This is a genomic window from Thalassomonas sp. M1454 (genome assembly GCF_007097525.1).
Lineage (GTDB): Bacteria > Pseudomonadota > Gammaproteobacteria > Enterobacterales > Alteromonadaceae > Thalassotalea_A.
Map to the genome: position 1 here is coordinate 1,326,444 of NZ_VKDD01000002.1, position 57,671 is coordinate 1,384,114.

The 57,671-nt window shown below is 35.7% G+C and carries 52 protein-coding genes, 1 tRNA gene, 1 other RNA gene and 1 pseudogene (2 of these 55 cut by a window edge); 19 read left to right on the plus strand and 36 right to left on the minus strand.

Annotated elements, in window-relative coordinates; all coding sequences use genetic code 11:
* Together FNN08_RS07860 and FNN08_RS07865 are read right to left on the minus strand one after the other, a co-directional pair.
* Window positions 1–3, minus strand: partial view of a sulfotransferase family 2 domain-containing protein gene (locus FNN08_RS07860; protein ID WP_143584280.1) — the start only. 990 nt of this gene lie to the left of the window's left edge; only the first 3 of its 993 coding nucleotides appear in the window; its start codon is at window positions 1–3; its stop codon lies beyond the left edge, outside the window.
* A gap of 1 nt (window position 4) precedes the next feature.
* Window positions 5–1,630 carry a glycosyltransferase gene (locus FNN08_RS07865; RefSeq protein ID WP_185962590.1) on the minus strand — a complete coding sequence of 542 codons (1,626 nt, stop codon included), beginning with the start codon at window positions 1,628–1,630 and terminating at the stop codon, window positions 5–7.
* A 1,610-nt stretch (window positions 1,631–3,240) separates the two neighbouring features.
* On the opposite strand from FNN08_RS07865, the gene FNN08_RS07870 reads away from it, so the two are divergent.
* On the plus strand, window positions 3,241–4,419 hold the full coding sequence (locus tag FNN08_RS07870; RefSeq protein ID WP_143584285.1) for a hypothetical protein: 1,179 nt from the start codon (window positions 3,241–3,243) through the stop codon (window positions 4,417–4,419).
* A gap of 35 nt (window positions 4,420–4,454) precedes the next feature.
* On the opposite strand, the pseudogene FNN08_RS07875 reads toward FNN08_RS07870, so the two are convergent.
* From FNN08_RS07875 to wecA, 14 genes and pseudogenes are all read right to left on the minus strand, one after another.
* Window positions 4,455–5,427: pseudogene (locus FNN08_RS07875) on the minus strand (IS481 family transposase).
* A gap of 53 nt (window positions 5,428–5,480) precedes the next feature.
* On the minus strand, window positions 5,481–6,383 hold the full coding sequence (locus tag FNN08_RS07880) for a hypothetical protein (RefSeq protein WP_143584287.1): 903 nt from the start codon (window positions 6,381–6,383) through the stop codon (window positions 5,481–5,483).
* 189 nt (window positions 6,384–6,572) lie between these two features.
* A complete protein-coding gene (locus FNN08_RS16585; protein ID WP_143584290.1) occupies window positions 6,573–8,162 on the minus strand; it encodes a sulfotransferase domain-containing protein in 1,590 nt (529 codons plus the stop codon).
* Entirely contained in the window at window positions 8,152–11,697 is a 3,546-nt protein-coding gene (locus FNN08_RS07890) for a glycosyltransferase (RefSeq protein ID WP_185962591.1), read from the minus strand. Before FNN08_RS07890 ends, FNN08_RS16585 begins: the two co-directional genes overlap by 11 nt.
* Window positions 11,698–11,713: 16 nt before the next feature.
* Complete coding sequence (gene rfbB / locus FNN08_RS07895) at window positions 11,714–12,799, minus strand: dTDP-glucose 4,6-dehydratase (protein WP_143584296.1); 1,086 nt, start codon at window positions 12,797–12,799, stop codon at window positions 11,714–11,716.
* A 60-nt stretch (window positions 12,800–12,859) separates the two neighbouring features.
* On the minus strand, window positions 12,860–13,756 hold the full coding sequence (gene rfbD, locus FNN08_RS07900; RefSeq protein WP_143584299.1) for a dTDP-4-dehydrorhamnose reductase: 897 nt from the start codon (window positions 13,754–13,756) through the stop codon (window positions 12,860–12,862).
* A 6-nt stretch (window positions 13,757–13,762) separates the two neighbouring features.
* Window positions 13,763–14,311 carry a dTDP-4-dehydrorhamnose 3,5-epimerase gene (gene rfbC, locus FNN08_RS07905; protein ID WP_143584302.1) on the minus strand — a complete coding sequence of 183 codons (549 nt, stop codon included), beginning with the start codon at window positions 14,309–14,311 and terminating at the stop codon, window positions 13,763–13,765.
* Between the two features lie 14 nt (window positions 14,312–14,325).
* On the minus strand, window positions 14,326–15,204 hold the full coding sequence (rfbA, locus tag FNN08_RS07910) for a glucose-1-phosphate thymidylyltransferase RfbA (protein WP_143584306.1): 879 nt from the start codon (window positions 15,202–15,204) through the stop codon (window positions 14,326–14,328).
* Window positions 15,205–15,213: 9 nt separating this feature from the next.
* The gene (locus FNN08_RS07915; RefSeq protein WP_143584308.1) at window positions 15,214–16,626 is read right to left on the minus strand and encodes a lipopolysaccharide biosynthesis protein; all 1,413 of its coding nucleotides are present in this window, start codon (window positions 16,624–16,626) and stop codon (window positions 15,214–15,216) included.
* A gap of 2 nt (window positions 16,627–16,628) precedes the next feature.
* Entirely contained in the window at window positions 16,629–17,279 is a 651-nt protein-coding gene (locus FNN08_RS07920) for an ABC transporter ATP-binding protein (protein ID WP_143584311.1), read from the minus strand.
* Window positions 17,276–18,061, minus strand: a complete 786-nt coding sequence (locus tag FNN08_RS07925; RefSeq protein WP_143584314.1) for an ABC transporter permease — start codon at window positions 18,059–18,061, stop codon at window positions 17,276–17,278. The genes FNN08_RS07920 and FNN08_RS07925 overlap by 4 nt, the downstream gene beginning before the upstream one ends.
* A gap of 2 nt (window positions 18,062–18,063) precedes the next feature.
* Entirely contained in the window at window positions 18,064–19,875 is a 1,812-nt protein-coding gene (locus FNN08_RS07930) for a polysaccharide biosynthesis/export family protein (protein ID WP_143584316.1), read from the minus strand.
* Window positions 19,872–20,288, minus strand: coding sequence for a hypothetical protein (locus FNN08_RS07935; RefSeq protein ID WP_143584320.1), 417 nt, complete (start codon window positions 20,286–20,288; stop codon window positions 19,872–19,874). The genes FNN08_RS07930 and FNN08_RS07935 overlap by 4 nt, the downstream gene beginning before the upstream one ends.
* A 157-nt stretch (window positions 20,289–20,445) precedes the next feature.
* The gene (gene wecA / locus FNN08_RS07940) at window positions 20,446–21,522 is read right to left on the minus strand and encodes a UDP-N-acetylglucosamine--undecaprenyl-phosphate N-acetylglucosaminephosphotransferase (protein ID WP_143584323.1); all 1,077 of its coding nucleotides are present in this window, start codon (window positions 21,520–21,522) and stop codon (window positions 20,446–20,448) included.
* Between the two features lie 405 nt (window positions 21,523–21,927).
* On the opposite strand from wecA, the gene FNN08_RS07945 reads away from it, so the two are divergent.
* Window positions 21,928–23,409 carry a peptide MFS transporter gene (locus tag FNN08_RS07945; protein WP_143584326.1) on the plus strand — a complete coding sequence of 494 codons (1,482 nt, stop codon included), beginning with the start codon at window positions 21,928–21,930 and terminating at the stop codon, window positions 23,407–23,409.
* A 388-nt stretch (window positions 23,410–23,797) separates the two neighbouring features.
* On the opposite strand, the gene FNN08_RS07950 is transcribed toward FNN08_RS07945, so the two are convergent.
* The 4 genes from FNN08_RS07950 to ribE form a co-directional block, all read right to left on the minus strand.
* A complete protein-coding gene (locus FNN08_RS07950) occupies window positions 23,798–24,292 on the minus strand; it encodes a phosphatidylglycerophosphatase A (protein ID WP_143584329.1) in 495 nt (164 codons plus the stop codon).
* Window position 24,293: 1 nt separating this feature from the next.
* Entirely contained in the window at window positions 24,294–25,262 is a 969-nt protein-coding gene (gene thiL, locus FNN08_RS07955) for a thiamine-phosphate kinase (protein WP_143584332.1), read from the minus strand.
* Between the two features lie 179 nt (window positions 25,263–25,441).
* Window positions 25,442–25,858 (minus strand): transcription antitermination factor NusB, encoded by a 417-nt coding sequence (gene nusB, locus FNN08_RS07960; protein ID WP_143584335.1) that lies wholly within the window; start codon window positions 25,856–25,858, stop codon window positions 25,442–25,444.
* A gap of 12 nt (window positions 25,859–25,870) precedes the next feature.
* Window positions 25,871–26,335 (minus strand): 6,7-dimethyl-8-ribityllumazine synthase, encoded by a 465-nt coding sequence (ribE, locus tag FNN08_RS07965; protein ID WP_143584338.1) that lies wholly within the window; start codon window positions 26,333–26,335, stop codon window positions 25,871–25,873.
* A gap of 211 nt (window positions 26,336–26,546) precedes the next feature.
* Here ribE and FNN08_RS07970 point away from each other — a divergent pair, with 211 nt between their 5' ends.
* Window positions 26,547–26,855: a DUF6170 family protein gene (locus FNN08_RS07970; protein ID WP_143584341.1), complete on the plus strand. Its 309-nt coding sequence runs from the start codon at window positions 26,547–26,549 to the stop codon at window positions 26,853–26,855.
* A gap of 95 nt (window positions 26,856–26,950) precedes the next feature.
* Here FNN08_RS07970 and FNN08_RS07975 read toward each other — a convergent pair whose 3' ends face one another.
* The 4 genes from FNN08_RS07975 to FNN08_RS07990 all read right to left on the minus strand — a co-directional run bounded on the left by FNN08_RS07975 (window position 26,951) and on the right by FNN08_RS07990 (window position 31,287).
* Entirely contained in the window at window positions 26,951–27,736 is a 786-nt protein-coding gene (locus tag FNN08_RS07975; protein ID WP_143584343.1) for a VacJ family lipoprotein, read from the minus strand.
* A 161-nt stretch (window positions 27,737–27,897) separates the two neighbouring features.
* Window positions 27,898–29,229 (minus strand): sigma-54-dependent transcriptional regulator, encoded by a 1,332-nt coding sequence (locus FNN08_RS07980; protein ID WP_143584346.1) that lies wholly within the window; start codon window positions 29,227–29,229, stop codon window positions 27,898–27,900.
* Between the two features lie 56 nt (window positions 29,230–29,285).
* On the minus strand, window positions 29,286–30,386 hold the full coding sequence (locus FNN08_RS07985) for a sensor histidine kinase (RefSeq protein WP_143584350.1): 1,101 nt from the start codon (window positions 30,384–30,386) through the stop codon (window positions 29,286–29,288).
* A 211-nt stretch (window positions 30,387–30,597) separates the two neighbouring features.
* The gene (locus FNN08_RS07990; RefSeq protein WP_143584352.1) at window positions 30,598–31,287 is read right to left on the minus strand and encodes a flagellar hook assembly protein FlgD; all 690 of its coding nucleotides are present in this window, start codon (window positions 31,285–31,287) and stop codon (window positions 30,598–30,600) included.
* A gap of 407 nt (window positions 31,288–31,694) precedes the next feature.
* Between FNN08_RS07990 and FNN08_RS07995 the strand changes: the two genes are divergently transcribed.
* Window positions 31,695–31,771 (plus strand) — tRNA-Arg (locus FNN08_RS07995).
* A gap of 121 nt (window positions 31,772–31,892) precedes the next feature.
* Here FNN08_RS07995 and FNN08_RS16335 read toward each other — a convergent pair.
* Window positions 31,893–32,033, minus strand: a complete 141-nt coding sequence (locus tag FNN08_RS16335; RefSeq protein ID WP_185962592.1) for a hypothetical protein — start codon at window positions 32,031–32,033, stop codon at window positions 31,893–31,895.
* A 685-nt stretch (window positions 32,034–32,718) separates the two neighbouring features.
* Between FNN08_RS16335 and epd the strand changes: the two genes are divergently transcribed.
* The 5 genes from epd to FNN08_RS08020 all read left to right on the plus strand — a co-directional run bounded on the left by epd (window position 32,719) and on the right by FNN08_RS08020 (window position 38,295).
* A complete protein-coding gene (epd, locus tag FNN08_RS08000) occupies window positions 32,719–33,732 on the plus strand; it encodes an erythrose-4-phosphate dehydrogenase (protein ID WP_143584355.1) in 1,014 nt (337 codons plus the stop codon).
* A gap of 88 nt (window positions 33,733–33,820) precedes the next feature.
* On the plus strand, window positions 33,821–35,002 hold the full coding sequence (locus FNN08_RS08005) for a phosphoglycerate kinase (RefSeq protein WP_143584358.1): 1,182 nt from the start codon (window positions 33,821–33,823) through the stop codon (window positions 35,000–35,002).
* Window positions 35,003–35,072: 70 nt separating this feature from the next.
* Window positions 35,073–36,137, plus strand: a complete 1,065-nt coding sequence (fba, locus tag FNN08_RS08010) for a class II fructose-bisphosphate aldolase (RefSeq protein ID WP_143584361.1) — start codon at window positions 35,073–35,075, stop codon at window positions 36,135–36,137.
* A 164-nt stretch (window positions 36,138–36,301) separates the two neighbouring features.
* On the plus strand, window positions 36,302–37,195 hold the full coding sequence (locus FNN08_RS08015; RefSeq protein ID WP_143584363.1) for a YdiY family protein: 894 nt from the start codon (window positions 36,302–36,304) through the stop codon (window positions 37,193–37,195).
* Between the two features lie 164 nt (window positions 37,196–37,359).
* Window positions 37,360–38,295, plus strand: coding sequence for a LysR family transcriptional regulator (locus FNN08_RS08020; protein WP_143584366.1), 936 nt, complete (start codon window positions 37,360–37,362; stop codon window positions 38,293–38,295).
* A 62-nt stretch (window positions 38,296–38,357) separates the two neighbouring features.
* Here FNN08_RS08020 and FNN08_RS08025 read toward each other — a convergent pair whose 3' ends face one another.
* Complete coding sequence (locus tag FNN08_RS08025) at window positions 38,358–39,083, minus strand: hypothetical protein (protein WP_143584369.1); 726 nt, start codon at window positions 39,081–39,083, stop codon at window positions 38,358–38,360.
* Window positions 39,084–39,406: 323 nt separating this feature from the next.
* On the opposite strand from FNN08_RS08025, the gene FNN08_RS08030 reads away from it, so the two are divergent.
* Window positions 39,407–39,796 (plus strand): hypothetical protein, encoded by a 390-nt coding sequence (locus FNN08_RS08030; protein WP_143584371.1) that lies wholly within the window; start codon window positions 39,407–39,409, stop codon window positions 39,794–39,796.
* An 11-nt stretch (window positions 39,797–39,807) separates the two neighbouring features.
* Here the strand turns inward: FNN08_RS08030 and FNN08_RS08035 are convergent, their stop codons facing one another.
* Both FNN08_RS08035 and FNN08_RS08040 read right to left on the minus strand, forming a co-directional pair.
* Window positions 39,808–40,152 (minus strand): RnfH family protein, encoded by a 345-nt coding sequence (locus FNN08_RS08035; RefSeq protein ID WP_143584373.1) that lies wholly within the window; start codon window positions 40,150–40,152, stop codon window positions 39,808–39,810.
* A gap of 1 nt (window position 40,153) precedes the next feature.
* On the minus strand, window positions 40,154–40,585 hold the full coding sequence (locus tag FNN08_RS08040; protein WP_143584375.1) for a type II toxin-antitoxin system RatA family toxin: 432 nt from the start codon (window positions 40,583–40,585) through the stop codon (window positions 40,154–40,156).
* A gap of 136 nt (window positions 40,586–40,721) precedes the next feature.
* Here FNN08_RS08040 and smpB point away from each other — a divergent pair, with 136 nt between their 5' ends.
* Window positions 40,722–41,207, plus strand: a complete 486-nt coding sequence (gene smpB, locus FNN08_RS08045; protein ID WP_143584378.1) for an SsrA-binding protein SmpB — start codon at window positions 40,722–40,724, stop codon at window positions 41,205–41,207.
* A gap of 50 nt (window positions 41,208–41,257) precedes the next feature.
* On the opposite strand, the gene FNN08_RS08050 is transcribed toward smpB, so the two are convergent.
* Window positions 41,258–41,728 (minus strand): hotdog fold domain-containing protein, encoded by a 471-nt coding sequence (locus FNN08_RS08050; protein WP_143584381.1) that lies wholly within the window; start codon window positions 41,726–41,728, stop codon window positions 41,258–41,260.
* 197 nt (window positions 41,729–41,925) lie between these two features.
* Between FNN08_RS08050 and ssrA the strand changes: the two genes are divergently transcribed.
* The 4 genes from ssrA to FNN08_RS08070 all read left to right on the plus strand — a co-directional run bounded on the left by ssrA (window position 41,926) and on the right by FNN08_RS08070 (window position 46,737).
* Window positions 41,926–42,276: a transfer-messenger RNA gene (gene ssrA, locus FNN08_RS08055) on the plus strand.
* Window positions 42,277–42,470: 194 nt separating this feature from the next.
* Window positions 42,471–43,136: a hypothetical protein gene (locus FNN08_RS08060; RefSeq protein WP_143584384.1), complete on the plus strand. Its 666-nt coding sequence runs from the start codon at window positions 42,471–42,473 to the stop codon at window positions 43,134–43,136.
* Window positions 43,137–43,148: 12 nt separating this feature from the next.
* Window positions 43,149–45,545, plus strand: coding sequence for an EAL domain-containing protein (locus FNN08_RS08065; RefSeq protein WP_143584387.1), 2,397 nt, complete (start codon window positions 43,149–43,151; stop codon window positions 45,543–45,545).
* Window positions 45,502–46,737 (plus strand): hypothetical protein, encoded by a 1,236-nt coding sequence (locus tag FNN08_RS08070; RefSeq protein WP_143584390.1) that lies wholly within the window; start codon window positions 45,502–45,504, stop codon window positions 46,735–46,737. The genes FNN08_RS08065 and FNN08_RS08070 overlap by 44 nt, the downstream gene beginning before the upstream one ends.
* Before the next feature lie 81 nt (window positions 46,738–46,818).
* Here the strand turns inward: FNN08_RS08070 and FNN08_RS08075 are convergent, their stop codons facing one another.
* Together FNN08_RS08075 and FNN08_RS16510 are read right to left on the minus strand one after the other, a co-directional pair.
* Entirely contained in the window at window positions 46,819–49,605 is a 2,787-nt protein-coding gene (locus tag FNN08_RS08075) for a M16 family metallopeptidase (protein WP_143584392.1), read from the minus strand.
* Between the two features lie 403 nt (window positions 49,606–50,008).
* Entirely contained in the window at window positions 50,009–50,143 is a 135-nt protein-coding gene (locus tag FNN08_RS16510) for a hypothetical protein (RefSeq protein WP_260679289.1), read from the minus strand.
* A gap of 218 nt (window positions 50,144–50,361) precedes the next feature.
* On the opposite strand from FNN08_RS16510, the gene pdxH reads away from it, so the two are divergent.
* Window positions 50,362–51,015, plus strand: a complete 654-nt coding sequence (gene pdxH, locus FNN08_RS08080) for a pyridoxamine 5'-phosphate oxidase (protein ID WP_143584395.1) — start codon at window positions 50,362–50,364, stop codon at window positions 51,013–51,015.
* A gap of 19 nt (window positions 51,016–51,034) precedes the next feature.
* On the opposite strand, the gene FNN08_RS16340 is transcribed toward pdxH, so the two are convergent.
* From FNN08_RS16340 to FNN08_RS08085, 3 genes are all read right to left on the minus strand, one after another.
* On the minus strand, window positions 51,035–51,187 hold the full coding sequence (locus FNN08_RS16340) for a hypothetical protein (RefSeq protein ID WP_185962593.1): 153 nt from the start codon (window positions 51,185–51,187) through the stop codon (window positions 51,035–51,037).
* 3 nt (window positions 51,188–51,190) lie between these two features.
* Window positions 51,191–51,361 carry a hypothetical protein gene (locus FNN08_RS16345; protein WP_185962594.1) on the minus strand — a complete coding sequence of 57 codons (171 nt, stop codon included), beginning with the start codon at window positions 51,359–51,361 and terminating at the stop codon, window positions 51,191–51,193.
* Window positions 51,362–51,565: 204 nt separating this feature from the next.
* Window positions 51,566–53,200 (minus strand): electron transfer flavoprotein-ubiquinone oxidoreductase, encoded by a 1,635-nt coding sequence (locus tag FNN08_RS08085; protein ID WP_221931780.1) that lies wholly within the window; start codon window positions 53,198–53,200, stop codon window positions 51,566–51,568.
* Between the two features lie 350 nt (window positions 53,201–53,550).
* Here FNN08_RS08085 and FNN08_RS08090 point away from each other — a divergent pair, with 350 nt between their 5' ends.
* From FNN08_RS08090 to FNN08_RS08100, 3 genes are all read left to right on the plus strand, one after another.
* Window positions 53,551–54,300 (plus strand): electron transfer flavoprotein subunit beta/FixA family protein, encoded by a 750-nt coding sequence (locus tag FNN08_RS08090; protein ID WP_143584401.1) that lies wholly within the window; start codon window positions 53,551–53,553, stop codon window positions 54,298–54,300.
* Window positions 54,300–55,226 carry an electron transfer flavoprotein subunit alpha/FixB family protein gene (locus tag FNN08_RS08095; protein ID WP_143584404.1) on the plus strand — a complete coding sequence of 309 codons (927 nt, stop codon included), beginning with the start codon at window positions 54,300–54,302 and terminating at the stop codon, window positions 55,224–55,226. Before FNN08_RS08090 ends, FNN08_RS08095 begins: the two co-directional genes overlap by 1 nt.
* 136 nt (window positions 55,227–55,362) lie before the next feature.
* Window positions 55,363–55,698, plus strand: coding sequence for a stress response translation initiation inhibitor YciH (locus tag FNN08_RS08100; protein ID WP_143584407.1), 336 nt, complete (start codon window positions 55,363–55,365; stop codon window positions 55,696–55,698).
* A gap of 36 nt (window positions 55,699–55,734) precedes the next feature.
* Here FNN08_RS08100 and FNN08_RS08105 read toward each other — a convergent pair whose 3' ends face one another.
* Together FNN08_RS08105 and FNN08_RS08110 are read right to left on the minus strand one after the other, a co-directional pair.
* The gene (locus FNN08_RS08105; RefSeq protein ID WP_143584410.1) at window positions 55,735–56,346 is read right to left on the minus strand and encodes a fumarylacetoacetate hydrolase family protein; all 612 of its coding nucleotides are present in this window, start codon (window positions 56,344–56,346) and stop codon (window positions 55,735–55,737) included.
* Window positions 56,347–56,394: 48 nt separating this feature from the next.
* On the minus strand, window positions 56,395–57,671 hold the 3' portion of the coding sequence (locus FNN08_RS08110) for a thiamine pyrophosphate-binding protein (protein ID WP_143584413.1). The gene runs 358 nt beyond the window's last position; only the last 1,277 of its 1,635 coding nucleotides appear in the window; the start codon falls outside the window, past its right edge; its stop codon occupies window positions 56,395–56,397.

Genomic DNA, 57,671 nt, shown 5'->3' on the forward strand with positions numbered 1-57,671 from the left:
CATTTTAGTTTCTTCCTATTGAAAAATCTTCATGGTGTATTGTGAGATTTTTATTATAAGCGGGGTCTTTGTAATCGAGCGTATGCCACTTTGACTGCATATATGCTAATTCTTTATCAGCTCTAGCTCTTTTTTCTGGTGTTGTGTCGAACCCTCGACTAATAGACTCGTGATGATAAAGCTCTGCATAAGGCGTCCATAAATTACGGTACCCTAGAGACTCCACTTTTAAACAAAAATCCACATCGTTAAAGGCTACTGTTAAGTCTTTCTCATTAAGGCCACCAGCCTCTTCAAAAACATTTTTTCGAACCAATAAACATGCCGCAGTTACTGCAGAATAATTCTGCACGACTTGAAGACGATTTTTAAATCCAGAACTAGCTCTAGCATAGAATTTATGACTATGTCCGGCACATCCTCCCAAACCGATAATGACTCCAGCATGTTGGATAGTATTATTTGGATAGTATAATTTAGCACCTACACAACCAATATCCTTGCGAATTACATGGCTCACCATTTCTTCTAACCACTCGCCATTAATTACTTCAACATCGTTATTAATTAATCCGATGACACTACCTTTCGCATATTTAACAGCAAAGTTATTAATCGCAGAGTAGTTAAATGGGTGAGGGTATCTTAAAACAGTTACTTTCTTATGTTTTTCTAATTTATCAAAATAATTTAACGATTTAGCACAATCGGAATTGTTATCTACTAGTAATATTTCAAAGTTTGAATAGTTAGATTTATTTAGAATTGAATCAATTGCTTGCTTGGTTATTTCATAACCATTGTATGTTGGAATAATTAATGATACCAATGGCTCTTCAGCGATGTTCCAATACAATCTAGCAGTTTCATTTTGCACATCGATTTCAAATTCCGCATCCAGTTTACTAAAATAACTAAGCAAAGAGCTTTTGAGGCTATCAATAATTGAGGAGGAATGCTCTTTATTCTCTCTAATTTCATGCCCTAATACAGACGTTATATGTAAACAGTTGCTCTTATCTAATTGTTCCGAAATATTCAATAAAATTGGCCATGAGAATAATAAATTTAAATTGGAACACTTAGACTCACTGTTAAATAATTTTTTACTAAAAAAAACACTTTGTCCTATGTAATTTTGATTTAAAAGCAAATCTAAATTCCAGTCTGGTTTAAAATCAGGATTTGAACGCCTATTTTTTAGGTCAATCAGGTCATCGTCAAAATAAACTATTTGGATATCATTTTCAGTTGATAATTCATTATTACAAGCACTAAGCATTCTATTGGCGCATACATAAGGTGATCTTACACACATTAGATACGAATCACTAGAAAACTCACTTATATAATCAATAGGTTGCTTTCCCGGCTCACAAAGCAGAAATCTCCCGTCACTATTTATTTGCTTAAAAATAAAGGGAAGTTTACCGCTCGAAAATTCGGATGTAAAAATAATGCACTGCCAATAGTTGTATGTTTGCGCTTTTAAAGAATTTATAAATAACTTTATTTGTAGGTTCGAAAAGGAATCCAAATTACAAAAAATACAAAACAAATATTTACTATCGACAAGCTTGTTTTCACTAATATGTGAACTTTCCTTTTTAAGCCATTGTCGATAAGACACTGTGTTCCTTTTTTTCCGATAGTAACGAACTAATGAAACTATGACTCTTAGCTTTTTTAATTGGTTTTTTAAGTGCAGACTTATCATTTAGGTTATTTAGAATCCATATAGTATTTTAAAGTTTCATATCTAGCTTTTAACTCCAAATTTTTAGGAGATAAATTTAAAGTATTTTATGCCAACAATGCCGCGCCCCAATATTTGCAAGCTCTTTGTTGACATAAAGAACACATACTCCATATCTGAGCATTATCCTGATTAACTTTTAACTGTTCTACCCCCCCCCTCTATTTTTCCAGAACATTAGTGTGTTTTAACGCATTTATGGAATAAATATGAATCTGTTTTTTGCCTTACTAGTTACGGTACTATCGCAAATCTTTACTATCTCATGGTATTTTTTAAATTCATTTAATCGCTGACGCTCAAACAATACGATACCTTCTGTTAATCCGAACTTTTTTATATAGCTCTGTATTTTATTGTTTACCCCTACTTCACTACTGAGAAATACAACTTCATTTTCATTGATGTGTTCCGATAAAGCTTTTAAAGTTAATCATTTTTAATTTCTCTCTAAAAACCCATCTGGATAAAGCCCTAACTACTCAAATGTAAATGACTTTAGCTTTTGCTTATTCTCCACATCTTTCAACTTGCAAAATCGCCTTACATCTCCCGCAAAGCTAAATATTAATAAAATACCATATTTTTCTATCAAAGTATTCGATTTCACATATTCATTATAATAATTATACAATTCAATCAAAGAACATAAGGCATTGATATTGTTTTCGTTACACATAGTTTCGAATTTTTTAATTATTACAACAACCAAAGGGAAACGGCTATAGAACTTAAAATTAGAAGGAAAATGTGCACTGAGTAATTGTCAGACTTTTGTGTTATATGAGTCATTAATTGCCCAGTGAACTATACCAAATATATGTTTTCAACTTTATCCTCGTAAGGTGAATATCCTTCTCTGCACAAAGCACTCAAAAGGCAACTAAAGCAATTTTTCTCTCTAGATTTCTAGACCTTTTACAAAAATAAACAGTAGTCATACCAATCCACACCTTGCTATTTTAAACAGGACACTATCGCTCCAAGCCCCCCCAATATTAGTTATGAAATTCTGCGAATCTTTCGACATTAACTTGTCACTAAGCTACCAACTTATATATACAATAGTTTTTTCATCACAAATTACATTCAATGGCAAAAACATTTTTAAGCTTAAATTAACTATTACATCAAATAATATATTAAAAACCTATCCTCTAAGTTCACTAACTTTATGCTCTTCAATAAACATAATTAAACACAAAATTAACCTGTAAGTTCTGGACATTCAAATACAAGCACTCTAAACAATAACGTATCAATAAGAGTTAGATTTTAAAGATGCAATTGTCATCTTACAGACCTCATTACTTAATAAAATAAAGTAACAGCCTTAATTATAGTTAACTTTTCCAATTAATTTATATATTAAATAAAATCAGACAAACTCTTAATGTCTTAGATTTTAAAAGTATTTTGCCCCCCAGAGGCAATAATCTTATGCTAATATAAATGTTAGATTTAATTAACCAAATAAAAATATTATGAAAATTTTTCTACATGTTGGTGCCGGAAAATGTGCTAGCAGTTCAATACAAAACTATTTTTCTAACTATTCTTCAACATCAGACTTTGCCTATGTAAGCATGCTACGAAATGGTATTTTAGATAGTGGTATTTCATTTAAGAAAAAAGCTGAAAGCTTGCCTTACGGTTACTATAGTTCGGTTAGCCTTAAACTGTGCACAATAAATGAAAATTTTATTCAAAATCTAAAATCATCCTTAAAAAGTCTAAAAAAGAAACACAAAGCTATTTTTCTTTCAAATGAAGATTGGTCAAGGTGCCAAGATGAATTTATAAAACTTGAAAGCGTACTGTCTGACTATGACATTGAAATTATAATGATAGTTCGACCACCTGTAGCATGGACAAATAGCGCTTGGTGGCAATGGGGATTCGAACATAAAGGCAGTATAGATAGCTTCATAGAGGACAGAGGGGCCCCTCTTTCACAATTGTGGGTAGAACAAATTAATCAATTTAAAAACATTCCATTTATTGGAAAAATTAGTGTTTTATCTCTAAATCGAAGCATTCTTAGTGAATTATCAAATTTGCTAGGTATTAAATATGATGAATTGGGAGATAAGAAAAGTAATGTAGCATCAAGCCAAGAATTACTGTCTTTCATGACAAAAAACCCTACTTTACGATACAGAAAGGTTAGAAATGAATTTATTTTAAATAAATACTTACAAGAAAGAGGTCAAAGTAATTGGGTTTTAAGTAAGAAAAACATTTCACATATTTTAACGCATACGAACAACTCCAATATAGAATTGGCTAAAATGATAGATAACGAAGATATAACGCAAAACTTGGCTTGGTGGGATGCCTCGTTTTATGAAGATAAGGTCATCAATAGAAATATCGATATTAGTGAAGATGTATTATCCGATATGTTATTAGAGGCATATAATATCATTATTAATATTCACGACAGTAACACTGCTATTGTTGACTTTTTGAGAGATGAAGCTATACAAATTGAAAATGAGGATATAAAGCTGTCTTATAAATTTATGAAGAAAGCTCATGAGTGCAGACCTACAGGTCGACTGATTAATGAAAAAATAAAAGAATATAAAAAAACACTCAATAATTGGAATAATGCAACTTCTGGTGATTCATTTTTTTCATTTTTAAAAAGAAAAAAATGAAAATTAAGTTAGCAGTGTATCTTGAATTGTGTGATTCATAGAGATCGTTTCAATTTGGCGATCTCTAAATCACGCTTATAATTGGACATTTGGATTCGCTCATTATGCGGTAGATAAAACTCTTCAATTTCGCCACTAAATGGCGCCTCGTTACTCACTTCAAATCATTTTTCCATAGGTGCTTTACCGTTGTGAGCACTATGAGGTCGTTCCCAGTTGTAATAGTGTTGCCATTCAGCGAGTCGGTCATCGATATCATCTTTTAAAATGTTCAGGGTCGCATAAAAATTCTGTTTTATCTGTTTTCTGTGAATGTTCTACTTTTCCATTTAAATGAGGAGAGCCTGGCTTATTTGGACGAAATTTAATATTAAATTGCATGAATAACTTTTGAACTTTTTCAGCAAAGAACTCCGTTCCTCTGTCGGTTTGAAATCTTTGGATTGGAAATGGCATTTCATCAATGACGGCTTCAACAAATTTAAGAGTGTTAGCTGCACTGCGACGCTTGTAAAGCCTTAAAACTCTTTAGCGAGTACAATCACCAATAGCAGTGTATTGATATAAGCTAGGCGCTATTTTACATGTGTCCATTTGAATTCTTTCACCTGGTATAGGTCGAGAGTAGCGTTTGTTTTCAGTTTTCCTGCGATAAATAACGACTGGTTCAACGTTATTATTTTTAAGGACTTTGTGAATTGTTGCTAACCCAAGTTTTATTTGGTGATTTCGAATTAATTCGCTTTGTATTCTTCTCGCACCTAAATTACGACGCTTTCTGATCGACAAGATTAGCTTTTCGAATTCAGGAGTAATCTTTTTATTTGGTGAACTATGCGGACGCCTGCTTTGGCTATTGAGGCCATCTACACCGTCTTTCTGATATCGAGATAACCACTTCCAAAGAGTTGGCCTTGATATGCCGCAACGAAGACAAATCACTCCCGCACCACCAGTTTCTTGATAAAAATCTATCCACTTTAATCTTTGTTTAATTTCATCATTCATGACACCCTAGTATAGAAAGGATGTCTATGAATCACACACAGATATCTCTTTTATTAATCTCTCACTATTTTAAAAAAAGTTAATAATTTAATTACTTTACTATTTTTTAATTCTATATATTTTAGTTTTATTCTATTTAACTTTGCCAACTCAGCTTTTTGACTATTAATCTCAGATTGATACTTTATATGTCCCTCCTTTAATTTCGTCAATCTATCTTTTGATTTTAAGTCAGCTTTACTTGCATCACTGTTATGCAAATTAGCAACTTCATCCTTTGCGTAACTATTGTTTTTTTTACAATTTTCAATATCATTTTTTTTATTGAACAGTACCGGTTTCATACTGTCCCATTTAACGTTTTCTTTGACGACTTTAGCGGGAATCCCACCTAATACACAATTACTTTTTGAGAGCCTTTTAGTTACTACAGAATTGCTCGCGACAATACAATCTCTTCCAGCACCAGCCCCCTTTAAGAAACTTACATCTTCACCAACCCAAACTCTATCGCTAATCACAACATCTTTTGGAAGATTAATTGCTTGATTAGTTTCTAAATCAATTACAGAATGGCCATCAGAAGTTCTTAGCTTTATACCCCACGAAAACATACAGTCATCACCAATTAAGCATTTTTCATTACCGTCCTGCATTTGAACACTTAACCCTCCGCAACTAAAATTTTTTCCAACTATAAACTCTACAAAATCACCACCAGTAGATACAATATTTAGGTTATTAATAAAATGTGCACTATCTCCGATTATTATGACTTTATCATTACCTCTAACTCTAATATTTAAGGCTCTATATTTTTTTGCTTTACCAATTTTAACAACATTGTTATTGCCATCAATTATGATTTGAGAACGTTCAAATTCATTTTTATCAGCAATATCTATACTATTATTTTTTCCTGTAGGGTTGACGACCAAACCATTGAAATTTTTCATAAGACATTGGTACCTTTTACTATGATCAAAACTTTTATTAATTAAGGTGGAGCCCGTTGACAGTCATTATTTATGGTAGCTATATTATTAGAATTTCTAAATGATTAAAATAATATCGTTAAGGTAAGGAAAAGATATAGGTTAAAATTTAACTACATAAATTGCTGACATTACTACTCAAAATGACAATTACTTCAGATCTGCAAACGATATCTCTTTATGCACATAAGGAAGCATGTAACCACAAGACTTTCTTATTTTAATTTCAGTAATTGCAACATCTATATTATCAAAGCTTATGCCTTCTAAATCCCAAGGTGCGTATTGCCACCATTCCAACCTTTCAAGCTCACTTATTTGAGCTGTTGAAAATCTATATTTAATTGGTTTGGCGGGTACTCCTGCTACTATAGCATAAGCAGGAACATCTTTAGTAATAACGGCTCCAGACCCAATTACGGCACCATTGCCTACCTTTACTCCAGCATTAATAATGACTCCATGCCCTATCCATACATCATGCCCTATTTCTGTTTTAGGCTTGCGTACAGTATCTAATGCTTTTTTTCTAATATCACTGCCTACAATATAGTTAGAATATTCATCTGCATAAACAAACTCGTTATCGTGTCTAAATTTCAATTCTTGATATTGAAAAGGGTTAGTAGACAACCAATTATTCGGGTGATTCCCTTGACCAATATTGACATCTCTTGCTATAGAGCAATACCTACCTACTTTTGTATTATAAATAAAACCATTAACCGCATAGCTAAATGCATCAAACGAACTATGATGTATCAACACGGCATTGGATAGCCTAGCAGGAGGACATATACTAGCTTGAGGTCGGCACTGATTTAAAGAGTTTTGAGACAAATCAACCCCCATAGAGTGAATTGACGATAAGCTCCCTTTTTTCTTTGGTTGGTTGACTGAGTTTTTTTGCTTAACATAACGAAGGAGTGCTTTATCAATTCGTTTCCACTCAGGTAAATCATCACCAAGAAGCCCCCTTAACTTATTCATATCTTTTTGATAAAAATCTATTAAAAACTCTATGTCTTCAAAAGGTATAAATGGACTATTAACTATGTCTGTAGTTATTCCTATATCGGAATATACTATTTTAATATTTTGATTATCTATTTCATCTTTGGGCTCTATAAACGGCTCAGGATAAACATTCAAAAAATCGAAAGCTTTCTTCAACCCAAGCATAGGGTTCTCAATAATGTCTCTTTCCATAATGAGATTAAGTATATTTTCTTTCTGAATATTACCATACCAGTAACTCAAGTGTTCCCCATAAAGACCTATATCCAAAATTCCAAACCGTTTAATTACACTTCGTAGTGTAGAATTAGGTTCAACTCTATTTTTATGGACATGATGAAAAAAGGCTGATATTGCTCGCATTACAGGGTGCTTATACGAACAAATATACTTAACTTCAGTACCTAGCTGAGATTGAATACTTTCGATGATGTTTAAGTTGTCTGTACTACTTACATTACAATAAGGTCGCTTTTCATCTTTATGCCAGAAATACCCTGATGTCAATTCACCAATAGCTCGATGTTGCGAACTTGCAGCATCAAAATGTTTTTGATACTGTTTTATAGCTACTTTAGACGTGCAACTTACTTGGCTAAAATGAGACAACTCAAGTTTTAGAGGTAAAAATATCTCTCGATGGTGTTTTAAGTTTTCGTACAACCAAGTCGACCCGCAATTTTGCGCACCAATTATCAAAAAATTAGGTAATTTATTCTTCATAATTATCCACTATATGTATATCTAACAACTTTTTAGTCTCTAATTTTAAAGAAACTTTACTTTTACTAAGGAACTCTTCTACCCAAATATTTACATCATTTTTCAAAAAAACAATATTTTTAGATATTTCACTTTCAACCAAATCTAAATATGGCGCCACTCGGCTACATAATGTTGGAATTCTAAGAGCTGAAAACTCTAAACATTTTAAATAACTTTTATACTGAGAAAACTCTGTTTCCATCAAAGGAACGGCTCCTAAATCAAAGTTGTCAGCTACACTTATCAACCATTCAACAAATTTGTCATACCTGCCATCTACAGGCTGTAATCGTTGCACACATTTATTTGTCGAGTCAAAATCACCGGCCCCTACAACATACAAGTTAGCTTTTTGAGATTTATTAATTTCATCAATAACTTTTATCAAAAAATCTAAATCTTTTTGATGAGTTTTAGAACCAAAATATAGTACTTTGATAGAGTCTTTAGGTAAATTAAGATCAATATTTTCAGTTTTTCTTAACCAACGTTTTGAAGATAAACAATTCGGTCTAACTACAATGTTACTGTTAAACTTTGAAAAGACTGATTTCAAATTTTCATTTGTTACGTGAACTTCTTTTGCCCCAGATAAAAGTGATTCAAATTTTCTTCTGTAATTCAAGTACACTTGGTCAGTATCAATATAATCAGGTACATCTAATAAGTTATCATCAATTTCAAATACATAAGGAATCTCGAAAGACTTTAATATTTCGATTATAACGCCAACAAAACCTTCAGGAATCGCATTTCGCTGAATTACAATTAACTTGAACAACTTAAGTCGTTCTGTAATTAAATCCTGCCACTTAATAAATTCAACACTACCTTGATATTTATTTTCAAACCAACTTTTCCAATCCACTAATCTTACATAAGCAGTAGGAGGGACATTAGGAAAAGTTCCAACCATAACAAAGCCAATTTTTTCAGGTGTAATTTGTATTTTATGTTTCTGCTGGAAAAGCACTTTTTGATAAAGTTTCAAGTATTTAGCAGACATATGCATTACAGTATTTTCTAGACCGTAACCTTCCTGCCATTTGTTAAGATGTTTTCTAGCTTCAGAGATTAAAGTAGGCTGTTCTTTTATATCTTGTAATTTACTGAAAATAGTTTCAAAATCGTTCTGTACGACCCAACCAGCCTTATGTTTTTTAATTCTGTCGCCGACAGCACCTAAATCAATCCCTATAACTGGAATTCCACATGCCCAGCTTTCAGTCAATGTATGACAATAGGTTTCAGGCCATATAGAAAATACAGCTGCAACGTCGGGTGCAATATCTTTGACTAATCCAGCAAACTCAGAACGGCTATATTCGCCATGATAGATAACCATATCCTGTAAATCTTGATCACAGCGACCTAATACATGAAATTCAAAGTTAATGCCTTTATCTTTTTTAATAATATCTATGAAGTGATCTTTGCCTTTAGATTTTGAAATATTCCCTGGTACAAGTACTTTCAATTTACCATTTACAGGAGAATCATTTGGTGCGGAAAAAGATGAAAAATCCCTACCATGAGGAAATACATAAAATTGATCCTGTTTATCTTTTAATTTAGGCAGTGCATTGAGAATATATTCTTTAGCTGAGTCACACGTAGTAACAAAAGCATCACACTGGTAAAAAACATCTTCCATTCGCTTTTTCCAAAACGATGAATATTCAGGCGTTATATTTTGCAAAGTAGGATCATCTAACCATAGAGGGCTCACAGCATTATCAGTAACGCCTTCTAAAAACAGATTTCCATCTTTATCTAATAAATTTACGGTAGGACAAATTGCATAAAAATCATGGAATGAATTAACTACCGGTATGTCCATAGACTTAGCTACTTGAATCAAATTCAAACTATGCCAAGCAATATGTCGAATATGCAACAATTCTATTGAATACTTATAAAGAACATATCTTACGACAGAGTCGTATTCCATATTCCTGTGCGTCGCAATGCAAACAGGATCATCCAAACGAAAACTTTCTAAAACACTATAGTTTCCACCTGTAACGTCCATTACCTCTATAAAATTTCGATTACAAGCTAAAACTAAACCCTCGTAAACACGTTTTATTCCTTTCATTAAGTCCATATTGGTTTGTGGTGTTCCCCCTGTTCGAGTGGAAATCACAAACATAATTTTAGGTTTTAACACTGCGCTGTCAGCGTGAACGTTGTTTAACATATGAGAAACAGCGCCTTTAACTCTCAAGAACTTATTAGAATTAAAAATTGCTTTTGTCGCACCTTTGTAAATCGGATAATCTTTATTTACTTGCTTACTACCGGCATCCATTAAGTTGTGCTTTGACTCTTGAAAAGATGCAGAACGTACATGATGAACAAATGTCTTAGGATCTATTATATTATACCAACCAGCGGCTATAGCTCTCATTGAGAACTCATTCTCTTCTCCATAACCTTTAGGAAATTTTTTCTCATCAAATATGCCAATTGACTTTATTAAGGCGTGTTTTATATAAAAACAAAAGCCATTTCCTGTAGGCACTTCAATACTGTCGAAATAATTAGTTCTACCAATTAGTCTACCAACTTCATGATACTTTAAAAATTCAGGATATATGTTAGTACCTGTATCAGGTACAGAAAATGCTCCTGAATTATCCGAAACTGCAGTCACTGTTCCAATTTGACGGTCAGAATAGGCTTTTATTTGCATATTATTTAACCATTTTGGTGTCACCTCAGTATCACTATTTAACAATAAAACATCATTTTCATTTGCTAACGAAATGCCTTTATTTACAGTTCTTGTATAACCTAGGTTTTCATTATTATGAAAAATCTTAATATTTGATATACCGTCAAACTTTTGTAACATTAATTTAACATCGACAGATGGGCTACAATCATTTATTACAATTAATTCGTTCCTTTCTAGATTGGTATGTTCTATAACACTATTAATACATATTTCAGTTTCTTCAGCAGCATTGTAAACAGGAATGACTATACTAGTGTTTATGTCTTTAATATTGGGAACATTTTTCGTAAGTTTTACCTCACTAGTATCTTTATTTGGATTTATATCATTAGGGTCTATCGCTAAACGCCCTTCATTTTGACCAAACTTTACGAAATGCACCAAAGGCTTAATTAACGATTTCTTAACATCGGGGTTTTTAGCAAGATAAAAACTTCCATCAAATAACGATGATAATTTATATAGATCTGTGTTCTTATTTTTCAAATAATGAATGACTGGATTAGTAGATACATTGCCTTTCATATATTTATTTTGATAATAATTCACATCAAAATAGCGGTTGGGATTTCGACCTTCTTTATAACCGTGTATTAAAAAATGGATTATAGGCTTTGCTCCTGCAATCTTCACATCTAGGTTATGCGTTAGATAATACTCCTCATCGAATAGCCCAGAATTAGATAGCTTCTTAGCATTTGCTTTTATCCGTAAATAACGGATACCTTTAGATAACTTTTTCAAATTTGCCACTGTAACTCCGCATCTACTAAGATGATAAAAGAGGTTTCCACCAATTGTCATTTGTTAAATACCAATCAACAGTTTTATTAATTCCGGTTTCGAAAGACTCAACTGGCTTATAGCCTAGCTCATTCTTTGTTTTTGTCGCATCAATTGCATAGCGTCGATCATGACCAGCTCTATCTGTAACGTAAGTAATAAGTGATTCTGCATTACCAGACATTACACTTTTCGCATCAGGGTATTTATTTGCCAGCGCGTCATTTGAAGAGAATCGACTGTTCATAATTGAACAGATTTCTTTTACGATATCAATATTCGCCCATTCATTATGACCACCAATATTATAGTTCTCTCCAATGCTACCTGTATTAAGAACCAACTCGATACCTCGTGCGTGATCTTCTACATATAGCCAGTCACGAATTTGCTGACCATCTCCATATATTGGTAAAGGTTTATCATGCAGAATATTGGCGATAATTAAAGGTATTAATTTTTCTGGGAAATGATATGGACCATAATTATTTGAACAATTGCTGGTAGTCACCTCTAACCCATAGGTGTGATGGTATGCTCGAACTAAATGATCACTAGCAGCCTTACTTGCCGAATAAGGAGAGTTTGGAGCATATGCCGTATCTTCAGTAAATGCAGGATCAGTTGCTGACAATGTACCATAAACTTCGTCAGTTGAGACATGATGAAAACGATGTTCAATTGGCTTATTACCTTGAGAAGCGGGTTCATCTAACCATACTTTTTTAGCTGCTTTAAGTAAGCTATAAGTACCCAAAATATTGGTTTCAATAAATGCGTCAGGGCCGGTAATAGATCTATCTACGTGAGACTCAGCAGCGAAATGCACAATAGTATTAACCTCATCGCCTTGCAATAATGATTCAACTAAATCAGTATCACAGATATCTCCATGCACAAACTTAAATTTAGGGTTATCTTCGACTGATACTAAATTTTCTCTGTTTCCTGCATAAGTGAGTGCATCTAACACTACAACCTTATCTTGTGGATTTTTTTCTAACCAATACAAAACGAAATTCGCGCCGATAAAGCCCGCACCACCTGTAACTAATAAAGTTTTATTGTTCATAATATTTTTCTTAATTAAATTAATTTATTGGAAAGCTTGAAACTAAATATAGCTTATATTTCAAGGATTCGTATATTGCTTAAGTTGCATTAACATTATTTTTAATTGTTGTTGCCAGTGGATTGTGTCAACACCAAACGATTGTTCAAAGAGAGACTTGTCCAAAACACTAAACGAAGGTCTTTTAGCAGGTGTAGGATAAGCCGAGGCTGGTATTGCTTTAATTGGAATTTCCTTGTCCAACAACCCTAACTCTAAGGCTTGTTGTTGAATTGCCACAGCAAAATCATACCAAGAAGTTACTCCGGCATCAGTCCAATGGTATATTTTTCCATAAACGCCAGTGTTTAATTGATTGTCTTGGCTTACGATTTGCCAAATCGCTTTGGCTAAACCGCCTGCCCATGTAGGAGTACCAACTTGGTCATATACCACACCTAGCTGCGGTTTTTCAGTCATTAATCTCAGCATGGTTTTAACGAAGTTATTGCCATGAGCCGAATATACCCAAGCTGTTCTAATAACTAAACTAGAACAGGGCAATTCTTCTAATAATGCCAATTCACCATTTCTCTTACTCTCACCGTACACACCAAGAGGATTACTTTCATCACATGGTTTATAAGGTGTATTTTTTTCGCCGTTAAAAACAAAGTCAGTAGAAATATGAATAAGTTTTGTTGAAGTTGCTTTACATGCATTAGCAAGGTTTTTAATACCTTTATAGTTCACAGCAAAACAAGCGTCTTTATCTGACTCTGCATTGTCGACTGCAGTATATGCAGCCGCATTGATTACAAAATCAGGTTTTTCACGAGATATAACAGATGAAACTACGTCACTATCTGTTATATCTAATTCGCTAGAATTTAGCGCGACTACATCGATACCATCAGGTATTGACTGCTGCAATTCCCAACCTAATTGACCATTTTTTGCGGTAATTAATACTTTCATATATATTTACTCGAACGTATCGGCTGTTTTAAAGCTATCACCAACGGCATCTTTCGCAGATAAGTCAGGTAAAGCACCATCAACTAAAGGCCACTCTATACCAATATCTGGATCATCCCAGGCAAGAGACCGTTCGTGTTCTGGCGCATAATAGTCTGTGCATTTGTACACAAACTCAGCAGTTTCAGAAGTGACATAAAAGCCATGAGCAAAACCTTCTGGTACCCAAAGTTGACGTTTATTTTCAGCAGATAATAAGACACTAACCCATTGCCCAAAAGTAGCAGAACTTTTTCTCATATCGACTGCGACATCAAAAACTTCACCTTGCACGACACGAACTAGCTTTCCTTGCGTATTCTCTAATTGATAATGCAAACCGCGCAATATACCTTGCTTAGACTTACTGTGATTATCTTGAACAAATACACGTTTTGAACATTTTTCATTAAAAACGTCATCACGAAATGTTTCGAAGAAAAAGCCACGTTCATCACCAAATACTTTTGGCTCAATTATTTTTACGTCAGGAATTTTTGTTTCAATTACATTCATTTTAATAGCCTAAATTATGCAATGTTTTCATTTAATATTTTCATTAGATACTTGCCATAACCGCTTTTAATCAAAGGTTGAGCTAATTTTTCAACTTGCTCAGCATCAATAAAGCCTTGTCGATAGGCAACTTCTTCAGGGCAACATATTTTCAATCCCTGACGTTTTTCTATTGCGGCGATATAGTTTGATGCATCTAATAAGCTATCTAACGTACCCGTATCTAACCAAGCTGAGCCTCGCCCCATTAACTCAACATGTAAATTATTTTGCTCTAAGTACATATTATTTAGGTCGGTTATTTCGAGTTCTCCACGCGGTGAAGGTTTAACTTCTTTAGCCATATCTACAACTTGATTATCGTAAAAGTATAATCCTGTAACTGCATAGTTAGATTTTGGCTTTTCTGGTTTTTCTTCGATAGACAAAGCTTGCCAATTGTTATCAAATTCTACAACACCATAACGCTCAGGATCGGTAACATGGTAACCAAAAACAGTTGCTCCATGAGTTCGCTGCGATGCACTCGCGAGAGACTTAGCAAGATCATGTCCATAATAAATATTATCACCTAATATTAACGTACAAGGATCATTACCGATAAACTGCTCACCTAATAAAAACGCTTGGGCTAAACCATCAGGAGACGGCTGCGGAACATAACTTAGGTTTAATCCCCAAGCACTGCCATCACCAAATAACTGTTGAAAACGAGGTAACTCATCAGGAGTCGATATAATCAATATATCTTTAATACCTGATAACATAAGCGTTGATAACGGATAATAAATCATCGGTTTATCGTAAATAGGCATAAGCTGTTTACTAACAACTCGCGTAAGGGGGTGAAGACGTGTTCCGCTTCCACCAGCTAATATTATTCCTTTTCTCATATTACCACCTTAATTTAGTTCTCTAATCGTTGCCTTAACTATTCTAATAATTGCAAATAACATAAGTAAAATTACCGCAAACAAAGATAAATTGTAGATCACTTCTGGGTATGTATTATCTTCAGGAAGCGTTGATTTCTCTATTACAACTAAATATTGCAATTTTCTATAAGCCTCTACACGAGATTTCTCTAAAGATACTAGAGAAGAAGCATAAGCTTGAAGCGCTAACTCCAAATCAATCTTATAATCTGCAAATTGAGCCATCTTCTCGCCGACCGTAAGTTGTTCATTAGTTTCACTTCCGGAAAGTCTTCTATTTTCATCTATTATTTGTTGCTCTAAAGCTTCAATGACTCTTTTTAAAGAACGAATTTGTGGTGAGGTGTCCGACATTACAGCTTCCATAGCATAAAGTTCAGCCTTTTTTGCTGATAGGTTAGCTTCTAAAGTATAAGCTATTTCCTGGTATGCGACCCCTTCGGCTTCTGGATCTAAAAGGTTATTTTTACTTTGAAATTCAAGCAGCTTATTTTTTGCTTTATCGAGCTTAAGAGCAACCAAATCATGTTCACCTTTTACAAACGCAAGCTGTTCTTTTGCCATTTGATGACCAACATTGTTAATAAACCACTCTGCTCTTTCTATTAATTTTTGATTTAACTTTTCTGCATAATCAGCTGTAAAAGCTTGCGCTTTTATTGTCAGCACAGAAGACATTTCATCGAGTTCAACTAATATATGATTTTGATAATAATCGTAGAAGTCTTCTCTTGTACTCCATAAATGAAGGCGGCTGAAAAAGTCATTAGAAAAACTAGAGTAGTGTTCTCTAAGTCCTAATTCATTATCCAAATAAGAGATCATATCATTTGAATATATATACGCACTCACAAGTTCAGTATCTGCATCAGATGTTGCTACACCTAAACCACTAAGCATAGCCATGCCTGCATCTAACGTGGCCATATCATCTGGTTGTTTAACAACAACTTGAGATTGGCTTTCAAAGCGTTCACTTGCCCACATAATTTGATAAAAAGCAAATACCAACCAAGGTAAGGCAACAAAAACAAATAATGAGTTGCGGCTCCAAGCAGGGAGTTGATTAATCTTCTTGAGCCAATGATTTGCTAATATGTCTATTTTCGTTTTTGCTTTACTGCTACCACTTTTCAGAGCTTTAGGATTTTCTTTCTTCAGTTTTTCTACTAGTAAGTTAAGTCGTTCATTTACGACAGGACCTTCAGGTTTAAGAATGTGAGCTCGCTGCATTAAACGATAAGCCAATGCCAGGTCTTTTTCTTCAAACTTTTTTGAAAGCCTGACGATATAAGCAGGATTACCCCATTCTGCATGTGTTGCCAATTGCTTTAGATCATTAAATCTATTTTCTATTTTATTTATTTCTTTTTGACTCATTTTTACAGTGCCTGATATTTATCGATTGCACTCTCGATATCATTATAAAATTCGAGTTTGCCTTTATGCAAAATAATTGCACTATCACAAAACTCGCGAATTTCTTTCAAATCATGACTTACCATGATCACGTTTGATGTTTTACTTTTATCTAATAGTGTTTCTCTAGCTTTTCGTTTAAACTTTGGATCACCTACAGATGTTGCTTCATCAATAAGATAAACATCAAAGTCAATAACCATGCAGCAGGCAAATGACAATCGTGATCTCATCCCGCTTGAATATGTCCTAACTGGCAATTCGTACTTTTGTGCAAGCTCAGCAAAAGACTGTACTTGCTGTTCATACCAATCTAAGTCAGTTATACCATTTACTCTCCCAATGAAACGAGTATTTTCTCTACCCGACATTTGAGGATGTATACCCGTTGCCAAAGCAACGGGCCAAGAGATATTTAAATTTGTTTTAATTTTCCCTCTATTTGGGTATTCACTACCGGCAAGTAACCTAAACAATGTAGACTTACCCGCGCCATTTCGACCCAATATGGCAATGTTGTGACCGCTCGGGATATTAAAGTTGACGTCTTTTAGTATGTATTGTTTACCAAGTTTTGATGGATAAAACTTAGTAATATTTTCAAGTTTTATCATCTACTTATAATTTTTTTCCAAGTTATTCTATAACAGGCCATAGCAAAGAATACTGTGATTAATACACTAACTGAAAGATATTCAGTGCTTACTCCTACAGCTTGAAATGACGGGTGAGCACTATCTCTAGATAACTCAATAGCATGTAATATAGGATTCCAGTTTAAATAAACCCAATAATCCTCAGGTATATCTTTTAAACTAAAGAACACAGCGGAAATAAAGAATAAAGGTCGCTGTAATAATACTCGTATTTTCTCGACTTCTTCTATAAAAGATTTAGCAACCGCAAAAAGTAATCCTAATGACACAGCAAACAACCAAGTCAAAAATATACAAAGTAAGATAGTTAAAGGATCGGCTAGCTCTGTTTCAATCTTCATAAAGTATACAATTAGCATCAAAACAAATATAACTGCCGTTTTCATAATTAATTCGAAAAAACCATTCGCCAAAACTGCTGCTATAGGCTGAACCTGTCGAAAAGCAAACAATGCTTTATTTTTTTTAATTGCATTGGAAGACGCGCCAAACGTTGTCAAAAATAATTGAATTATTAACATTCCATACATCATAAATATAAATGTTGGAATGGTGTGCGTATATTCACCACTAACTTGACTTCTAAAAAAAGATAAGACGAAAATAAATATTACAGGATTTAATATTCCCCAACTCACTCCGAATTTATCACTAAATTGACTCCGGATCTCACGTAAAAATATGGCAAAAATAACATCTTGCCAAACATTTATGATTGAACGCCTTCTAATTTCTGCCATTATTAGTTCAATACCACGTCAGCGGTAATCGCAATTTGATAAAGAATTTGCGATAAATCTTTAACCGTTTGCATAGTTTTAGCTACAACTTTAGGCAATACTAATACTTGATCGCCGGGTTTAATTACCGGGGCATTTTCACTTTGAGCCATCCAACTATCTGAGTCAGCTTCATAAAAGCTAATTAAGCCATTAGCATGAATAATTAATAAGCGTTCATAATTAGCTCGTTCGGTATAACCACCAGACCAGGCAATATAATCCGTGATTTTCGCTTTAGGATTGTAAACAATTGATTGAGGTAAAAAGACTTCCCCACCAATATGGACTAAATCAGTTTTTTCAGGAATAACTATAGTATCCCCTTCTTCTAAACTAATGTTAGCAACTACGCCGTTTTCAGAAACAACAACTTTCCCTAAAGTTTCTACTTCTTTGGCTCGTTTAACAAAAGCGGAAACTAACGAAGCTTCTTGCACCTGGATTCCTGCTTCACCAGTTGAAGATGGCGAGTTGGTATAAACACTTCGTTCTAACCTATCTAAAGCTCTGTCCAACATTTCTTTTTGTTTCTCAGCAACAGATTCCCTTAGTATATAAATTGAATTAAAGTCAGCCTGCTGAGGATCAATTTGTACGTGATTTAATAAATCGTATAGGGTTGTTGGTTTACGTGTAGTAAAGTATGAAGGTCCAATGAAACTGCCTTCAAGTTTCACATCTAAAACTTGCGCATCCCAGTCATCATTAAAGAATATTTTATCGCCATCTTTTAGTAAATAAGAGCTAAATTTATTTAGAGGTAGATATATTGAGAATGGGCCGTTATCACGGTTACCTATAATACCTACGTGAGATATTTTGGTTAACGGCCTTGCATAGCTAGTTAGCTCATCGCCAAGCGCATGGCCTTTAGAAAACTCAAAGCGGAACGGGTTTTTAGCGCCCGCAGTTACAACAACTGTCGCACCTTGCGGTTGTACTAAGATAACATCTTTATCTTTGAAATTAACTTTTGGCATGATGCCGTGTCTGACAAAGTCATATAGATCGATACTCTCAATAACTTCACCAGAACGAATAATATCAATTTTGCGATAACTTCCACGCTCGGCATCAATTCCGCCAGCGCGTTTTAAAAAGTACAATATAGAGTCAGATGCCATACCTGCGTATTGACCAGGGCGAATAACCGGGCCAGAAATATATACACTCACAGGTGTAGCGGTTAGAAGGTTTACATAAATTTGAACATTCTGTTTATAGATACTTCTTAATTTAGTTGTAACTAACTGGTTGATTTTACTTGCAGGTACATTTTCAACCTTAACAGGGCCAATATCTGGAATAAATATATTCCCTTGATTATCAACAGTTGATACATCAGCATAGTTAACCGCCCCCCAGAGCCAAATAGAAATTTTATCGCCTGGTGCAATCAGGTAATCATCATTTAGACCGTCAATTCGTTCGCTTTCATAACCACCAGCAAAGATATTTGCGCCATAAGGAGCTGGCAAACCATATTCAACAATAGGTAAAAGTTTTTCTATCGATTGTTCGCCAGGTAATAAGGTGTTGTATCGAGCCATGTCGGTATACGAACCTTGACTTCCACCAGTTAACCCAGCTGCTTGCCCTGCATCTAATTGCGTTAAAGCTTGGTTGGGAGTTAATCCACTGGTAGATGTTAATCCGCCAGCCATTGCTTGATTTGCCGCATCTATTTTAGCTGAATCAGGCAAAGCTGCATGAGCAGGTAAAAGATAAGTAAACGTCAAGGATATGAAAACTAGCTTAAAAATCTTAATCATTTATTCATCCCTCCTGAATTACTACCCATTAACGGGGAAACTATAAACCAAGAGTCATTCGACTTACATGCTCGTCTATCCGGTCCATAATACTTATCTTGGGGATGGAATAACTGACTAGACTCTGAGCCACTAGGTGGTAATGATAAATTAAATGCGATACACCAATGCCCCATGGCTGATGTATAAGTTTTTTCTATTTGAAAAACCCCATAAGACGTATTTATGGCAATTCCAGGATATGCATTATTAAAGTTTGCCCATAAATCTTCAGGTAAAGTTTCTGCAGCATTATAATATGGAGTATTTTGATTAATTAATGGTACATCTGCAGTTACATCTGGTGGCGGTGAAGAACAGGCGGAAAGATAAATCAAGCCTGTAAATAAAGTAGCGAATTGGATAATTTTCATATTTTTATAATAATTTATCTTTTTGAATTTAAACTTAATTTCTAATTTATTATTCTAGTCCATAAAACAATAAATGAGAAATTAATGAAGTAAATAGATTGTACACCAACAAATCAAGAAGCACCAACGAGACAGCACCCTAACAACTTGATTTATATTATAAAACTTTATTTTTAGGAAATAATTTCAATATAAAGTTGTGGCGTTCAGTATTTCTTAACACATAATGGTAAATACCAAAAACAGCTAAAAACAAAGCGAACATAAAGCTATCGGCAATATTATATACTTCACCTAAAATACCTATAGATGAAAGCAAAGCTGCCAAAATAGAAATGATAATTAAGGCTTGTCTTGGGTTATAACCAAGGCGAAGAAGAATGTGATGGATGTGATCTCTATCTGGTTTAAATGGCGAGTGCCCTTTTCTCAACCTGCGAATAACGATTGCCAGCATATCCATTAAAGGTACTGCAGTTATCCACAAAGCAGTTACAGCGCTGAAAGAGCGAGTTTCACCTTGAGAACCTTCAGATAATAACCAAACAACGCTCAAACCAATGAACATGGCACCAGCATCACCCATAAAGATCTTTTTAGTATTCTTAAACGGAACACCAAGGTTAAACAATAAATAAGGAAATATCGCGGTAGCTAAAATTAACGCATAGTTAATGAAGCCTTCTTGTCCTTGGTAAATAAATAGGACAGCTAAAGCGGTAAATGTATTTATACTTAAAGAGCCAAGCAGACCATCGATACCGTCAATCATGTTAAATGCATTTATAGCAACGATAATAGCAAAGTAAGTAAAAGGAATACCAAACCAACCTAAGTCAACATTACCTAAATTAAATATATTACCTAAATCTTGAATATAGGCGCCAACACCATAAATCATTAAGCTAGCGATAATAAGTTGGCCAACAAGTCTTACACCTACGCTTAAGTCATATTTATCATCGACTGCGCCAATAAATACCATCATAGCTGAGGCAATAAGGTAAAGGCGAAGTTCTTGGGTGTTTGGCATCCAAATAACTGTTGCAGCAAGTACAGCTAAGAAAATTGAAATTCCGCCAATTAAAGGAATGTTACCACTGTGTTTTTTTCTTTCGGAAGGAGCGTCGACTAAGCCAACTTCGAGAGCAATAGGTTTGATGATTTTTATTGCAACTAAAGCAAATAAAAATGCTGTAAGAGCCGGAAATAACATTAAATATAATGTTGGCATTAAATAAGACACCTAGCTATTTATTCTTAAAAACTTCAAATTGAAGTATATACGTAAAAAGTTCGCTTGTCTTAATCACACTTTCATTAACAAAGTAAAGATATAGTAAAGAAAACTTCTTTATAGTCAAATACCTCTTCATTATAGGGAAAGTAATCTTTTTTTTAAAGCTCGAGCTCGAAGTTTATTACAATTTAACGAAATTACATTACATTTAGCTAAATCAAACTCAACACAAAACCAACAAAAATCTAACCCCGCGTTAAAACAACACCCTTTGTAACAAATTGTACACACATCTTTTAGAACAATTTGTTACAGTTTTGGCAATCCCCTTGCATTTAGGTTACAGCCTAGGTATAAACGTTGGGTTTTTAATTATAAGAATTACTTGAAGGAAAGTTAATGTCTAATTCAAATCCGGGGACTTTGTTTGGTCACCCGAAAGGTTTGTTCTTACTCTTTGGTACAGAGATGTGGGAACGTATGAGTTACTACGGTATGCGTGGTATTTTCGTTCTTTATTTGGTTGCTTTTGCTAGCAGCTTTGGTTGGGATATGGCCTATTTTGGTATTGATCCAACCGCAGACGATGCAGAAAAATTATTTAATACGGCAATTCAGTCAAAAGCTCTTGGTATTTTAGGTATCTATGCGTTCTTCGTATATGTAACTCCTGTGCTTGGTGGTTGGATGGCTGACAATGTTTGGGGGCAGCGCAAATCAATCATTGTTGGTGGCCTTCTTATGATGCTTGGTCAATTTGCATTAGGTACTCCACATGCAATGATCCCGGGTATGGAAACAACTTTCCTTTGGATTGGTTTGATCCTATTGATCTTTGGTAATGGTTTCTTTAAACCAAATATCTCAACTATGGTTGGTGATTTATACACTGAAGGCGATAAACGTAGAGATGCAGCATTTACTATCTTCTACATGGGGATTAACTTAGGTTCAATCTTAGGCTATTTAGTTGTAGGTACAATTGGTGAAAAAATTAATTACCAATACGGTTTCTTAGTTGCTGGCTTAGGTATGTTAGCAGGTGTAATTTTACAGCTTGCATTATCAAAGAAATATTTAGGTAATGTAGGTGTTGAACCTGCTGCTAAATTAGCTAAAACAGATAAGACAGCATCTTCTGGCCCACTAACTTCTGAAGAGCGTGACCGTGTTAAAGTTATTTTAATCATGTCTTTCTTCACAATCATTTTCTGGTTAGGTTTTGAGCAAGCGGCTGGTTCAATGAACTTATTCGCTAAATACAAAACTGACTTAGTATTCTTTGGTTGGGAAATGCCGGCTTCTTGGCTACAAATGGTTAACCCAATATTTGTTATTATCTTAGCGCCTATATTTGCGGCTATGTTCTTAAAAATGGGGGCTGCCGAGCCTAATTCTCCGAAGAAATTCTCATTAGGTATGTTTTTCTTAGGTTTAGGTTTCATCTCAATGGTAATGGCAGCATTACAAATTGGAGATACTGAAGGCGCTAAAGCTCACGTAATTTGGTTAGTATTAGCATACTTGTTCCATACTATGGGTGAGCTATGTTTATCTCCGATTGGTTTATCGATGGTAACTAAGCTTGCTCCTCTTAAATATACTTCATTATTAATGGGTATGTGGTTCTTCTTCTCAGGTGTAGGTAACTATCTAGCAGCTTGGGTTGGTCAAATGGTTGGTGAAACTGGTCCATTACAAGCTTTCTCAGGCGTTGCAATTATGGCATTTATCGCTGGTATTTGTTTATGGTTGCTAAGTGACAAGCTTGTGGATTGGATGCATGGCGCTGAAGACTCTCAACCTCAAAACTTAAATGAGAAGCTTGAAGAAGAGTTAAGCATTACTGCAACACATGAAGGTATGAGCGACAAACACTAATATTATTAGTATGCGTTTATAACTTTTGTTAAACCACTCAAAAACCGGGATTATTTCCCGGTTTTTTTATGCCCTATTTACAGTGACTCTAGCAATATAAGATTTATCAACGCGCGACAAAATAAACTCGAATAACTGCATATAGCTATTAAATACAGACATAAATTTGTTCTGCTTAGTTGTTATTCGTTACAGCTTATAGCTTATAGCTTTAAATATGCATGTAATGAGAGGTTCGACAAAGAGATATTTAATAAACAAGCTTGTCTGCATAAGCCGATGGATGCATAAAAGCCGAGTGATAATGTATAACAGCTATAGCAATGATCAGGCTTATATCAGGACGAACACAAGCCAGTATCATACTAGCTAGAAAAAGAAGGGGTACTTAGTATAAAGTGAAACTTGGGTTGTAGATAAGATGCATTATGGTTAGCGCAAGAATACCAGCGATAATATCATCAAGCATAATACCAAAGCCGCCTGAGACTTTTTTATCAGCCCAGCTTATTGGCCAAGGTTTGATGATATCGAATACTCTAAACAGGATAAAACCTACCGCGATGGTCTCTATACTCACAGGAATTGCTATCATGGTAATAAAAAATCCAGCGATTTCATCCCAAACAATAGCGCCATGATCGTGTACGCCAGCATCTTTTGATGCTTTATCGCAAATCCAAACACCTATCACAGAGATAAATATAGTAAGTAGTATAAAGATACTTAGAGGTAGCTGTGAACAAAGTAAAAACAGTGGAATTGCTGCAATGGTGCCCATGGTGCCAGGAGCTTTAGGGCTTAATCCGCTACCAAACCCTAATGCTAAAAAGTGCACAGGATTTTTAATATTAAATAATTCGCTAGCGGATTTTTTTTGCATTTTAATTATTCTCAGAAAAGTGTTGATAGCCAACTTTGCTTAACTCAAATGGCTTACCATTTAAGTTTAAGTTTATCTCGTCACTGGTATTTAACTGACCAATACAAGAATACTCAATATCAGCATGCGACATGGCAGTTTCTAAGCCAACTTTATTAGTAGCTGATGCGGTAAAGATTAATTGATAATCATCCCCTGCTGTTAAGGCCATTTCAATCGCTTTTTTTTGCTCTAGGTTATTCTTCATTACATCAGAAAGAGGAATATTTTCTAAATCTATCACAGCGCCTAAAGTTGAAGCTCTGCAGATATGTTCAAGATCAGCTAACAAGCCATCTGACACATCGATTGCTGAAGTTGCATACTCTCGAATTAATTGACCGGTAAGTACGTTAGGTTTTGGGTAATTGAGCTTTTCTAAAGCCTTCGCAAAATCTTGTTCGCTTAGCTCTACTTCTTTATTAATGGCAGCTAGGGCTAGGCCTGCATCACCAATATCGCCAGTAACATAGATGTAATCACCATTTCGCGCACCACTGCGACACAGTGCTTTACCAGCCGGAACTGTACCTTGAGCAGTAATAGTAATACTCAATGGCCCTTTAGTTGTATCGCCGCCAATAAGTTGTACATTAAAGTATTCGGTTAATTCAAAAATACCCGCGGTAAACTCTTTAAGCCATTGTTGATCAACTTCAGGTAAGGTAATGGCAACTGAAATCCAACAAGGCTCAGCGCCCATTGCAGCAATATCACTTAAATTAACAGCAACGGCTTTATGGCCGATAGCACGAGGTGGAGTATTAAGAGGAAAATGAACACCAGCAACTAAGGTATCAGTTGTTACTGCGATTAATTTATCATCATTTGCTTGAATAAGAGCACAGTCGTCACCTATTCCCATTGCAACGTCTTTACGGCTCACTGGTTGAGCAGTAAAAAATTCCTTTATTAGTTCAAATTCTTTCATATTGATTTTACCGAAGTAACCTTTATTCAAAGCAACAAAAGTTATATAAATGGCTTAAGGTGATTTATATAGAAGCTTAAGCTAAATAGTTAAGCTTCTATAAATCAATTCACCAAGATAGATGAATTGATATTCGTTCTAGTGAAATACAATATTAACTTGTATAGCAACAACTAGAATTATTCGCTCGGTCGTAAACCTTTAACCGCTTTATCAAGCACGCCGTTGACAAATTTATGGCTATCATCAGCAGCGAAAGACTTCGCTAGTTCAATAGCTTCATTAATCACAACTTTGTAAGGCACATCAAGGCAATCACTGAGTTCGAAAATACCAACACGAATAATTGCTTTTTCAACATGGTCAACTTCTTCTAATGGACGGTCAACGAAAGGACGGATAACTTCGTCAATTTCGCTCACTTTTGATGCTACGCCACGTAATAATAAAGAGAAATACTCTGTATCTAAACGACGCTTAGCATTGTCAGCTAAGAAATTTTCTTCAACTTCCGATATATCATTATTGGTTAGTTGCCATGAATATACTGCTTGTACAGCAATTTCACGAGCTTTTCTTCTAGGTGTTGGTTTCACTAAGCAATCCGCCTATAGTTGGTCAAGAACATTAACCATTTCAAGCGAACTAAGGGCAGCTTCTGCACCTTTGTTACCAGCTTTAGTGCCAGCACGCTCAATAGCTTGTTCAATTGAATCAGTAGTAATTACGCCAAATGCAACAGGAGTATCAAACTCCATAGCAACTTGCGCTAAACCTTTGTTACATTCGCCAGCAACAAAATCAAAATGAGGTGTGCCACCACGGATAACTGCACCGATAGCAATAATCGCGTCAAAATCACCTTTTCTTGCTATACGTTTTGCCGCAACAGGTAACTCATAAGCACCTGGAACACGGATTACAGTAATGTCAGTATCAGCAACTTGGCCGTGACGCTTAAGGGCATCTACAGCACCTTCAAGTAAGCTTTCAACAATAAAGCTGTTAAAACGAGATACTACAATTGCAAACTTTTTGCCTTGTGCAGCAAAAGATCCTTCAATAACGTTCATTTTTTCTTAACCTATTTTCAAAAATTGCGGCAATTCTAACAAAAATCAAAATAATAAGGTACTGGTTCTTATTATAAAGTTGTTATTTTATACGACAAATGACAATTTTATGTAATTAATCACGGTGTAATAATTAGTTGATCGCTTTAACTTAGGTTTAAAGATAGAATATATTGCTAATAATCACACCGTTTTAGTTTAACTGATCATTATGAAATTATATTTTTCTTCTAAACAATTTGAACAGCTTGAGGGTTTTTCTTTTAATGAAAAGCAGCAAATTATTGCCTTGGCGACCAGTAAAATGTCCCCGGGGGCAAAAGTTTTTCTTAATCTGTTAAAACTTTGCATTCTTACACCGCCTTTTTTAATGCTAGCAAACATTGATTCTTGGTGGTTTTTAATGCCGCTTGTATTTGTCTTAATTGGCTATTTTATTGTTCTAAGGCCTATATCTTTATATTTTATAAAGAAACATTTAAGCCAAGCCATTAATGAGTTTGTAAAGACAAACGAATAAGCATGAAATCAAAAGTACGCTTTAATAGCGACTTTTAAGCGGGTACAAAAAAGGTGGGATATACCCACCTTTCGTTAATAAAATAAACTAGATAATTAGAATTCTTCTAATAAATCATCAATTTCATCTTCTTCTTCTTGGTCAATTACAACCGGCGGATTGCCATCATAAACTCGATATTCGATATTTTGAAAATAAGCATTTTTGACAAATTCATATGGGTCTAATGACTCATTAAGCAAAGCCTCTTGATCGCCTAAATTGCCTCTAACTTCTAAAGCTATAACTAGCCTTCTAGCTACATTAGGCCAAAAATCAATGATAGCTAATGGCCAATAATAACCATCAACAAAATCACCCGCTTCATCTCTAACTGAACTTGGGCCAAGTGCAGGTAACATTAAATATGGTCCATCTCCCACACCGTAATAACCAAGTACTTCACCAAACTCTTCTTCTTCTCTAACTAAGCCTGCATGCTGAGCAATATCAAACCAACCAAGTAAACCGACAGTACTGTTTAGTACAAATCGCCCTGTTGCTTTTGCTGCTCGTTGAAACTTAAATTGCAGTAAGTTGTTCACCACAGTAAAAGGTTCATTTAGGTTTAATGCTAAGTTATACACACCTGAACGAATTGGTGAAGGTACATATTCAACATAGGAAGTTGCTACTGGTTTAAATACATATTTGTCCAAATATTCCCAGTTAAATGTCCATAACGAGCGGTTAATCGACTCTAGTGGATCGCGAGGGTCACTTTCTTGTTGTTGGGTTTCATTGCTTGCTTGGCTTTCACTTTGCTCAGTCGATGAACACGCGCTAAGAAGAAAAATGGAGATAAATAATGCAAAGCTGGTAAGCTTTAAATTGGAAAACATATAAATCAATCCTCGAAATATATTATTGTTATTAAAAGAGCCTGAAAGTCTAAATACAAATTAGTTGCCCCGCATCGATACTAGAGCATTTTAAACACCAACAAGACATTAAGATAGTGTTACTTTGATGTTAAAACAATATTTACCAACTCTAGATAAGATTAAACAGGTAACTGGATACCGTTCTCGCGCATTTTTGCAAGTTTATACCGTAATGTTCTAGCACTTATTCCTAGTCGTTCAGCAACTTCTTTTCGAGAACCATTACATGCTCGTAATGCATCTAATATAATTTGAAACTCTTGCTGCTTTAACTCACTCTCTAAATTATCTTCATCATGAGTTATTTGTGTTACTGGCTCTGGGCTATCCATAATAAAGTCTTCGATAAGTAAGTCGTCACTATCAATATCAGCTCCAGCTTTCATGATCAGAGCTCGCTGAATAACATTATCTAGCTCTCGTACATTACCTGGCCAGCTATAGCTGAGTAACTTATTTTGCGCACTTGCAGTAAAAGACACTCGCTCAGTTGGACTATGTAGATTAATGATGTGCTCGCTTAAAGGCAAAATATCATCAACTCGTTTACACAGTGGTAGCCAAGTCAGTGGAAATACATTTAAACGATAAAATAAATCTTCTCTAAAGACACCTTCTGCAACAGCCTGTTTTAAGTCTCTGTTACTCGTAGCTATTACTCGAACGTCTAGCTTGATGGTTTTTCGGCCACCTAAGCGTTCAACTTCCTTTTCTTGAATAACACGTAAGATTTTAGCTTGCAGACTTAAATCCATCTCGGTGATTTCATCAAGTAAAATAGTACCACCTTGGGCTTGTTCAAACTTACCAGGACAAGCATTTACCGCACCGGTAAAAGCACCTTTTTCATAACCGAATAAAGTGGCTTCTAACATGTTTTCAGGAATTGCAGCGCAGTTAATAGCGACAAAAGTTTGTTCGGCTCGTAGTGATTCGTTATGAATAAATTGCGATAAAACTTCTTTACCGGAGCCGCTCGGGCCTAAGATCATCACCGAAGCATCTGTTGCAGCTACACGTTTAGCGAGTTTTAATAATTGTTTACTGTGTTCATCGACAGCGATAGGCTGGGCGCTTACCACTTTTTCAACCGGCATATATTGGCTGATCATGTTAAGCAATACTTCAGGTACAAATGGTTTAGCAATGTAATTACAAGCGCCATCTTTCATCGCTTGCACCGCATCGTCGATAGTTGCATATGCGGTCATGATCAACACGGGTAAATCTGGAGAGTTAGCTTTAATATTTTTTAGTAGAGTTAAGCCGCTCATATTGCCCATTTGTACATCACTAACCACCATATCTACTTGGTGCTTTTTCAATTGTACTAATGCAGCTTCACCCGAGTCAGCTTCTATACACTCATAGTCTGATAACATTAAGGTATCAACAACAGCTTCTCTTAAGCCAGGATCATCTTCTACAACTAGGACCACTTGACTGGTCATATATGCCTCTTATTATTATTTTTATAACACTATATATAAGAAACAAGTGCTATTAATTATTCGGTCGCTTTGGTGTGGAATAAGGGTAATTTAATACAAAACTCTGCACCTTCGCCAGCTTTACTTACCAAATTTACATCACCATGATGGGCTTTGGCAACAGACTTAACAACCGCTAAGCCTAAACCAGTACCTTGAACTTTTGAAGTGTAAAAAGGTTCAAATATCTTTTCAGCCTCAATTGCATCAATGCCACAGCCATTATCTTTGATATTGATAAACAAGCTTTCATCATCTGAGTATGCCTTAATAGTGATTTCTGCGCCATCTTCTATTACTTGTAAAGAATTATGAATTAAATTTTGTAGAGCACCTTCAAGAGCACTTTTATTACCTAATATTTGTAGCTTGTCTTGTTCAATCGATAAGTTGATTTGTGCTTTAGCTTCTTCAATTTGCGCTTCAACTCCAGCAATAGCACCTTGTAAAAGCTCATCAACAGGCAAAACGGCAACCACTTGCTTACCACCACTTTTGGCAAATAACAGCATATCATTTACTTGTTGTTCTAGGTCATGCAAACGTGAAGTTAGCTTATCTTGGAAAACATTTCTTTTTTCAGGATTTAAGGATTTACTTGCTAAATTAGAGCAGTACAACATTGCTGCAGACAGCGGAGTACGAATTTGATGAGCTAACGTTGATACCATACGGCCAAGTGCAGATAAACGTTGCATTTGGCTTAGTTTATCTTGCAAGAGTCTTGTTTCAGTTAAGTCGGTAATTAAAATAAGCTGACCCGCTTGCGAGCCAAAAGAAGAGATATCTAACTTAACTCGGCGGCCATCAATTAAAGAAACCTCATGTCCGTCATCGGCTCTAGGTTTAAATACTTGCTTTATAATATCAATCCAGGCTTGTTTAACTAAATTAACACCTAATAAGTCAGTAGCAACATTATTGGCTTTAACGACAATACCATCACCGTCAATAATAACCACACCTGCTGGCATAACATCAAACAATTGGTTTAATTGATTCGACTCTAATCGCAATAAGTCTAGCTCACCAGGAAATGCCTCGGTAAGTAACTTAATTTCCGTTTGCTTAGTGACTGTTGATGAAGTGGGATCATTGCCCCCATTAGTCACGCTCATATTCTACCTCTTCACTATACTAAGTGTGTTTTAACTAGTGTTATTTTATTGACTGTATTTATTCAGAGCGGTTTTAATATAATTTCAATATTAAACCATCATAGGGTAAATACTCAGCCAGCAAAAGCTTTATATTTTGACGTTTGTGCATATCCGTCATTTTTTATTACAGCACAATGTAGCCATGTTTTAATAAAACAAAGCCGCATAGTTATTCATTTAATAGTTCTACAATTTCAGACAACTTCATTGTTAAGTCATTTTCAAAATAGAGACGAACATCATCACTACCACTATCAAAAGTGACTCTTATAATTTTATTGTAGGTTAGTGCTTTTAACTCTAATACCCTGCCTTTACATAAACACGATACGATGAAACGATATTCGCCTTCAGGAGCAACTTCTCCCGTTCGAGTAATGCCATTCCATTTGAAGCTAACTTCACCAGATAAATTATCACCAAGAGGAATAATACGAACGATCTCTTCGTCTTCATTTTCAATATAAACAAAAACATGGTGGACGTTATCTAAAATATTTAAGCGACCAGAAGCACTATCACCTTCTTCAATATAGAAATAACCATCTTCAACGAGAACGCTGCGGCCAATTAAAGAGCTTGCTTGCAAAGCCTTACTTGAAGAGTTTTCAGGGTGATGGGTTTCAAACCCTTCGTGGTAGTCGTCAATGCCTTGGCTGATAGAAGATGCTAACAACTGAGAAAATAATTCATCAGTATCCATCTCTTGTTTAATGTTGTTATCGACAGGTTTAGGGATCAAATTGGCAAAGAATGCCTGTAGCTCTATTGTTGCCCTTTGAGCAATAGAACTATTTTTAGGTTTTTGAGTTGATACTTCATGGCTTCCTGCCACTGTTTTGCTATTTTTATCTTCCACTAATAAATTCCAAGCACATTAACTTTAATGTCTATTCAATCCGTCCTTAAGAGCCACTCGTATATACCATACGATTATCAGTTCAATTACTGTTAAGTTATATACTTAAAGCTTGTCATTTACAATGCAATTTTCAAGCCATAAGCACACAGAATTAAGGTTTAATTTAAGAATAAAATCAATTGCTTATTATTTATACAAAAACACTCTCTTTTTAGCTATTTTAAGCGAAAAAGCACGACTATGTGAGCAAGGCTGAATCAAAATTTTCTCTCAACAAAAATAAAGTTCATAGCTATTAAAGTTAAAGAGGCAAAGCATTGCCACTTTTACATCACAATTGCCGTTTTGATATTTAATAAAAATAACTAACTTGTTATAGTTTATGATTATGACCATAAAACTAAGCGCCTGTAGCTCAGCTGGATAGAGCGACCCCCTCCTAAGGGGTAGGTCACAGGTTCGACTCCTGTCAGGCGTGCCAGTTCCGAGCAAACTAAAAAGATTATCTAATCCAGTTCTTGTAATAATCGCTTTTCACTTTATTTTATGCGAAAAAAAACCCGCAAAGCGGGTTTTTAAAGATATAAACAATAACTATTTTATTATTCTTGTTGTTCAATAATTTCGTTTAAATCCATATCTTGAGTTGCGTTTGAGCTCGAAAATATTGCCGACGCTCCTAAAATAAATACAGCATAAAAAACCGTAGTTAACTTTATCTCCCTCAAAGACTTTCTATTCATGATAGAACCTTTATTATTTTTATTATTATTGGTTGAGCAAAATTAATGTATATTGTTTGACCAATGCTTTCAAGCCCAAAACACATAAAAATATAACATTAGTGCAAAAATATTTACTTTTACAATGCATAATGATTTATATTTAAAATAAAAATCAAATAGATACAACTGAGGTATGACCACAACAAGGTAATCATTTCATATAACTAAAAATCCAGCCTTTTCGATGATTAACTTTCAAATAAGATCAAAAATCTACTCTTTATATAAATTTAAAATATAGAATTAATTAGGTTATGCAGCTGAAAAAAGCAATTACATACTTTCTCTTGCTGACTAAACCTGCAACATTTCTCAGAACAAAAATATACAAGAAAATAAACACTTCAAGCTCAATTTATCAATGAAGTCATCCAAACCAACAGTTTTTAGATTAGTTAAATAGCATTAAACATAACCCAATTGACAAAACATTAAGTATAAAAATTTAATTGTTAACTGCCCGTTAAAAAAACAACATATTTAATTGCAGTAGAGATGAATATAGGTGAAAATATGCGCGTTTTAATCAGCTGTTGACCGATATAATAATTTTTCGCAATTTGGCATATCTAATACCCCAAAAATATCGAAAGAATAAAATATTAAATGCTACAATTAGCAAAAAATGAATTAATTTATAAACATGACAATTAAAATAGCAATAAATGGATTTGGCCGAATTGGACGTAGTGTATTGCGATCGCTATATGAATCGGGGCGCACCGATGAATTTACCATAGTTGCCATCAATGAATTAGCCAAACCAGAAGGCATTGCTCATTTATTAAAATATGACACTAACCATGGTCGCTTTGGTTTCAATGTTAGCATTAATAAAAATGCTCTTAGCGTAGACAATGATGTTATTCCCCTATTCCATTATAGCGAAATTGATAATTTGCCTTGGCAAAGTTTAGAAGTTGACGTGGTATTGGATTGTACAGGCATTTATCACAATAAAGAGCATGCGTATAAGCATATTCAGCAAGGCGCTAAAAAAGTACTTTACTCTCAGCCCGCCTTAACCGATGTAGACAATACTATTATCTTTGGCATCAACCATCATACTTTAACTAAATCTGACCTTATTGTGTCTAATGGTTCATGTACTACCAATTGTATTGTGCCTGTAATTAAAACATTGGATGACGCATTTAGCGTTGAAAGTGGCACGATCACAACAATTCACTCATCAATGCACGACCAACAAGTTATTGATGCTTATCATGATGATTTGCGCTTATCTAGAGCAGCGAGTCAATCTATCATTCCTGTTGATACAAAACTTGCGGCAGGTATAGAGAGAATTTTACCTAAATTTTCAGGTCGTTTTGAAGCAATAGCTGTGCGTGTACCTACGATGAACGTTACAGCAATGGATTTAAGCGTTACCTTAAATACAGACGTTGATGTTGAAAGCGTCAATCAAGCAATTATCGATGCAGCGCAAAAGCAACTGACCGGCATATTAGGTTTTAGTACTGAGCCTTTAGTTTCTAGTGATTTTAATCACGACCCTCGCTCTTCTATTGTTGATGGTAATTCAACAAGGGTAAGCCATAAGCGTTTAGTTAAATTACTTGTTTGGTGCGACAACGAATGGGCATTCGCAAATCGAATGTTAGATACCTGTAAAGCGATGCAAATTAACGAATAAATACACTAAAGCACAGTCGGACTACGAAAAATAGTCGATACTAACTTTATAAAAATATTAAAATTCAATTACAAAACGGAGCTACACTATGTCAGTCATTAAAATGACCGAGCTTGATCTCACTAACCAACGCGTATTAATCAGAGAAGATTTAAACGTACCAGTTCAAGATGGGAAAATTACTTCTGATGCACGTTTGAAAGCCGCATTGCCAACAATCAAGTTGGCATTGGATGCTGGCGCAAAAGTTATGGTTATGTCGCACTTAGGACGTCCTACTGAAGGTGAGTTTAATGCTGAATTTTCAACTCAAGTTGTAGCTGATTACTTATCTGATGCACTTGGTCAAGAAGTAAGGTTAGTTGATAACTACCTAGATGGTGTTGACGTAGCTGCCGGCGAATTAGTAATGTTTGAAAATATTCGCTTTAATGTTGGCGAAAAGAAAAACTGCGAACAATTATCACAAAAACTAGCTAATTTATGTGATATATATGTTATGGATGCATTTGGTACTGCGCACCGAGCTCAAGCAAGTACTCATGGCGTAGCTAAATTTGCTCCCGTTGCCTGTGCTGGTCCTTTATTGGCTGGTGAGCTTGAAGCATTAGGCAAAGCTTTAGATAATCCAGCTCGACCTATGGTCGCAATTGTAGGTGGTTCGAAAGTATCAACTAAACTTACTGTTTTAGAATCACTAGCAACTATAGTTGACCAATTGGTGGTTGGCGGTGGTATTGCTAATACATTTATAGCGGCAAGTGGCCATAACGTTGGTAAATCACTTTATGAAGCTGATTTAATCGATGAGGCCAATCGTTTAACCTCAAATGCCCAGGCTAATAATGGTGACATTCCAGTACCAACAGATGTAGTTGTTGCAAAGGAGTTTTCTCCAACAGCTGCAGCTACATTAAAACCAGTAAATGAAGTTGCTGATGATGAAATGATTTTTGATATTGGACCTGACTCGGCAAAAGCGTTGGCAAATATAATTGAAAATGCAGGTACAATTGTATGGAATGGTCCTGTAGGTGTTTTTGAATTTGATCAATTTGGTGAAGGTACTAAAGAAATAGCCTTGGCAATTGCAAACTCGAAAGCATTTTCAATTGCTGGTGGTGGCGATACTTTAGCTGCGGTAGATAAGTATGATATTGCCGATAAAGTGTCTTATATATCTACCGGTGGAGGTGCTTTCTTAGAGTTTTTAGAAGGCAAAAAGCTTCCAGCAGTTGCTATACTTGAAGAACGAGCTACAGCTAAGTAAATCATAAAATAATTAATTTAAATTACTGCAGGTTAACCTGCAACTATCAAGCACAGAAGGAGTGTTGATAATGGCTTTAATTTCTATGCGTCAAATGCTAGATCATGCGGCAGAATTCGAATATGGGATCCCTGCTTTTAACGTAAATAATTTGGAGCAAGTACGTGCGATTATGCTTGCCGCTCGTGATACTGATAGCCCTGTTATTTTACAAGCTTCGGCCGGAGCTAGAAAGTACGCTGGTGCGCCATTCCTTCGCCATTTGATTTTAGCTGCAATTGAAGAATTCCCAGAAATTCCAGTTGTTATGCACCAAGATCACGGCACATCTCCAGCAATATGTCAGCGTTCTATTCAACTTGGCTTCTCATCGGTGATGATGGATGGCTCTCTGCGTGAAGATGGCAAAACGCCAGCATCTTACGAGTACAATGTCGATGTAACTCGCCGCACAGTAGAAATGGCTCATGCTTGTGGTGTTAGTGTTGAAGGTGAACTAGGCTGTTTAGGCTCACTTGAAACGGGCATGGCAGGTGAAGAAGATGGTGTTGGTGCAGAAGGTGTTTTAACTCACGATCAAATGCTTACCGATCCTGAAGAAGCCGCTGACTTTGTAAATAAAACTCAAGTAGATGCTTTAGCTATTGCCTGTGGTACATCGCATGGCGCTTACAAATTTACCAGACCTCCAACAGACGATATTTTAGATATTGAACGTATCAAAGCTATTCACAACCGCATTCCTAATACTCACCTAGTAATGCACGGCTCGTCATCAGTACCTCAAGACTGGTTATCTGTTATTAATGAGTTTGGTGGAGCGATCCCTGAAACTTACGGAGTACCAGTTAAACAAATTCAAGAAGGTATAAAAAATGGTGTACGTAAAGTTAATATCGATACTGACTTACGTTTAGCTTCAACAGGTGCTGTTCGTCGATTCTTAGCTGAAAACCCAGCTGAATTTGATCCTCGTAAATACCTACAAAAAACAACTGATGCTATGTATGAGATATGTAAAGCTCGTTATGAAGCATTTAATACTGCAGGTCATGCAAGTAAAATCAAATGTGTGTCATTAGATACAATGTATCAAAGATATATTAATGGTGAGTTGAACGCTTTAATAAAGTAATTCAATAACTTACATATTAATCATCAATAAAGGGCTTTTTAAGCCCTTTTTTTGTAAAATCATGTTAATATTTCGCTCCAATTAGTGACTTTCATTGCTAAGTAAAAATTAAAATAATATAAGTTGGGCAAAAATAGATCGACGATGTTGATTTAAGTATTAATATGAAAAGAATAATTATTATTAGTTTAATGGCGGTATCTCCTAATATTTTTGCCGCTCAAGAAACATCAAATGCAGAAGCAATTGAAGCTATTTTAACTTCCTTGAATCCGCCTCCAGAAATAGATTGTTATCATTTTACTGATGAAGTTCCACCAGAAGAGTTTATTGGTTTTCCCGAATGTGACATAACTCCATCAACCATTTCAGGCTCAGTAGAGGTGGGCGCATTTTTTAATACTGGTGATAATGATTATGCCATCGCTAAAGCTAAGTCTGATTTGGTTCACGATATTGGTAAGCTAAGTACTAATTGGATTGTTGATTTATTCGGCCGTCGTGCAGAAAAAGAAAATGCAGAGACAGGTAAAAAAGAGTATGAAACAACAGATCAGAAATGGGCTACGTCGCTACAGAGCAATTACACCTTAGAAGAAGGCGGTAAAAACTATGTATTTGCTTATGGTTCATATGAAACCAATAGATTTAACGGATTTGATTACCAAGCCTCAGTTGCGGGCGGTTGGGGTCGTCGTTGGTATGAGACTGAAAATGCCTACTTTGATGCGGAAATGGGGCCTGGTTATAAAATTGATGAAATAGCAGAAACAGAATTTCACAATAATGAAACTCAAAAATCTACAATCATTCGTGCAGCGGCAACTTACGAGCGCAAGCTTTTTGAAACCATGGAATTTAAACAAACGTTAAGTGCTGAATATGCGCCAAAATCGGGCGATAATAGTAAATATAAATCAGTTTCATCAATCACAACAAAGCTTATTGAGTCACTGGCGTTAAAGTTTGCTTTTTCTGTCGACCACAATACAGAGGTTGAGAGTAATATCTCTAATACCAGAACAGAAACCTCTCTAACTCTAGTATTTAGCATTTAGTGAAAGTTTAATTAAACTTTCACTAGTCAAAGTGCAGTAAATTTCTAATCTTGATTTGAGCAATCGAGCTCAATTAACCATTCTAAATTTATTGAAGATATTTACCTCTAGTCAATCTATTAAAATTCATGTAATTTATCACCATAACAAAAGGTATCAATTTCATGAATATAGCTAATATAGATCTTAATCTCTTAGTCGCTCTCGATGTATTACTGCGCGAAAAAAATGTTACTCGCGCAGCTAGTCAATTAAATATAACTCAACCAGCAATGAGTAATAGCCTTAAAAGATTGCGTAACCTGCTAAATGATCCTGTATTAGTTAGAACTTCTGAAGGTATGGTAGCTACCGAGCGAGCAAACCAGTTAGCGCCAGTTATAAGAACAATCCTCAGAGATCTAAAAGAAGCATTACAACAAGTTGAAGAGTTTGAACCATTAAACAGTAAACGAGTATTTAGATTAATGGCGAGTGATTATGCGGCTTCAACGTTATTACCTCCATTACTTGAAAAAATTAATGTTATCGCACCAAATATTACTATAGATATCATGACACCAAGTGATGTTACTTTTCATGATGTTGAAGATGGAAAAATTGATATGGCGATTAACTTATTTAACCAACTGCCACAATCATTTCATCAAAAGGTTTTATGGAAAGATGGCTTTTCATGCTTAACAAGGGCATCTAACCCAATCTTAAAAGACTTTAATTTGGATAGTTATTTGGCTACGAAACATGTATGGGTATCTAAAACAGGCTTTGGTGTAGGTTTAGGGATGAACCCTAAAGATATACAAAAGCTTGGTTGGGTGGATGAAGCCTTAGCTGAAATAGATAAAAAGCGCGATATTAAAATATTTACTCGTAACTACCATGTAGCAATGCAATTAGCTCATGACGATCAAATAATGGCAACCTTACCCAAAAAAGCAGCAATGGTGCATGCCAATGATCCTGGTTACGCAATTTTAGAACCACCTTTTACAATCCCAGACATTGAGCTAAAGATGATCTGGTCACCATTACTACACCATGAACCAAGCCATATTTGGTTTCGAAATTTAGTAGTAGAAACTGCGAAGCAATGCTAGTGTCTAAATAAAAAAACGCCTGTATATTTACAGGCGTTTTAATTGTTAAAGTATCTAAAAACTTAAATTAGTTTCTTTTTACGTGCAGCGAGTAAGATAGCGCATAATGCTAATATACTTAGTGATGAAGGCTCTGGAACTTCAGGTACACATGATTCAGGGTTATCAGTAGTACAATTCCCTCTAAATGTGGCAACATCAATCATTAGTTTTTGTACATAAAATGGCGAATCTTTATAAGCAGTAGTATATTCAGAGGCAGATCCTAAGTTAACTTCCCATACCAAAGTATCAGCTGGTACTTCCATATCACTACCATTAAATGTAATAAAATCTCCACCCATCAAGCCTTTATTATCACCAGTACCATGATTGTCATTAATAAATATAGTGATGCCATCTGGTGCCGCGATATTTTCTCCAAAATAACTAAAAGTAAACATTAACACTTCGTCAGCTGTCACATTATCATCAGAAGGGTTATCACAAACATTATTACCACTACCTGGATATTTCACATCCGTTTTATCGACTGGAGCCGATTTACATACGCCTAATCCAGCTGAATTAGCATCTAAATAAGCTAAGGCAGCACTGCCATTATGAGTTGCAGTAACCGTGAGAGATAACCCTGTGATGTTACCTAAATCAGCATAAATCAACTCCGTCCAAGCACTTTCACCTATTGCGCCATCAGCGTCAGCCATAAAGTCGATCATAATTGCATGTGCAAAGCTAGATATAGAGAATAAAACACTAACTGAAAATATTTTTAACCAATTCTTCATAACAATTTCCTTCTGATATTTTTTATCTTAAAGATAATATTGTAGTAAGCAATAACTAGACCACATGGGATAAAATACAATTTAAACTTTATTATCAGTAACTTATACAATCAACGATTACTATCTTTACAAACCCCAAAGCGGTGTTTGTAAAATTTACTGACACTGAAATCCCCCTTTTATTTACCACTGTATTGTTAAGTGAATTTTGCAACTCATCGCTATATTATGCCTTTCCGCCTCATCCATATAGCGCCTAACACTTTTTTAACATATGTTGTTAAAATCAAATTTATATTTAGCGGCTATAGAAGGAATTTATAATGAACTGTAGAAACTCATTCACTTTTGTACTTTTTGGCTTTGTGCTAGCTTTTACTAGTTTTCAATCTGCTTATGCAGTTGAGCGTTCAGAGTATAAATTTAATAAAGAAATGCAGGTGACCATTACAACTGTTACAGGAAATTACTTCAGAAGCTATGATGGCCTTGTAAATAAGCCCTTAGCACAGCTAATAGAATTACCGCCGCAACATTCTCTTAAAAAGATTAAAGATCACAATAATAGTAATTTCTTTGAATTAGCTATGCGTATGCAAGATAGAATGCAACATTACATTGCTCTAGTAGATGAATTATTAAAAGATAACGAACAAAATATTAATGGTAGTTGTGAAACAAGTCGCTTTGCTAAGTTTGTAAGCCTTTTTTAATGCGATAAGGCTTACTTAGTACGTTGCGGATTTACCCGTCCACCAGTTATTTTATCAGCGCGACCTTCTTCTTTTGCCTTTTCGGCGCGGCGTTTACGCACTTCTTTAGGATCTGCGATAAGTGGACGATAAATTTCAATTCGGTCCCCTTCTTCAAGCTCCTGAGTTAATTTGGCTGCTTTATTCCAGATGCCTACTTTATTAACTGATAAGTCTATATCAGGAAATTGATGACAAATACCCGACTCAACTATAGCTTGTTCTATCGTTGATTTTTCATCAACGCTCAAAGATAAAAGAACTTGCTCTTTCGGTAATGCGTAAACTAATTCAATGCTTATTTGCTCGACTGACATTTTATTGGTACACCTCTTTGGCTCTGTTAGTAAATGCAGAAACCATGTTATTTGTTAATGTATTAAATACCTTACCGAACGCCATTTCTACAATTTTGCTAGAGAATTCATAATCTAACTGTAATGACACTTTGCAAGCTTCATCACTTAATGGTGTGAGTTGCCATTGCCCGGATAAACTCTTAAAAGGGCCATCTTTTAAGGACATAGAGATAGAGGTATTTTCAACTAGCGTATTTTCTGTAGTAAACCACTTTTCCATGCCCACTTTTGAAACAAGTATTGAGCCAACCATTTTATCTGCACTTTGACTAACAACTTTAGAATCTTTACAGCCAGGTAAAAATTCTGAATATGCCGATACATTATTAATTAATTCATACATTTGAGCAGCACTAAACATCACTAAAGCACTACGATTTATTACTGGCATTTATACCCCCACGAGCGAATATTGCTATCATAGCAAAGCAAAAATGAAAGCTCACCCTTTGATCAAGATAAAAATCACAATAAAAGTTGAAACTAGCTGTTCTAAATTAATCATTCTCCAGTATAATGGCGCCATTATGGCAAAGAAAAAATCAAAAAATAAAACGAATAGTAATACTATCGCATTAAATAAAAAGGCGAGGCATAACTATACGTTATCAGACAAATACGAAGCCGGCATGAGCTTACAAGGCTGGGAACTTAAAAGTATTCGTGATGGTAAAGTAAATATATCCGACTGTTACGTGCACGTGAAAGATCGCGAGGCCTACTTAGTAGGTGCAGAAATTCACCCTTTAAATTCTGCTTCATCACACGTTGTTTGCGATCCGGTTCGTCCACGTAAATTGTTATTAAATAGACGTGAATTAGATCAACTCGTTAGTGCAGTAGAACGACAAGGTTACTCTTTAATCGCAACGGCAATGTACTGGAAGAGCTCTTGGGTTAAATTAGAGTTTTATCTTGGTAAAGGTAAACAAAGCCACGATAAACGTGCCGATATCAAAGATCGAGAATGGAAAGTTGATCAAGGCCGAATCATGAAAAAGTCTAACCAATAAATAAAAACTAAAACGCCAGCAGATGCTGGCGTTTTAGTAATATACTTTTATTAACTCTTCTCAGGTTTCTTACTCACCCACAGCTTAATATGGCCAGTAACGACAACAACATCATCTTTATTATAAGCCGTTACAGGCACTAAAAAGTCTCCCTCTTCCCAAACCATATCGCCTAAATCAGCTACACAACGAATGTCAGAATCTGCTTTAGCGGTATAGTCCAATGACATACCTTTAGGGATCCAACGTAAATGCGATGGTATAGATGCTTCAGAAACAGCCCCCATAGCCATTTCCAAGCCATTACAAATCGCTATCACATGTACTGTGCCAATGTGGTTTTGCACCGATTTACGTTTCTTAATTAATACTTCACAATATCCTGGTCTTAAATCAACAACAAAAGGTTTAATTGTTTTGAAATACGGTGCCATATTGGCAAAAAACCATGAAAACAATCGATTACCAAATGAAAATACATGCCATTTATTATAAATAGTAAGAAGTCTACTTTGTGCCATGGTGTTCCTTAAAATAGAATATGATACAACACTGGTCTAATCAGTTAACTCATAATAGATGCAATTCGAACTAAAAAGCAATGCTATTGTCGAACTAATTAGCATTAACTGTATAAATTTCACTCGCGTTGTCATGGCTAGAAATAACAGTTACAATACGCACCTACTTTAGTTATTTCGTTATCAAAGTAGACTTTGGGGCGGATCTAGGATTCGACGAGATTCATGAAACCCAAGGTGCATGCCCAGGGGCGGTTGGCCTGGTAAAAAGCCGCAAAACTATAATTGCAAACGACGAAACGTTCGCACTAGCCGCTTAAGGCTAGCCATCGCCTAATAAATTCACCTATTGCTTATAGGATCGATGGTCACCCCAAATAGGTTAGCGAGGGAACTGTGTCTGACGGTGAACCGCGAAACAGTATCAGACTCACCATGATGAAGCCTGTCGCTTGGCGTCTAATTGGTTAAATAAATGAGCGACTAAGCATGTAGTACCGAGGATGTAGGTTTTTCGGACGGGGGTTCGACTCCCCCCCGCTCCACCAAGTTAAAGATTAAAGACGTTTTCCTAGCGTCTTTTTTTTCGCCTAAAGTTTTTGCATCGATAGAGTTAAACCCTGCCTTTTTTCAGTAAAAATATGACTAAACCTACGGTTATCATTGCTCATTGAGTGTTTTTTTGTCATTGTAGGTAGTGATAAGTAAAATAACTCGAATAATAAGAATAATGGGGCTTAATTTGATTAAGTTTTTTGCATTTATTTTTTCATGCACACTATCGTTATCTGCTCTCGCTGCAGAGTTCAAAATAGTTGATACTTTAGGAAAACCAGTATCAGGTATTGCTGTGTATTTAACTCCTGTAGATGAATCCAAACTAAATAAATTGTGGTTAAACGCAGATAAAACTCTCTCCAATAAAACAATTATTAGCCAGCAAGATAAAAAATTCACGCCTTATCTAGCTGTCACTAGCAAAAAAAATTCTATTATATTTGATAATAAAGATGACATAACGCATCACATTTATTCTGTAGATAAGGATAATAGCTTTGACTTTAAGCTACGTAGTGGCGAGAAAAAATCCGATATCAATTTTGCTAAACAAACTACAGTTGCCATGGGTTGTAATATACATGACTGGATGGCTGGGCATTTACTTGTAGTAGAAACCCCTCTGTACGGCTTAACAGATGATGATGGTAAGGTTGTTTTTTCAGAATTACCTGCAATGGATTTAATGTTGAAAGTTTATCATCCGCAATTATCCGAACTTGATAACGATATAGAAATAAATGTGGATAGAACAAAAGATGTATCTGTAGTACAACTAAAAGAGCCTCAAGGGGTTCCACCATTGCAAAAAGATTCAAATGAATTTGATTTTATCGAAGGTTATGAATAAAGGACTTATGGTATGAAACTACAAGAAAGTAGCCTAAAAAATCGAATTTTTTTCTTTTTCATATTGCTATTGCTCGCAGTACAAGGCGTATCATTTTATACCACCCAATATTCGAATGAGCGATTAGAAGAGCAACAACTCAATTCACAATTATCGCAAGCTGAAACTCTATTAAAAAATGAATTAACAAAACGTAGTTACTATTTAACAGCCTTTGCTGAAACTGCAGCTAAGGACTATGGCTTAAAGCAGGTATTATTAGAAGATACTAGAAGTTTACTCATTGCCCTTAATAATCATCGTAAACGTATTGATGCCGATATTGCTATTGCCATCAATAAAGAAGAAATTATATTAGCCGAGTTACTGGTAAAAGACCCAAATGTAGAAATAAAACGAGTGACTCCTGGCGAGAACATTAACGCTAAGTTTTCTAACCCTGAATGGCTTAGCGGCGAATCACAGAATGTTTATTACGAAGAAGCCGGCAATATATTTCAACTTGTGGTCGCTCCAATAACCAGCGGTGATTTACTTATTGGTCATATCGCTTTTGGTTACTCTCTCAATGATAAGTTAGCTAGCGATCTTGCTAAGCTTACTGGCTTTAGCGTTGGTTTTGGCGCAGTTGAAAAATCGAATTGGCAATGGCTAGCTCTAAAAGACATCTCTGCTGAGCATATTTTAGAAAAACATCAATTAAATGAATTCTCACCTTTAGAAGCTGCTGATGGCGATGCTTTTATATTTAGCAATTACACCTTAGGGAAGCTTGGTCATCAACAAATCGTAGCAACGACCTATCAACTAAGATCAAGTTTAATCGCTGCGATTAAACAAGACAGTATTCAACTATTGTTGATGATTTTGATCACCTTAGTTATTTCATTACTCGGGGCATATTCAATAGCAAGTGGTGTAACCAAGCCCCTTCGCCGTTTAGTTAAGCTCAGTAAAAATATTGCCAAAGGTAATTACGAAAGTGACATCTATGTTGGTAGTACCAAAGAGCTAAATCAATTAGCCGATCAGTTTGGCGACATGCAATTGGCAATCCAATCAAGGGAAAAAGAAATAACGCAGCAAGCATTTCTTGATAACCTAACGCAGCTACCAAATCGCAACCAATTTTATCGTGATATGCACGGTTTAGATCAACCTTTTATTTTATGTCAAATTAACATCCGCCGCTTAGCACAAATAAATGATACCTTAGGTCATGATGTCGGTGATGAAGTACTGCAAGAGCTTGCTAAACGTTTAAAAATATTAAACAAACCTCTTTATCATACTTCCGGCAATGGCTTTTTGGTTAGATTTGATAACCATCTAAAAAAGCATACTAACGATGCTATCTCATTGATAAGTAAAGTGATTGAGCCAAACTTCTTATACCAAAATATTGCTCTACATTTACAGGTTAATATCGGTGTTACCTTTAACGAAGATTGGCCACAAGCAAACCAACTTTTAAAAGAAGTTGACTCTGCTATGCAATTAGCAAAACGCAACAATCAGCTGTATCAATTGTATGACCGACAAATAGATTTGAATACTCTTGATCGATTACAGTTAGTTAATCGCTTAAAACAAGCCATAGAAAAAGGCGAGTTTACCCTGTTTTATCAACCAAAATTGAATCTTACAAATAATTCAGTCGAAGAAGTAGAAGCTTTAGTGCGTTGGCAACACCCGGTTAATGGTTTGATCACCCCTGATGCTTTTATTCAAATAGCGGAACAAACTGGGCAAATGAAAGCCTTAAGTTTATGGGTAATAAACGAAGCGATAGAACAGTTTATTTATTGGCAGTCGCAAGGGTTAAATTTAAAGATTGCTGTAAACATTTCTCCTGAAAACTTATTAGATGATGATTTTTGTGAGCGTTTAATTGAAAAGCTCTGTGGTGCCGATGAGCTTTATAAATCGATTACGTTTGAAATAACCGAAGATGCCTTTGTTGACCATAATTCGAGAGCCGTTGACAATATCAGCATGCTTAGAGCTGAAGGAATTTATTTATCCATTGATGATTACGGTACCGGTTACTCATCACTTGCCCAATTGCGTAATTTATCAGTACAAGAGTTAAAAATTGACCGTTGTTTTATTCAAAAATTAACGCTACAAAAAGTAGACCAATTAATTGTAAGCTCGACCATTCAACTTGCTCACCAGCTTGGGCTACAAGTGGTTGCTGAAGGGGTAGAAGATAAAGTGACCCTGCAATGGCTAGTGCAACAAGGCTGTGAAAAAGCACAAGGCTATTATATAAGTAGACCATTGCCTGCAAACGAGTTCAGCCATTGGTTACAACATTCAAAATATTCATCTACGACAATAAAAAATACAAAGATAGATCATAATGAAGAAAAAGGCACTGTCACTGCTGATAACTTACTTAGTTAGTAATGTAAGTATTTCTGCAGAGCACAAAGTTAGAGGGCTAATAGATACACGAGTAAGCCAAGTCGATGGTTTAAATACTCATGTAAATGGTAATTATGGTAAATATCGCTTTGATCACGGAACAAGCCTTACCCTCAGCCAAGCAGTAATAAATTATCACTTAGATTTTGACGCGCCATTGTCAATTAATGTTGTCGCTATTGGCTACCTTGATGGCATAGACGATTCTATTGGTATAAGTGAAGCAAGTTTAAAGTATCAAGGTATACCTTCCTCTTCAGGAGTACGTTTTTCTAGCCGTGCAGGTTTCATCTACCCGAAAATATCATTTGAAAATAATGCTACCGGTTGGACATCCCCTTACACCCTTACTTATTCAACAATCAATAATTGGATTGGAGAAGAGCTAAAACACACAGGTTTAGAATTTACCTTGGATTTTTTGGGCAAGTTTAGGCAATCGAAGCATAACCTAAGTCTTACCACTTCAGTTTATAAAAATAATGATACCACCGGTACTCTTCTTTCATGGCGAGGCTGGACTCAGTCTAGCCGTCAAACTCTTTGGCATGAAAGGCTACCCGTACCACCAGTAAAAGCAAGATTTGGCGGTTGGTTAAAACATCAAGCAGCAGAAACAGATCCGTTTATCGAATTAGATCATCGCTACGGGTTTGAAGGAAGTATAGAATGGCAGTGGAATAACCAAGTAAAGTTAAGGCTTGGCCATTACGATAATAATGCCGATACAAAAGTATTTAAAAACGGTCAGTATGTTTGGGAAACTACTTTTTCACACGCGGGCTTACATTATAAACTTACGCCTAAGACCACATTTATCAGCCAGTTTTTAACAGGTGATACCTTGATGACCTCACCATGGGGAATGCCTGTTGTAGATAACGATTTTCAAAGTGGTTTTGCGCTATTAACCCATAAACATAAGTCACATCGATATACAGCTCGTATAGAGGAATTCTCAGTCACCGATAATGACCTAACTCCTGATGATGATAATAATGAGTATGGCAAAAGTATCACTTTAAGTTATCAATATCGTTTTAACCGTAATATATTCCTGCAAGCGGAGTATAACTGGCTCAATAGCGATCGCCCTGCACGAGCATATAGTAACCAAGATATATCTTTAACTGAGCAGCAATATCAACTTGCCGCTAAATATTATTGGTAAACCTATTTCAGGACGGGACATGATAAATAAAAAAGCCGACTTAATAATAAGTCGGCTTTTTAATGTTAAACGCTTAAATAATTATTTAGTCGCTTTTTCTTGTGCAGCTATTTTAGCAAAGTCACCCGCTTTAAATACGTTAAACTCCATAGAGCCAATGTATTTGTTAAAGGCATTATTTACATCTTCTAATGTAAGAGCCTTAACTTGTTCAATTTGCTCGTCATAAAATGCTAAATCTTCTTTCTTCTTACTTGCACCCATAATAACAGTATTTACCGTTGCATCACTAGCCCAAGAGCGATTACGGTCATTAATAAATCCGTTAGTTGAGAGATCCAGCTCTTCAGCAGTAAAGCCTTCGGCTACTACCTTTTGAACTTCTTCATTAAAGGCAGCAATAACACCTTCCATATTTTCAGGAGCTGCAATAGCGTAAGCATAGAATAAACCTTGAGTATCAAGTGTGTTTACATTCATACCTGAGCCAACTGAGTAGCTAAAACCTTCTTTAACACGAATACGTGAACCGATGCGTGAAGAGAATGCACTACCACCAAAGATTTTATTAGCAATAGTTAAGGCTAAATAATCTTCATGCTTAACATTCATCTCGATTGGATTAATCACATAAAGTTGTGAATTTGCTTTATCAGGTGTTTCAGTACTAACTAAAGCGCCTTTAAGATCTTTATAGTCAGTGCCAAGGTGCTGATAAGGCGTGTTGTTAACATATGGCTTTAATACAGTGTGTAATTGCTCAGATACATCTGCCGCTTTCACATCACCAACAACAGCGATATGGCCATTGTTAATATTAAAATGGCTATTATAAACAGCTTTAATATCGGCAACAGTAACCGCATTCACATTGGCAATAGCTTGGTCTAATTCAACATAAGCTTTTGGGTGCCCTGCAGGGTAGTTGTATAAGCTTTTACGGAAGCTGTTTGATGCAATTGCACTTGGATCATTACGCTGACTTTCAATACGAGCAACACTTGAACGCTTCATTATTTCTAATTCACTTTCAGGGAATGTAGGGTTTGCTAATAGCTCACCTAAGAAAGTAACCGCAGCTGGCATATTGGTTTTATCAGTTTTAAGCGAGATATTAGTTGAACCGGCTGATGTTGATACTGAAATAGACGTTTTTAACTCATCTAAACGAGTCGCAATATCTTCTTTACTGTATTTATCATTACCTAGCTTAATTAAAGAGCCTGCAAATGAAAGTGCTGTTGCTTTGTTCGTTAATGTTTCAGCTGTACCTGAAGGGAAGTGCATATTCATGATAATTTGCTCACCACGAAGTATTTTAGGGTAAACATTTACCTTAGTGCCCTCTGCCCAATCGAGTTTAACTAAACGCTTTTTGATATTAGTTACAGTGTTGTCATACACTTCACCAGCTGATGCAACTTCTTTACCTTTATAGTCTTTTAGTAATTCTGTTAAATCTGGAGCTGAAGGTATCTCTGCGCGTACAGGTTTTTCTGTTGGAATAAAACGACCTAATGTGCGGTTACTACGTACTAAGTACTTTTCCGCTGCTGCTTGTACTTGCTCTAAAGTAGTATCTGCTACGACATCTCTAAAGTAGAAAGCGTGGCGGTAATCGCCTTTAGCAATATACTCAGAAAGCTCCATACCAACGCCTGTTACATTACGCATAGACTTTTCAGCTTGCGTCGCTAGAGTTAATTTAGCCGATTTAAGTTCAGCTTCAGTAATAGGGTGTTCTTTAATGCTCTCTGCAATCTCAATTAATTTATCTTCAAGCTTTTTAATATCGCCATCTTTACTACCTTGCGCTAGGAATAAAAATTGTGAGCTATCTTTAAGTAAGAATGAAAAATTATTAGCCGCTGTCGCGAGTTCAGTTTCAACTAATTGTTTTTGTAGACGACCACGAGTTGCATCACCTAGAATATTTTCTAATAAAGTTAATGCTGCTGCATCAGCATGCAAACCCGATGGGGCATGATAACTTAGGCCGATATAAGGTAAATCACCTACACGGCGAATATTCACTTCACGCTCACCATCTTGCACTGGTTCAACCGTGTATAACGCTTCAATTGGTGTAGCAGGTTTTGCTATTGAGCCGAACTCTTTCTCAATATTTTTAATCGTATCTTCTTTGTTAAAACGACCAGCAATTGTAATTACTGCATTATCTGGGCGGTAATGCTTCTTGTAAAATGCACGTAGCTTTTCAAATGGGAAGTTTTCAACATCTGAGCGAGCACCAATAGTTGAATTACCATAGTTATGCCATAAAAAAGCCATAGAGCTCATACGGCTCATAAGCATACGAAATTCGTTAGTTTCGTTACGCTCCATCTCATTACGAACGACGGTCATTTCACTTTGTAATTCTTCTTCAGTGAATGTTGCATTCATCATTCGATCAGCTTCCATGCCAATAGCCCAGGCTAAAGACTCTTCGTTAGCATCAAAAACTTCAAAGTAATTAGTTCTATCCAACCAAGTAGTAGCATTCGTACCCATGCCACGCTTTTTAAATTCTTTATCAATGTCTTTATAGTTTGTTGAGCCTTTAAACAACATATGCTCAAGTAAATGCGCCATGCCTGTTTCGCCATAATATTCATTAATAGAGCCGACACGATACGTAATGTTGACTAAAGTTTTAGGCTGAGAAGCGTCAGGATATAATAAAACTTTTAAACCATTTTCTAAGGAATATTCTTCAATACCTTCTACCGATCTAACGTAGGTTAATGGACTACTTTGTACTTTCGCGGCTGTTGGTGATGTTGAATCAGTCGCGGTGGCACAACCACCAAGGTTTAATGCAAGAGCAACTGACAAGCCAATCAAAGTTGGTTTAATAAATTTCATTCGAAATCCTTTATTTTAATTTTATAGTGTTAACTTTTTAAGGTTAATGCGGATACGCTTAGCAATAACTACTGATTTAATCAGTTAGAATAATTAGTATAGCCACATTTTAATATGCACAGACATTACCTAATTTTCGATCTTACGTATATGCTGTTTTTCTCAAATTTTTATTAAATGGCATTTATTAATTATCAAATTTATAATTATGTAAATCCAAGCTAAGCCAAGTCATTCAACTAACCCAATGAAACAAAAGGGATTATAAAACTATTAGATGAATTTAACTTGGCCTAATTTAAAAACAGTCTAGTAAATAAACAAGAGGAAAAGCTTGGTAAAAAGTGTAACGTTTGATGTAAGTTAATTAAACATAATCAATAAAGCAGCTTTAAGAGTAATGCTATTTATTTTCTTGAGATAAGAGTAATGAATATAAATGTTTAAATTCCATATCTTCTTCAAAAGTGCTAACACCTTCAATAAGTTTGGTAGCTAATTCTTCTAAGCGTAATTTTTGTTGTGAGAGTTCGTTCATTGTATTTTGCTATTTTTATAGTTTTTTAATTTTATAACATAGATAAAACACTGGCACTGTTAGACTTTTGTAGAGTTAATGATAGGTTCTTGTTAACAGAGCTGTTGATTTTAAACACTAGTAATATTTGACTTAACACAACAAATACACTCATTTATGTTTGGATATAAAAAATTAGATGGTACAATTTTTTATATCTACTTAAAAAATGAAACACTATGACTCTTCTTGAAAAATTACGCTGCTTGTTTACTTTTGGACAAGGAGTGGCTCTGCCATTACCAGAGATCCCTGAAAATAAATCTCCTTTCGAATTATTTAAATTATGGTTTGACGATGCTAATAAATCTGGAATTTTATTACCTGAATCTATGTCGGTAAGTAGCTGTGATAGTAATGGCCAACCTTCATCTAGAATGGTTCTGCTTAAATCATGGGACGAAAATGGTTTTGTCTTTTATACCAATTACGGCAGTAGAAAATCACAAGAATTACCTGAAGGGTCAAAAGTTGCTTTATTATTTCATTGGGGAGTACTCCAGCGTCAGGTCAGGATTGAAGGCACAGTAAAACGCACATCAACACAACAATCCGCGGCTTATTTTCATAGTAGAGATCGAGGTAGTCAAATAGGCGCTTGGGCCTCTAAGCAAAGTCAAAAATTAACAACTAGCTCAGAATTAAAAGAGCGAGAAACTTTTTATAAAGAAAAATTTAAAAATAAAGAAGTACCCTTACCAGAGTTTTGGGGCGGTATTAATGTTGAGCCACACTACATAGAATTTTGGCAAGGAAGAGCAAGTAGATTACACGATAGGTTATGTTTTGATAAAAATAATGAGCAGTGGGATTTATTTAATCTTCACCCTTAGATGAAACATAAACCCACAATTACTCTGTTGTTTCTGTTTTAGGTTGCCATCGTTGCTGACGGATCACATTATGTAATTCGTTATGCAACTCTTGGTATTCCTGCATTTCTTCAAAAGTGTTAACTTTAGCTAACACCTTTTGAGTAAGCTCGGCTAATCTTTGATAATTCATGACTTACCTTTGAGTACAACAAATGTCAGATTCATTTTCTGCAAGTAAGGTACGTTGCTCTTTATAACAACTATAAAGCTCTTTAAACTCCATATCTTCGGCAGCGCTACTGGTGCCTTCAATTAATTTATCAGCTAACTCATTGATACGTTGTGTTAATCGATTCTTAGTCATACTTGCCGCCTGTTGAATTAATAAAATTTAAACCGTGTTTAATTTATAACCAATGCAGGCAAGAACTTCCGTTAATGAAATGTAATTGATGTTAGTAGTTTGTTACGGAATGATTAAAGCTTTTGAATTAAATAGATTTTTTATTTTTAGCAAAAATAAATAAAGCGCCAATTGGCGCTTTATTTTGTGGTTTATATTGGCAAACTACATATTTGGATAGTTTGGACCGCCAGTTCCTTCAGGCGTTACCCAAGTGATATTTTGACTAGGGTCTTTAATGTCACAAGTTTTACAATGAATACAGTTTTGCGAGTTGATAACAAACTTCTTATCACCCTCTTCCGTTTCTTCTACTTCGTAAACACCGGCTGGACAATAACGTTGAGCTGGCTCAGCATATTGAGGTAAGTTAACGCTAATCGGAATGCTATTATCTTTAAGTTTTAAGTGGCAAGGTTGTTCTTCTTCATGGTTTGTATTTGATAAAAATACTGAAGACAGCTTATCAAAACTTAATTTACCATCCGGCTTAGGGTAGTTAATTTCTTTAGATTCACTTGCTAGTTTCAGCGACTCGTGGTCAAAACTGTTATCGTTAAAGTTAAACGGTAATTTGCCACCAAAGAAGTTTTGATCAACGGTATTATATGCACCACCCAAGAATGTACCAAGCTTATGCATAGCAGCGCCAAAATTGCGAGTATTGTATAACTCGTCATACAACCAAGATGCTTTAAAGTTATCTGTGTACGCGGTTAAATCATTGCCACCTTCATCGCCAGCACTTAATGCTGCAAAGATAGTTTCAGCCGCTAACATGCCAGATTTCATTGCAGTATGGTTACCTTTGATTTTAGCAAAGTTAATCGTACCAGCATCACAACCAACCATAATACCGCCAGGCATAGTCATTTTTGGTAATGAGTTAAAGCCACCTTTAGCAATAGCACGAGCACCATAAGATACACGTTTACCACCTTCTAAATATTGAGCAAACTTAGGATGATGTTTTAAGCGTTGAAATTCATCAAACGGACTTAAATACGGATTTGAATAGTTTAAGTCAATGATTAAACCAACAAACACTTGATTATTCTCGGCATGGTATAAATAACCACCACCAGTTGTATCATTTTCTAAAGGCCAGCCAGCACTATGAACAACTAAGCCTTCTTGATGTAAAGCAGGGTCAATATCCCAAATTTCTTTAAAACCAATACCGTAGTGTTGCGGCGCTTTATCGGCATCTAAATTAAAATGACTGATTAATTCTTTACCTAAATGGCCACGACAACCTTCGGCAAATACAGTGTATTTAGCGCGCAGCTCCATACCAGGCATAAATGAATCTTTTTCATTACCCTCTGCATCTAAGCCCATATCACCAGTAATAACACCAGCTACTTTACCGTCTTCAATAATTGTACTTTGAGCAGGGAAACCAGGGAAAATCTCAACTCCCATACCTTCTGCTTGCTCAGCTAACCAACGACAAACATTACCCATTGAAACAATGTAGTTGCCATCGTTATGCATAGTTTTTGGCACAGCAAAGTTAGGTAATTTAGTGCCCTTTTCTGCATTATTTAACAAATAAATATCGTCGCCAGTCACAGGAGTATTTAATGGAGCACCACGCTCTTTCCAATCAGGGAATAGTTCATTTAAAGAACGAGGTTCTAAAACAGCACCTGAAAGAATATGAGCACCAACTTCAGAGCCCTTTTCAACAACACAAACCATTAATTCTTGATCTTTTTCTTGTGCCATTTGCATTAATTTACATGCTGTCGATAATCCAGAAGGGCCTGCGCCTACGATAACAACATCAAATTCCATAGATTCACGTTCCACGCTCATCTCCTTTAAATAGTTTTCATTATATTTTTTGTATTTTGGCTTTATATCATTTTATGGCGAGCAAACCTATGGTTAAATCTCTATTAATTGTCAATTATGAGTATAAAGTGAAATTAACTGGTTGATCTGTCACATTGGTGATTGATCTTTTGACGCCCAGTGAGTAATCTTTCGCACCAGATGACAAATAATTTTGAGTATTAACTTTAAACAACAAATTAAAACACTTGTTTAATTTTTACTTAATAAATATACTAATGTCAAATAAACAGAAGATAATTGTACAAAAACACAATAATTAATTGTACGAACAACAAACAGAGGTTGCTATGAAAGTACTTGTTCCTATTAAACGCGTAATTGACTATAACGTCAAAGTACGTGTTAAGCCTGACAACACCAACGTTGACTTAACAAACGTTAAGATGGCAATAAACCCATTTTGTGAAATTGCAGTTGAAGAAGCCGTACGCTTAAAAGAAGCTGGCGTTGCGACAGAAATCGTTGCTGTTTCAATTGGCGATAAATCTTGCCAAGAACAACTTCGTACTGCGCTAGCACTTGGTGCTGACCGCGCAATTCAAATCGATACTGATTTAACATTAGATTCAATCAACGTAGCTAAACTTCTACAAAAAGTTGTTGAAGAAGAGCAACCACAAATTGTTCTACTTGGTAAACAAGCAATTGATTCTGACAACAACCAAACAGGTCAAATGTTAGGTGCATTAACAGGCATGCCACAAGGTACTTTCGCGTCAATCGTTAAAGTTGAAGGCGATAAAGTTAATGTTACTCGCGAAGTAGATGGCGGTTTACAAACCGTTGCTCTTAACTTACCGGCAATCATTACTACTGACTTACGTTTAAACGAGCCTCGTTACGCGTCTCTTCCTAACATCATGAAAGCTAAACGTAAGCCATTAGATGTTAAAGTAGCAGCTGATTTTGGAATCGATTTAAGCCCACGCTCTACTCTAGTTAAAGTAACACCTCCTAGCGAACGTCAAGCTGGTGTTATTGTTGAGTCTATTGAAGAGTTAGTTGAAAAATTAAAAAATGAAGCGAAGGTGATCTAATGTCTATTTTAGTAATTGCAGAACATGACAATGCGAGCCTTAAGGCTGATACATTAAAAACTGTTGCAGCCGCGGCTGCAATTGGTGGTGACATCCATATTTTAGTTGCTGGCGCTAACTGTGCGGGCGTTGCCGATGAAGCAGCAAAAGCTGCTGGCGTAAGTAAAGTTTTAGTTGCGGATAACGCAGCATACGAAAACCAACTTGCTGAAAATATGGGATTACTAGTAACTGAACTTGCTGGTGACTACACGCATATTTTATCAACAGCTTCAACAACAGGTAAAAACTTTATGCCTCGCGTTGCCGCTTTATTAGATGTTGCACAAATTTCAGAAATCATCGCGGTAGAAAGTGCAGACACATTCGTACGCCCTATCTACGCAGGTAACGCTATCGCTACAGTTCAATCATTAGATGCAACTAAAGTAATTACCGTTCGTGCTACTGGTTTTGATGCTGTTGAAACTACAGGTTCAGCTGAAGTTGTTGCTCTAAGCAACGTAACTGACGCAGGTACTTCAAGCTTTGTTAATGCAGAGCTAACTGTTTCAGAACGCCCAGACCTAGGTGCAGCTAGCGTTGTTATCTCTGGTGGTCGCGGTATGCAAAACGGTGATAACTTTAGCCTTCTTAACGGTATCGCTGACAAACTTGGCGCAGCTATCGGTGCATCACGTGCTGCTGTTGATGCTGGTTTCGTACCAAACGACATGCAAGTTGGTCAAACAGGTAAAATTGTTGCCCCTGACCTATACATTGCAGTAGGTATTTCTGGTGCTATCCAACATTTAGCTGGTATGAAAGACTCTAAGGTAATTGTTGCAATCAACAAAGATCCTGAAGCGCCAATCTTCCAAGTTGCTGACTACGGTTTAGTTGCTGATTTATTTGACGCTCTTCCAGAGTTAGAAAACACTTTATAATAGCTAAGGCATTATAATTCTTTAAAACCAGTCTTCGGACTGGTTTTTTGTTTTCAAGGTGTCGATGTTCTTGATATTATAATGCAACAGAAAGTATCAAGGTGTCTGACACCTTGATATTAATTAAGGAATTAGTATGTCATCACTACAAGATCAATTGTCAAATCTAGTTTATTCAACCGATGGCGGGAGAGTAAAACAAGAAAAGCCAGAAATGGAGATTACTCCTTCCGATGGTTTTGCTCATGTACGCCGTGAAACTAAAGGCCGTAAAGGTAAGGGAGTGGTAACTATTACCGGCTTAGGTCTTGATGCTAAGGCATTAAAAGTTTTAGCTAAAAAGTTAAAACAAACCTGTGGTACTGGCGGTACTGTGGTTGGTGAAATAATTGAGATCCAAGGGGATAAACGAGATGTAATTAAAACCGTTTTAGAAAAAAACGGCTTTAAAGTAAAATTTATTGGTGGCTAAGACTAAATGGCCTGTTCCATTTTATCACTGTGAAAACTATTGAGCCGTCCATTGATGGCTTAATAACACTTCATTATTTTGTAGTATTTTAGCTGAAAACACATCTCCAGAGTTTATTACGCCAACCCCTTTCGGCGTGCCTGACATCACCACATCACCATCTTCTAGTTCAATAAATGTTGTAAGCTCCCTCAGTATATCTTGAGGTTTATACATCATTAACTCAACACCGCCAGCTTGTACCACTTTACCATTAATGCAGAGCTCAAGTGCTAACGAATCATCTATTGCATCAATGGCAACAAAATCCGTTAGAACTGCAGCGCCATTAAACGCTTTAGCTCGCTCCCAAGGTAAGCCTTTACTTTTAAGTTTTGACTGTAAACCACGCTTGGTTAAGTCAAGGCCAAAGCCAACAGCGATAAACTGCCCTGCTGCCACTAAAAAACAAAGCTCCCCCTCGTAATGCAATTGCTCTTGATGAAAAGAGAGTAATTGATTTGAAATGGCCGAATTTGGTTTATTAAACACCACCATATCATCAGGGATTTCATTACCTAACTCGGTAATATGGTCAACATAGTTTCTGCCTATACAGACTACTTTGCTTGGAGTAAATAATTGCTTGCCAAGATTAACTGTTTTCATAATACAGGTTGGTACTTAAATAGTAATTTATTAGTAATGATAAAGATTTTAAGGCTTATCTGCTTTTAATACTAGTGAGTCATACTCTTTGGGATCTAATAACGCCTCAACAATAACTGGGCCATCACTTGCAAAGGCCTGCTCTAGAGCTAATTCAAATTCAATACTATCTTTGGCGGTGATGACCTTAGCACCAAACAAATTATCACAGCCAATTGTGCCCTGCTCTCTAATTTGTGTTCCATAAATAGGGTTAGATTTTTTCTCTTGTTTAATGCGAATTAATGCTAAGTCGTTATCAGTAAACAAGACAAAAACAATATTTAATTTTTCTCTGACGGCAACAGCAATCTCACCTACAGTCATTAGAAAGCCACCATCACCTATCACTGCACAAACCGGCGTATTAGGGTAATTAAGTTTAGCCGCAATAGCTGATGGAATGGCATAGCCCATCGAGGACCAACCGTTAGTCATAAGTTGTCGGTTAATATCTGGAGTTAGCCACTTTTGCCCAATCAAATGTAAGTGAGCGCCAACATCACTAGTCATAATGCCATTTAAGGGTAAGTGCTTTCTTAAAATATCTAATGCAGTACAAGGACCAAAGCTGTTATTTTGTGGCTGTAATTGCTTAAAGATGGCTAGTTTTCGAGCAATTAACTGCTCCATCTGCCACCCTTTTTTTAAGTCATTAACTAGCAACAGTTGTTTCACTGAAAAATTAATTTCGCCTATTACATCGCAAGCTAAGTCATATTCATTAACATCAATATCAGTTGCCTCAATATCAATTCCGATTAAGGGGGCCTTTGGTAGCCACTGCTCAAAGTTAAACTCAACTTCATCGTAACCAATGGCAATGACAAGGTCAGCTTGCTGGTGAGTTTTGCCAACCTCATTACTTAACGCATGAAACAATACGCCAGCATAGCAAGGGTGTGATTCATCGATGATGCCTTTTGCCATTGGAGTGAGTACAACAGGAATATTATGCTTTTCAACAAAATTTAATAATTCATCACGAACAGTTATTTCGATATCTTTTGCCCGTAAACCTAACGCAATAATAGGAAACTTAGAAAGCTTTAATAGCGCCTGCATTCTTTCTATTACATCGGCACTTGCTCTTTGCTGTTTTAATCTAGCTAAAGGGGCTTGAGAGATCTCGTCCGTCTTAATATGACTTATACCTTGTGGTAAGCCAATATGTACCGGACCTTGCTTACCAGTCAGCGCTATATGCGCGGCAGAAAAAATAATTTCCTGTACTTTGCCAACCTCTAAATGAGTCGTTTGCTTTGTTATAGGCGAAAATAATGCCT

Bases quoted from the DNA above. Each gene is read 5' to 3' on its own strand.
- FNN08_RS07870 (WP_143584285.1), top strand. From the start codon at position 3,241: ATGAAAATTTTTCTACATGTTGGTGCCGGAAAATGTGCTAGCAGTTCA.
- FNN08_RS07880 (WP_143584287.1), bottom strand. From the start codon at position 6,383: ATGAAAAATTTCAATGGTTTGGTCGTCAACCCTACAGGAAAAAATAAT.
- FNN08_RS16585 (WP_143584290.1), bottom strand. From the start codon at position 8,162: ATGAAGAATAAATTACCTAATTTTTTGATAATTGGTGCGCAAAATTGC.
- rfbB (WP_143584296.1), bottom strand. From the start codon at position 12,799: ATGAACAATAAAACTTTATTAGTTACAGGTGGTGCGGGCTTTATCGGC.
- rfbD (WP_143584299.1), bottom strand. From the start codon at position 13,756: ATGAAAGTATTAATTACCGCAAAAAATGGTCAATTAGGTTGGGAATTG.
- rfbC (WP_143584302.1), bottom strand. From the start codon at position 14,311: ATGAATGTAATTGAAACAAAAATTCCTGACGTAAAAATAATTGAGCCA.
- rfbA (WP_143584306.1), bottom strand. From the start codon at position 15,204: ATGAGAAAAGGAATAATATTAGCTGGTGGAAGCGGAACACGTCTTCAC.
- FNN08_RS07915 (WP_143584308.1), bottom strand. From the start codon at position 16,626: ATGAGTCAAAAAGAAATAAATAAAATAGAAAATAGATTTAATGATCTA.
- FNN08_RS07920 (WP_143584311.1), bottom strand. From the start codon at position 17,279: ATGATAAAACTTGAAAATATTACTAAGTTTTATCCATCAAAACTTGGT.
- FNN08_RS07925 (WP_143584314.1), bottom strand. From the start codon at position 18,061: ATGGCAGAAATTAGAAGGCGTTCAATCATAAATGTTTGGCAAGATGTT.
- FNN08_RS07930 (WP_143584316.1), bottom strand. From the start codon at position 19,875: ATGATTAAGATTTTTAAGCTAGTTTTCATATCCTTGACGTTTACTTAT.
- FNN08_RS07935 (WP_143584320.1), bottom strand. From the start codon at position 20,288: ATGAAAATTATCCAATTCGCTACTTTATTTACAGGCTTGATTTATCTT.
- wecA (WP_143584323.1), bottom strand. From the start codon at position 21,522: ATGCCAACATTATATTTAATGTTATTTCCGGCTCTTACAGCATTTTTA.
- FNN08_RS07945 (WP_143584326.1), top strand. From the start codon at position 21,928: ATGTCTAATTCAAATCCGGGGACTTTGTTTGGTCACCCGAAAGGTTTG.
- FNN08_RS07950 (WP_143584329.1), bottom strand. From the start codon at position 24,292: ATGCAAAAAAAATCCGCTAGCGAATTATTTAATATTAAAAATCCTGTG.
- thiL (WP_143584332.1), bottom strand. From the start codon at position 25,262: ATGAAAGAATTTGAACTAATAAAGGAATTTTTTACTGCTCAACCAGTG.
- ribE (WP_143584338.1), bottom strand. From the start codon at position 26,335: ATGAACGTTATTGAAGGATCTTTTGCTGCACAAGGCAAAAAGTTTGCA.
- FNN08_RS07970 (WP_143584341.1), top strand. From the start codon at position 26,547: ATGAAATTATATTTTTCTTCTAAACAATTTGAACAGCTTGAGGGTTTT.
- FNN08_RS07975 (WP_143584343.1), bottom strand. From the start codon at position 27,736: ATGTTTTCCAATTTAAAGCTTACCAGCTTTGCATTATTTATCTCCATT.
- FNN08_RS07980 (WP_143584346.1), bottom strand. From the start codon at position 29,229: ATGACCAGTCAAGTGGTCCTAGTTGTAGAAGATGATCCTGGCTTAAGA.
- FNN08_RS07985 (WP_143584350.1), bottom strand. From the start codon at position 30,386: ATGAGCGTGACTAATGGGGGCAATGATCCCACTTCATCAACAGTCACT.
- FNN08_RS16335 (WP_185962592.1), bottom strand. From the start codon at position 32,033: ATGAATAGAAAGTCTTTGAGGGAGATAAAGTTAACTACGGTTTTTTAT.
- epd (WP_143584355.1), top strand. From the start codon at position 32,719: ATGACAATTAAAATAGCAATAAATGGATTTGGCCGAATTGGACGTAGT.
- FNN08_RS08005 (WP_143584358.1), top strand. From the start codon at position 33,821: ATGTCAGTCATTAAAATGACCGAGCTTGATCTCACTAACCAACGCGTA.
- fba (WP_143584361.1), top strand. From the start codon at position 35,073: ATGGCTTTAATTTCTATGCGTCAAATGCTAGATCATGCGGCAGAATTC.
- FNN08_RS08015 (WP_143584363.1), top strand. From the start codon at position 36,302: ATGAAAAGAATAATTATTATTAGTTTAATGGCGGTATCTCCTAATATT.
- FNN08_RS08020 (WP_143584366.1), top strand. From the start codon at position 37,360: ATGAATATAGCTAATATAGATCTTAATCTCTTAGTCGCTCTCGATGTA.
- FNN08_RS08025 (WP_143584369.1), bottom strand. From the start codon at position 39,083: ATGAAGAATTGGTTAAAAATATTTTCAGTTAGTGTTTTATTCTCTATA.
- FNN08_RS08030 (WP_143584371.1), top strand. From the start codon at position 39,407: ATGAACTGTAGAAACTCATTCACTTTTGTACTTTTTGGCTTTGTGCTA.
- FNN08_RS08035 (WP_143584373.1), bottom strand. From the start codon at position 40,152: ATGTCAGTCGAGCAAATAAGCATTGAATTAGTTTACGCATTACCGAAA.
- FNN08_RS08040 (WP_143584375.1), bottom strand. From the start codon at position 40,585: ATGCCAGTAATAAATCGTAGTGCTTTAGTGATGTTTAGTGCTGCTCAA.
- smpB (WP_143584378.1), top strand. From the start codon at position 40,722: ATGGCAAAGAAAAAATCAAAAAATAAAACGAATAGTAATACTATCGCA.
- FNN08_RS08050 (WP_143584381.1), bottom strand. From the start codon at position 41,728: ATGGCACAAAGTAGACTTCTTACTATTTATAATAAATGGCATGTATTT.
- FNN08_RS08065 (WP_143584387.1), top strand. From the start codon at position 43,149: ATGAAACTACAAGAAAGTAGCCTAAAAAATCGAATTTTTTTCTTTTTC.
- FNN08_RS08070 (WP_143584390.1), top strand. From the start codon at position 45,502: ATGAAGAAAAAGGCACTGTCACTGCTGATAACTTACTTAGTTAGTAAT.
- FNN08_RS08075 (WP_143584392.1), bottom strand. From the start codon at position 49,605: ATGAAATTTATTAAACCAACTTTGATTGGCTTGTCAGTTGCTCTTGCA.
- FNN08_RS16510 (WP_260679289.1), bottom strand. From the start codon at position 50,143: ATGAACGAACTCTCACAACAAAAATTACGCTTAGAAGAATTAGCTACC.
- pdxH (WP_143584395.1), top strand. From the start codon at position 50,362: ATGACTCTTCTTGAAAAATTACGCTGCTTGTTTACTTTTGGACAAGGA.
- FNN08_RS16340 (WP_185962593.1), bottom strand. From the start codon at position 51,187: ATGAATTATCAAAGATTAGCCGAGCTTACTCAAAAGGTGTTAGCTAAA.
- FNN08_RS16345 (WP_185962594.1), bottom strand. From the start codon at position 51,361: ATGACTAAGAATCGATTAACACAACGTATCAATGAGTTAGCTGATAAA.
- FNN08_RS08085 (WP_221931780.1), bottom strand. From the start codon at position 53,200: ATGGAATTTGATGTTGTTATCGTAGGCGCAGGCCCTTCTGGATTATCG.
- FNN08_RS08090 (WP_143584401.1), top strand. From the start codon at position 53,551: ATGAAAGTACTTGTTCCTATTAAACGCGTAATTGACTATAACGTCAAA.
- FNN08_RS08095 (WP_143584404.1), top strand. From the start codon at position 54,300: ATGTCTATTTTAGTAATTGCAGAACATGACAATGCGAGCCTTAAGGCT.
- FNN08_RS08100 (WP_143584407.1), top strand. From the start codon at position 55,363: ATGTCATCACTACAAGATCAATTGTCAAATCTAGTTTATTCAACCGAT.
- FNN08_RS08105 (WP_143584410.1), bottom strand. From the start codon at position 56,346: ATGAAAACAGTTAATCTTGGCAAGCAATTATTTACTCCAAGCAAAGTA.